The 56,252-nt window shown below is 62.0% G+C and carries 52 protein-coding genes, 1 tRNA gene and 1 riboswitch (1 of these 54 running past the window's edge); of the genes, 29 read left to right on the top strand and 24 right to left on the bottom strand.

Features of this window, described 5'->3' with window-relative positions; all coding sequences use genetic code 11:
• Positions 1 to 40: the 3' portion of a pyridoxamine 5'-phosphate oxidase family protein gene (locus tag AC1DD7_RS22715; RefSeq protein ID WP_477516669.1), read on the top strand. It extends 449 nt beyond the left edge of the window; the window shows 40 of its 489 coding nt (coding positions 450–489); its start codon lies off the left edge, out of view; the stop codon is at positions 38 to 40.
• 84 nt (positions 41 to 124) lie between these two features.
• On the opposite strand, the gene AC1DD7_RS22710 is transcribed toward AC1DD7_RS22715, so the two are convergent.
• From AC1DD7_RS22710 to AC1DD7_RS22685, 6 genes are all read right to left on the bottom strand, one after another.
• Entirely contained in the window at positions 125 to 1,354 is a 1,230-nt protein-coding gene (locus tag AC1DD7_RS22710; protein WP_477516668.1) for an amidohydrolase family protein, read from the bottom strand.
• 36 nt (positions 1,355 to 1,390) lie between these two features.
• Positions 1,391 to 2,413 (bottom strand): ABC transporter ATP-binding protein, encoded by a 1,023-nt coding sequence (locus AC1DD7_RS22705; RefSeq protein ID WP_477516667.1) that lies wholly within the window; start codon positions 2,411 to 2,413, stop codon positions 1,391 to 1,393.
• Positions 2,414 to 2,421: 8 nt separating this feature from the next.
• The gene (locus AC1DD7_RS22700) at positions 2,422 to 3,477 is read right to left on the bottom strand and encodes an ABC transporter ATP-binding protein (protein ID WP_477516666.1); all 1,056 of its coding nucleotides are present in this window, start codon (positions 3,475 to 3,477) and stop codon (positions 2,422 to 2,424) included.
• On the bottom strand, positions 3,474 to 4,475 hold the full coding sequence (locus AC1DD7_RS22695) for an ABC transporter permease (protein ID WP_477516665.1): 1,002 nt from the start codon (positions 4,473 to 4,475) through the stop codon (positions 3,474 to 3,476). Before AC1DD7_RS22695 ends, AC1DD7_RS22700 begins: the two co-directional genes overlap by 4 nt.
• A 99-nt stretch (positions 4,476 to 4,574) precedes the next feature.
• Positions 4,575 to 6,299, bottom strand: coding sequence for an ABC transporter substrate-binding protein (locus tag AC1DD7_RS22690; RefSeq protein WP_477516664.1), 1,725 nt, complete (start codon positions 6,297 to 6,299; stop codon positions 4,575 to 4,577).
• A gap of 43 nt (positions 6,300 to 6,342) precedes the next feature.
• The gene (locus AC1DD7_RS22685; RefSeq protein ID WP_477516663.1) at positions 6,343 to 7,395 is read right to left on the bottom strand and encodes an ABC transporter permease; all 1,053 of its coding nucleotides are present in this window, start codon (positions 7,393 to 7,395) and stop codon (positions 6,343 to 6,345) included.
• A gap of 130 nt (positions 7,396 to 7,525) precedes the next feature.
• Here AC1DD7_RS22685 and AC1DD7_RS22680 point away from each other — a divergent pair, with 130 nt between their 5' ends.
• Positions 7,526 to 8,992: a chlorohydrolase family protein gene (locus AC1DD7_RS22680; RefSeq protein WP_477516662.1), complete on the top strand. Its 1,467-nt coding sequence runs from the start codon at positions 7,526 to 7,528 to the stop codon at positions 8,990 to 8,992.
• Between the two features lie 34 nt (positions 8,993 to 9,026).
• Positions 9,027 to 9,728, top strand: a complete 702-nt coding sequence (locus AC1DD7_RS22675) for a GntR family transcriptional regulator (RefSeq protein WP_477516661.1) — start codon at positions 9,027 to 9,029, stop codon at positions 9,726 to 9,728.
• Position 9,729: 1 nt separating this feature from the next.
• Here the strand turns inward: AC1DD7_RS22675 and AC1DD7_RS22670 are convergent, their stop codons facing one another.
• From AC1DD7_RS22670 to AC1DD7_RS22650, 5 genes are all read right to left on the bottom strand, one after another.
• Positions 9,730 to 11,145, bottom strand: coding sequence for a DUF4032 domain-containing protein (locus tag AC1DD7_RS22670; protein WP_477516660.1), 1,416 nt, complete (start codon positions 11,143 to 11,145; stop codon positions 9,730 to 9,732).
• Entirely contained in the window at positions 11,142 to 12,764 is a 1,623-nt protein-coding gene (locus AC1DD7_RS22665) for a beta-N-acetylhexosaminidase (protein ID WP_477516659.1), read from the bottom strand. The genes AC1DD7_RS22670 and AC1DD7_RS22665 overlap by 4 nt, the downstream gene beginning before the upstream one ends.
• 151 nt (positions 12,765 to 12,915) lie before the next feature.
• Complete coding sequence (locus tag AC1DD7_RS22660) at positions 12,916 to 13,998, bottom strand: ABC transporter ATP-binding protein (RefSeq protein WP_431118474.1); 1,083 nt, start codon at positions 13,996 to 13,998, stop codon at positions 12,916 to 12,918.
• 206 nt (positions 13,999 to 14,204) lie between these two features.
• A complete protein-coding gene (otsB, locus tag AC1DD7_RS22655; RefSeq protein ID WP_477516658.1) occupies positions 14,205 to 15,002 on the bottom strand; it encodes a trehalose-phosphatase in 798 nt (265 codons plus the stop codon).
• Positions 14,992 to 16,494: an alpha,alpha-trehalose-phosphate synthase (UDP-forming) gene (locus AC1DD7_RS22650; protein WP_477516657.1), complete on the bottom strand. Its 1,503-nt coding sequence runs from the start codon at positions 16,492 to 16,494 to the stop codon at positions 14,992 to 14,994. The genes otsB and AC1DD7_RS22650 overlap by 11 nt, the downstream gene beginning before the upstream one ends.
• A 177-nt stretch (positions 16,495 to 16,671) precedes the next feature.
• Here AC1DD7_RS22650 and AC1DD7_RS22645 point away from each other — a divergent pair, with 177 nt between their 5' ends.
• From AC1DD7_RS22645 to AC1DD7_RS22635, 3 genes are all read left to right on the top strand, one after another.
• Complete coding sequence (locus AC1DD7_RS22645) at positions 16,672 to 17,550, top strand: DsbA family protein (protein WP_477516656.1); 879 nt, start codon at positions 16,672 to 16,674, stop codon at positions 17,548 to 17,550.
• 136 nt (positions 17,551 to 17,686) lie between these two features.
• A tRNA-Thr gene (locus tag AC1DD7_RS22640) sits at positions 17,687 to 17,763 on the top strand.
• A 167-nt stretch (positions 17,764 to 17,930) separates the two neighbouring features.
• A complete protein-coding gene (locus tag AC1DD7_RS22635) occupies positions 17,931 to 19,040 on the top strand; it encodes a hypothetical protein (RefSeq protein WP_477516655.1) in 1,110 nt (369 codons plus the stop codon).
• 273 nt (positions 19,041 to 19,313) lie between these two features.
• On the opposite strand, the gene AC1DD7_RS22630 is transcribed toward AC1DD7_RS22635, so the two are convergent.
• Entirely contained in the window at positions 19,314 to 20,570 is a 1,257-nt protein-coding gene (locus tag AC1DD7_RS22630; RefSeq protein WP_477516654.1) for a cation:proton antiporter, read from the bottom strand.
• A 168-nt stretch (positions 20,571 to 20,738) separates the two neighbouring features.
• On the opposite strand from AC1DD7_RS22630, the gene AC1DD7_RS22625 reads away from it, so the two are divergent.
• Positions 20,739 to 22,424, top strand: a complete 1,686-nt coding sequence (locus tag AC1DD7_RS22625) for a RecQ family ATP-dependent DNA helicase (protein ID WP_477516653.1) — start codon at positions 20,739 to 20,741, stop codon at positions 22,422 to 22,424.
• Positions 22,425 to 22,444: 20 nt separating this feature from the next.
• Here AC1DD7_RS22625 and AC1DD7_RS22620 read toward each other — a convergent pair whose 3' ends face one another.
• Both AC1DD7_RS22620 and AC1DD7_RS22615 read right to left on the bottom strand, forming a co-directional pair.
• Positions 22,445 to 23,374 (bottom strand): NAD(P)H-hydrate dehydratase, encoded by a 930-nt coding sequence (locus AC1DD7_RS22620; RefSeq protein ID WP_477516680.1) that lies wholly within the window; start codon positions 23,372 to 23,374, stop codon positions 22,445 to 22,447.
• Positions 23,352 to 24,137, bottom strand: a complete 786-nt coding sequence (locus AC1DD7_RS22615; protein WP_477516652.1) for a histidine phosphatase family protein — start codon at positions 24,135 to 24,137, stop codon at positions 23,352 to 23,354. Before AC1DD7_RS22615 ends, AC1DD7_RS22620 begins: the two co-directional genes overlap by 23 nt.
• Positions 24,138 to 24,320: 183 nt before the next feature.
• Here AC1DD7_RS22615 and AC1DD7_RS22610 point away from each other — a divergent pair, with 183 nt between their 5' ends.
• Positions 24,321 to 25,637 (top strand): NAD(P)/FAD-dependent oxidoreductase, encoded by a 1,317-nt coding sequence (locus AC1DD7_RS22610; protein WP_477516651.1) that lies wholly within the window; start codon positions 24,321 to 24,323, stop codon positions 25,635 to 25,637.
• 2 nt (positions 25,638 to 25,639) lie between these two features.
• Here AC1DD7_RS22610 and AC1DD7_RS22605 read toward each other — a convergent pair whose 3' ends face one another.
• Positions 25,640 to 25,918 (bottom strand): DUF3040 domain-containing protein, encoded by a 279-nt coding sequence (locus AC1DD7_RS22605; RefSeq protein ID WP_477516650.1) that lies wholly within the window; start codon positions 25,916 to 25,918, stop codon positions 25,640 to 25,642.
• Between the two features lie 202 nt (positions 25,919 to 26,120).
• Here AC1DD7_RS22605 and AC1DD7_RS22600 point away from each other — a divergent pair, with 202 nt between their 5' ends.
• On the top strand, positions 26,121 to 26,582 hold the full coding sequence (locus AC1DD7_RS22600; RefSeq protein ID WP_477516649.1) for a GatB/YqeY domain-containing protein: 462 nt from the start codon (positions 26,121 to 26,123) through the stop codon (positions 26,580 to 26,582).
• 29 nt (positions 26,583 to 26,611) lie between these two features.
• Here the strand turns inward: AC1DD7_RS22600 and AC1DD7_RS22595 are convergent, their stop codons facing one another.
• Positions 26,612 to 27,343, bottom strand: coding sequence for a DUF72 domain-containing protein (locus AC1DD7_RS22595; protein WP_477516648.1), 732 nt, complete (start codon positions 27,341 to 27,343; stop codon positions 26,612 to 26,614).
• A 125-nt stretch (positions 27,344 to 27,468) separates the two neighbouring features.
• Entirely contained in the window at positions 27,469 to 27,711 is a 243-nt protein-coding gene (locus AC1DD7_RS22590) for a hypothetical protein (protein WP_477516647.1), read from the bottom strand.
• A gap of 233 nt (positions 27,712 to 27,944) precedes the next feature.
• Between AC1DD7_RS22590 and AC1DD7_RS22585 the strand changes: the two genes are divergently transcribed.
• Positions 27,945 to 29,162, top strand: coding sequence for an MFS transporter (locus tag AC1DD7_RS22585; protein ID WP_431118492.1), 1,218 nt, complete (start codon positions 27,945 to 27,947; stop codon positions 29,160 to 29,162).
• Here AC1DD7_RS22585 and AC1DD7_RS22580 read toward each other — a convergent pair.
• Complete coding sequence (locus AC1DD7_RS22580; protein WP_477516646.1) at positions 29,128 to 29,586, bottom strand: MarR family winged helix-turn-helix transcriptional regulator; 459 nt, start codon at positions 29,584 to 29,586, stop codon at positions 29,128 to 29,130. The genes AC1DD7_RS22585 and AC1DD7_RS22580 overlap by 35 nt on opposite strands.
• A gap of 139 nt (positions 29,587 to 29,725) precedes the next feature.
• Here AC1DD7_RS22580 and AC1DD7_RS22575 point away from each other — a divergent pair, with 139 nt between their 5' ends.
• The 11 genes from AC1DD7_RS22575 to AC1DD7_RS22525 all read left to right on the top strand — a co-directional run bounded on the left by AC1DD7_RS22575 (position 29,726) and on the right by AC1DD7_RS22525 (position 39,979).
• Positions 29,726 to 30,667, top strand: coding sequence for an SDR family NAD(P)-dependent oxidoreductase (locus tag AC1DD7_RS22575; RefSeq protein WP_431118495.1), 942 nt, complete (start codon positions 29,726 to 29,728; stop codon positions 30,665 to 30,667).
• Positions 30,668 to 30,678: 11 nt separating this feature from the next.
• The gene (locus tag AC1DD7_RS22570; RefSeq protein ID WP_477516645.1) at positions 30,679 to 31,569 is read left to right on the top strand and encodes an amidohydrolase family protein; all 891 of its coding nucleotides are present in this window, start codon (positions 30,679 to 30,681) and stop codon (positions 31,567 to 31,569) included.
• Position 31,570: 1 nt separating this feature from the next.
• Positions 31,571 to 32,767 carry an acyl-CoA dehydrogenase family protein gene (locus tag AC1DD7_RS22565; protein ID WP_477516644.1) on the top strand — a complete coding sequence of 399 codons (1,197 nt, stop codon included), beginning with the start codon at positions 31,571 to 31,573 and terminating at the stop codon, positions 32,765 to 32,767.
• 41 nt (positions 32,768 to 32,808) lie between these two features.
• Positions 32,809 to 33,264, top strand: a complete 456-nt coding sequence (locus AC1DD7_RS22560; RefSeq protein WP_477516643.1) for a MaoC family dehydratase — start codon at positions 32,809 to 32,811, stop codon at positions 33,262 to 33,264.
• A gap of 43 nt (positions 33,265 to 33,307) precedes the next feature.
• Positions 33,308 to 34,633, top strand: a complete 1,326-nt coding sequence (locus AC1DD7_RS22555) for an MFS transporter (RefSeq protein WP_477516642.1) — start codon at positions 33,308 to 33,310, stop codon at positions 34,631 to 34,633.
• Positions 34,634 to 34,645: 12 nt separating this feature from the next.
• On the top strand, positions 34,646 to 36,196 hold the full coding sequence (locus AC1DD7_RS22550; protein WP_477516641.1) for an acyl-CoA synthetase: 1,551 nt from the start codon (positions 34,646 to 34,648) through the stop codon (positions 36,194 to 36,196).
• A 360-nt stretch (positions 36,197 to 36,556) separates the two neighbouring features.
• Positions 36,557 to 37,051 (top strand): DUF805 domain-containing protein, encoded by a 495-nt coding sequence (locus tag AC1DD7_RS22545; RefSeq protein WP_477516640.1) that lies wholly within the window; start codon positions 36,557 to 36,559, stop codon positions 37,049 to 37,051.
• A gap of 122 nt (positions 37,052 to 37,173) precedes the next feature.
• Positions 37,174 to 38,391 carry an L-2-hydroxyglutarate oxidase gene (gene lhgO, locus AC1DD7_RS22540; RefSeq protein ID WP_477516639.1) on the top strand — a complete coding sequence of 406 codons (1,218 nt, stop codon included), beginning with the start codon at positions 37,174 to 37,176 and terminating at the stop codon, positions 38,389 to 38,391.
• Positions 38,392 to 38,492: 101 nt separating this feature from the next.
• Positions 38,493 to 38,711, top strand: a complete 219-nt coding sequence (locus AC1DD7_RS22535) for a hypothetical protein (RefSeq protein WP_477516638.1) — start codon at positions 38,493 to 38,495, stop codon at positions 38,709 to 38,711.
• A 124-nt stretch (positions 38,712 to 38,835) separates the two neighbouring features.
• A complete protein-coding gene (locus AC1DD7_RS22530) occupies positions 38,836 to 39,138 on the top strand; it encodes a DUF4193 domain-containing protein (protein WP_431118510.1) in 303 nt (100 codons plus the stop codon).
• A gap of 295 nt (positions 39,139 to 39,433) precedes the next feature.
• The gene (locus AC1DD7_RS22525; protein WP_477516637.1) at positions 39,434 to 39,979 is read left to right on the top strand and encodes an AMIN-like domain-containing (lipo)protein; all 546 of its coding nucleotides are present in this window, start codon (positions 39,434 to 39,436) and stop codon (positions 39,977 to 39,979) included.
• A gap of 94 nt (positions 39,980 to 40,073) precedes the next feature.
• Here the strand turns inward: AC1DD7_RS22525 and AC1DD7_RS22520 are convergent, their stop codons facing one another.
• From AC1DD7_RS22520 to AC1DD7_RS22505, 4 genes are all read right to left on the bottom strand, one after another.
• Positions 40,074 to 41,621, bottom strand: coding sequence for an APC family permease (locus AC1DD7_RS22520; RefSeq protein ID WP_477516636.1), 1,548 nt, complete (start codon positions 41,619 to 41,621; stop codon positions 40,074 to 40,076).
• Positions 41,622 to 41,633: 12 nt separating this feature from the next.
• Positions 41,634 to 42,659 carry an agmatine deiminase family protein gene (locus tag AC1DD7_RS22515; RefSeq protein ID WP_477516635.1) on the bottom strand — a complete coding sequence of 342 codons (1,026 nt, stop codon included), beginning with the start codon at positions 42,657 to 42,659 and terminating at the stop codon, positions 41,634 to 41,636.
• A complete protein-coding gene (locus AC1DD7_RS22510) occupies positions 42,656 to 43,684 on the bottom strand; it encodes a nitrilase-related carbon-nitrogen hydrolase (protein ID WP_431118518.1) in 1,029 nt (342 codons plus the stop codon). The genes AC1DD7_RS22515 and AC1DD7_RS22510 overlap by 4 nt, the downstream gene beginning before the upstream one ends.
• 125 nt (positions 43,685 to 43,809) lie before the next feature.
• Complete coding sequence (locus AC1DD7_RS22505; protein WP_477516634.1) at positions 43,810 to 44,391, bottom strand: helix-turn-helix domain-containing protein; 582 nt, start codon at positions 44,389 to 44,391, stop codon at positions 43,810 to 43,812.
• 153 nt (positions 44,392 to 44,544) lie between these two features.
• Here AC1DD7_RS22505 and AC1DD7_RS22500 point away from each other — a divergent pair, with 153 nt between their 5' ends.
• Positions 44,545 to 45,534 carry an NAD(P)/FAD-dependent oxidoreductase gene (locus AC1DD7_RS22500; RefSeq protein WP_477516633.1) on the top strand — a complete coding sequence of 330 codons (990 nt, stop codon included), beginning with the start codon at positions 44,545 to 44,547 and terminating at the stop codon, positions 45,532 to 45,534.
• Positions 45,535 to 45,608: 74 nt separating this feature from the next.
• Complete coding sequence (locus tag AC1DD7_RS22495; protein WP_477516632.1) at positions 45,609 to 45,830, top strand: hypothetical protein; 222 nt, start codon at positions 45,609 to 45,611, stop codon at positions 45,828 to 45,830.
• 67 nt (positions 45,831 to 45,897) lie between these two features.
• On the opposite strand, the gene AC1DD7_RS22490 is transcribed toward AC1DD7_RS22495, so the two are convergent.
• Positions 45,898 to 47,142: an amidohydrolase gene (locus tag AC1DD7_RS22490; RefSeq protein WP_477516631.1), complete on the bottom strand. Its 1,245-nt coding sequence runs from the start codon at positions 47,140 to 47,142 to the stop codon at positions 45,898 to 45,900.
• 77 nt (positions 47,143 to 47,219) lie between these two features.
• On the opposite strand from AC1DD7_RS22490, the gene AC1DD7_RS22485 reads away from it, so the two are divergent.
• A complete protein-coding gene (locus tag AC1DD7_RS22485; protein WP_477516630.1) occupies positions 47,220 to 47,870 on the top strand; it encodes a cyclodeaminase/cyclohydrolase family protein in 651 nt (216 codons plus the stop codon).
• A gap of 12 nt (positions 47,871 to 47,882) precedes the next feature.
• On the opposite strand, the gene AC1DD7_RS22480 is transcribed toward AC1DD7_RS22485, so the two are convergent.
• Positions 47,883 to 49,433 (bottom strand): MFS transporter, encoded by a 1,551-nt coding sequence (locus AC1DD7_RS22480; RefSeq protein WP_477516629.1) that lies wholly within the window; start codon positions 49,431 to 49,433, stop codon positions 47,883 to 47,885.
• A gap of 74 nt (positions 49,434 to 49,507) precedes the next feature.
• On the opposite strand from AC1DD7_RS22480, the gene AC1DD7_RS22475 reads away from it, so the two are divergent.
• From AC1DD7_RS22475 to AC1DD7_RS22455, 5 genes are all read left to right on the top strand, one after another.
• Complete coding sequence (locus tag AC1DD7_RS22475; protein ID WP_477516628.1) at positions 49,508 to 50,047, top strand: TetR/AcrR family transcriptional regulator; 540 nt, start codon at positions 49,508 to 49,510, stop codon at positions 50,045 to 50,047.
• A 94-nt stretch (positions 50,048 to 50,141) separates the two neighbouring features.
• A riboswitch (glycine riboswitch) is annotated at positions 50,142 to 50,239 on the top strand.
• 184 nt (positions 50,240 to 50,423) lie between these two features.
• Complete coding sequence (gcvP, locus tag AC1DD7_RS22470) at positions 50,424 to 53,270, top strand: aminomethyl-transferring glycine dehydrogenase (protein WP_477516627.1); 2,847 nt, start codon at positions 50,424 to 50,426, stop codon at positions 53,268 to 53,270.
• Between the two features lie 18 nt (positions 53,271 to 53,288).
• The gene (gene gcvT, locus AC1DD7_RS22465; RefSeq protein ID WP_477516626.1) at positions 53,289 to 54,422 is read left to right on the top strand and encodes a glycine cleavage system aminomethyltransferase GcvT; all 1,134 of its coding nucleotides are present in this window, start codon (positions 53,289 to 53,291) and stop codon (positions 54,420 to 54,422) included.
• A 275-nt stretch (positions 54,423 to 54,697) separates the two neighbouring features.
• Positions 54,698 to 55,084 (top strand): glycine cleavage system protein GcvH, encoded by a 387-nt coding sequence (gene gcvH / locus AC1DD7_RS22460; RefSeq protein ID WP_477516625.1) that lies wholly within the window; start codon positions 54,698 to 54,700, stop codon positions 55,082 to 55,084.
• A 443-nt stretch (positions 55,085 to 55,527) separates the two neighbouring features.
• Positions 55,528 to 56,252, top strand: a 725-nt coding sequence (locus AC1DD7_RS22455; protein ID WP_477516624.1) for a serine dehydratase beta chain, incomplete at its 3' end; no start/stop codon positions are given.

Raw genomic sequence — 56,252 nt, 5'->3', positions numbered from 1 at the left:
GACGCCGCTGGACGACGCGCCCACTGCCAGGGGCGAGTAAACCCTTAACGCCGAAACCCGCTCTTGTCCGCCACTCAGACCGTTGTACGGCCAGGAGAGCGAACGAGAGCGGGTTTCGTAGCAGCTAGAGCAGTTCCAGCTGGTCTGCCACCACCTTGCCGGCGTGGATAACGGTACGGTCCTTGCCCCGGTCCATCACCGTGGAAGCTACAGTCTCGCCGTCCACCAGCAGCAGTTCGGCCGGATCTCCGACGTCGACGCCGGGACGGTGGGCGGTGTCCTTCAGCCGCGTAGCGCTGGGGTCAAGGATGCTCGCCCCACCGATGGTGGCGATCGCCAGGCAGTGCTCGATCAACTCGTCCTTGCGGAAGCCATGGGTGAATGCGAGCTGCCAGGTGCGGTCCAGCATGTCCGTGTTGCCGTAGGGGGACCAGTAGTCGCGCTGGCCGTCCTCGCCCAATCCCAAACGCACCCCGGCCTCGGTGAGGAGCGGGATGGGCAGTTGGCCTGCTGCAGCCGGGGCGACGGAAGCCATGGACACGTCAAGTTCCGCGAAGGCATCAATGAGCCTGCGCGTAGTGGCCTCGTTCACGCTGCCCAGTTGGTAGGCATGGGACATAGTGACCTTGCCCTGCATACCGAGCGCCCGCGTGCGCTCCAGGACGAGGTCGGTGCTGAAGACGCCCAGCTCACCGGGCTCGTGCAGGTGGATGTCGATTGGCACCTGGTACTTCTCCGCCAGGCCGAACACGGTGTCCAGGTGCTTCGCCGGATCCCGGTCCAAGCTGCAGGGATCAATCCCGCCCATGACGTTAGCCCCGGCCTTCAGGGCCTCCTCCATGAGCTCCACCGTCCCCTCTTCAAGGAGCAGGCCTGCCTGCGGGAACGCGATGATATCCACGGAAGCCTGACCGGCGAACTTCTCCTTGGCAGCGGCAACTGCTTCGAAACGCTCCAGCCGGCAGTCCACATCCACCTGAGCATACGAACGAACCCGCGTTGTACCGCGGGCGATCATCCGGCCGAGGGTGTCGTTGACGCGGTCCTGAAGCGGGACCTCCGCGTTACGCCAGTTTTGACGGTCGTTCATCATCATGGTCCACACCCCGGGACCACCTGTGTGCTCCCGGAACGGCAGGCCGATCCGGGTGGAATCCAAATGCACGTGGACATCGGAGAACGACGGCAGCAGTAAGCGTCCGCGGCCTTCCACAACGGTCACACCATCGGGAACGACGCGGGCAGGATCATGGGGTTCGACGGCGGTGATCTTGCCGCCTGCTTCGCCCGAAACAAGCGTGACGTCGCTGAGCGCTTGCCCCCAGGGGCGGACGGCGCGGATCAGGGTATTCAATGGTTGCTCCTTTGCTAGTGAAACTATTGCCTGCATCTATTGCACGCCTGCCAGGACCGTTGCTGCCATACCGGTGTGGTGGCAGGCGGGCGCAGCGGGCTGGGCGGGCGTGGGAATCTGGTCGATGCAGCGTTGGCGCTGTTCCTCGGGAAGAGTGCCGATCAGCGGGCATCGGGTCCGGAAGACGCAACCGCTGGGCGGATTGGCCGGTGATGGGAGGTCTCCCCGGAGCCGGATCTTCACTTGCTCGCGGGCTGCGCGGGGATCCGGCAGGGGCACTGCGGAGAGCAAGGCCTTGGTGTACGGGTGCAAAGGGTTCCGGAAGAGCTCATCCCGGGGTCCTTGTTCCACGATCTTGCCCAGGTACATCACGGCAACTTCATGGGAAATGTGCCGGACCACGGAGAGGTCGTGGGCAATGAAGATGTACGACACTCCGCTGTCGCGCTGGATCTGCTGCAGCAGGTTCACCACTTGGGCTTGAACGGAGACGTCCAAGGCAGATACAGGCTCGTCGCAAACAATCACCGATGGGTTAAGGGATATGGCCCGGGCAATTCCGACGCGTTGCCGCTGCCCACCGGAGAACTCATGCGGGAACCGGTTGTAGTGCTCAGGTTTGAGCCCCACTTGGTCAAGGAGTTCCTTGACCCGGTTCTTCAGGCCGCCCTGCGGATTGATCTTCTGCGCCACCATGGGAGCTGCAATGGCTGTACCCACTGTCTGCCTCGGGTTCAGGGAAGCGAACGGGTCCTGGAAGATCATCTGGACCTTGCGCCGGAAGTTGTAAAGGTCCCGCCCGCGAAGCTGGCTGATGTCGACGCCATCCACCACGATCCGGCCGCCGGTCGGGTCCATGAGCCGTGCCAGCATGCGCCCGGTGGTCGACTTGCCGCAACCGGACTCACCCACGAGTCCCAAAGTCTGGCCTCGAGCGAGACTGAAGGAGACGCCGTCGACCGCTTTGACCGACCGCTTGGGAGCCCCTGGCAGGAGGCCGCCCTTCAGCGGAAAGTGCTTCTGGAGGTTCTCCACCTGGAGAATTGGTTGATGTTCCATGGCGGGTCCTAACGCGAATTCCGGATGGTGATGATCTGCGGCCCGCTCAGATGGCAGCGCTTGCCATGTCCGTCGTCCATCGTCAGCTCAGGCCGCTGCTTGGCGCAGAGGCCGTCGCCCACCAGTTCGGCGTACTGGCACCGCGCGCTGAAGATGCACCCCTTGGGCAGGTCAAGGAGCGACGGCGGCTGGCCGGGTATGGGGTTCAGCTGGCTCGCGGAGCCGTTCAGGGTGGGCATCGAATTGAGCAGGCCCAAGGTGTAGGGGTGCTGGGTGTCGTAGAAGATCTCATCCACGGGACCCGATTCGACGCACTGGCCGCCGTACATCACCAGGACGTCGTCGCAGACTTCGGCCACGACGCCGAGGTCGTGCGTGATGAGGATGAGCGCAGAGTTGGTTTCCTCCTGGAGCTCTGACATGAGATCCAGGATCTGGGCCTGCACGGTCACGTCCAACGCGGTGGTGGGTTCGTCAGCGATCAGCAGCTCCGGTTCACAGATCAGGGCCATGGCGATCATGGCCCTTTGGCGCATGCCGCCGGAGAAATGGTGCGGGTACTCATCGAAACGCTGCTCGGGACTGGGGATACCCACCCTTCCCAGCATGTCGACGGCGGCCGCCCGGGCCTGCTTTTTGCTCGCCTTGTTGTGGACCAGATAAGCCTCCGCGATCTGGTGCCCAACAGTGTAGAACGGGTGCAGCGCCGAGAGTGGATCCTGGAAGATCATGCCGATGTTGCGGCCGCGCAGTTGGCGCATTGCAGATTCCGGGAGGGTGACCAGATCCTTGCCCTGAAACATTGCCTGGCCGGTGACGTGGGCGGAGGTGCCCTTAAGGAGCCCCATGAGGGCTTGGCTGGTGACGGACTTTCCTGAGCCGGATTCGCCGACGATGCCAAGGGTCTGGCCTCGCTCCAGGGTGAAGTCCATCCCGTTGACGGCAGAGACCAGGCCGTCGTCCGTGGGGAACTTCACGGAGAGGTTGCGGACGTCCAGGAAGGCCTTTACCCCCGGTTCCGGAGCCCGTCGGGAGAGCGGTTGGGTGAGTGGTGTGTGGGTCATTGGAGCCTCACTCGGGGATCGATGGCGGCATAGGCGAGGTCCACCACAACATTGGCGACGATGACGAAGAACGCGGCCAGCATGGTGATGGCCATGGTGACGGGCAGGTCACCCGAGATAGCGGCGTGCACGGCGGTGAAGCCCAGGCCGGGGACGGAGAAGATCTGCTCGGTGAGGACGGCACCGCCCAGGAGCAAGCCGATGTCCATGCCAAGCATGGTGACAACAGGTGTGATCCCGGCGCGGATGCCGTGCTTGAACGTTACGGTCCGTGGTGCCAGGCCCTTGGCGCGGGCAGTGCGGATGAAGTCCTCGCCGAATGTCTCGATCATGTTGGTCCGGGTGACACGGATGTAGGAGGCGCTGAACAGGACGGCCAACGCAATCCATGGCAGCAGGTAGTTCGCCACCCACGCGCCCGGCCCCTGTGGACCAAAGGGACTGTTGATCTCATTGGTGGTGAAGGGCAGAAGGTGCAGCTGATTGACGAACAGAAGCAGCAGGAACAGGCCCGTAACCGGAATGGGCAGCGATACGCCCACCGAGGTCGCGCCGACGATGAACTTGTCCACCGGCGAGCCCTTGCGCAGCGCGGCGAGAAGGCCCAGACCGACGCCGGTGATGGTCCACAGGATGAGCGCCCCAATGGCCATGGAGAACGTGTAGGGGAGCGAGCGGGCAATGATGTCCGCAACGCTCTCATTGGTCTGGAAAGACTTGCCCAAGCATGGCCACTCGCAGAGCGTCTGGGCTCCTGGTGCACCAATCATCCGGGGCGAGAAAAGGCCACGCATGTAGTCGATGTACTGGACAAAGAAGGGCTGGTCCATGCCCAGGGCAACGCGGGCCTCGGCCACGCGTTCGGGAGTGCATTCCTGTCCGCAGGCGGCAGCCGCGGGGTCCGAGGGGCCAAGCTGGAAGAGCGTGAAAGTGATGAAACTGACTGCAGCCAGCAGCAGGACCAACGATCCGGTCCTGCGAAGAATGAAAGTCATCATGGTGGTGGTTGCGGGCCGCCTGCTGTAGCAGGCGGCCCGCTTCTCCTTCTGGACTATGCCCGATTAGTTGACGAAGCCCGATTAGTTTTCGAAGCCCGGTTAGTGCTCGACGCCGACGATCGAGAGGTCGATGCCGCCGAAGAAGTAGCCCACCTGGGCGTTGCGGACGTTGGATCCCACCACGCTGTTGGTGTGGCTGCGGATGAGCGGGACGATGGGATACGTCTTCAGGGCAGTGCCGAACGCCTCGGACCATTTCTTGCCAAGCTCTTCAGAAGTGCCGTCCGTGTTGCGCAGATCAAACATCGTCTTGGAAACTACGGGATCGAAGTAGCGGGAGGTGTTGGAGAAGCCGTAGCTGGTGCCTTCGTTGTTCGGTCCCAGCAAGGGGTCCGCTGAAGTACGGACGGAGGCCGGATCAGCGCCGCCGCACCAACCCGAGCGGCCCATGTCCGGAAGCTGTTCGCTGGCCAGGACCGAGTAGTAGTTCGGCGCCGGGATGGCCACGAGCTCAACATCGATGCCCAGGGCCTTGAGGTTTTGCTGGACTACGGTACCGGTGTTCTTGAAGGCGTCGCGGTTGTTGGCGTAGCCGTACGTGAGGGTCTTGGGGTAGTCCTTGCCTTCAAGGAGCTTCTTGGCTTCCTCGATCTTGGGCTTGCCCGCAGGATCCAGCTCCAGCTCCGTCTCCACGTAACCACGCATCTTGGAGTTGAGCGGGCTCTGCGTGATCTCGCCAAAGCGTCGTCCGCCGTACTGCACCAGGATGGATTGGCGGTCCAAGGCCAGGGCGATTGCCTTGCGGACGTCCGGGTCCTTGATCTTTTCCGTGTTCAGGCTGAGGACATCGTTGCACCCGAGGAGGCCGGACGCGACGCGATCCTTGACCTTGGCATCGGCCAGTTTGGCGGAATCCGAGGTTTGGAGAGCGCCGTTGGAATCGAGCGTGATGGCATTAGGATCCGAGTCAGCCAACAACTGCTGGCTGATGGTTGCCTGCGAGGTGGAGAGGGAGAAGCTGAACGTGTCCGGGAGCGCAGTGCGGTTGGAGTCCGTGGCCGGATCCCAGTGCGGGTTGCGGACCAGCTTTAGCGACTTGCCCCGGTTGTACGACTCCACCATGTAAGGTCCCGAAGACACAGGATGGTTGGTGTAGTCCAGCTTGGTGTCCTTGGCCTTGGGTACCGGCGCCGTGTTGGAGCGGGACGCCAGCGCAGGGAACTCAGCGAACGGCTTCTTCAGATGGAAGACGATGGTCCGGTCATCCGGTGTTTCAACCGCCTGAAGCGACGCGGAAGGATCCTTGTACGGCCCCTTGTACCCGCCGGCGTCGAGCGCTGAATTCAACTCTTGCGGTGCCTGGGTGAAGACATCCTGCGCGAAGGTGCGTTCCACGCCGTACTTGATATCGGCGGAGGTGATGGGTGTGCCGTCCTCGAACTTCACGCCTTCCTTGAGCGTGAACGTCCAGCTGAGGCCATCGTCGGAAACTTTGCCGGTGTCCGTGGCGAGGTCAGGGACCACTGTTGGGGGTTGCCCTGCGGTTTCCTTGGCCATGGTCAGGGTCCGGTAGTACAGCTGGCCCACATTCGCGGTCTGGACGTAGTTGCTGTTGCCGGGATCCAGGGTCTGGAAGTCCGAGGACATCAGGACGTTGAGGTTGCCGCCCTTGGTGTTGAAACCGGCCTTGACCACGGTGGGTGCCAGCTCCGTGACCGATTCTGCGGACTTGGTGTTGCCGGGCTGGTTCTGGCCAGCGGCGCAGCCTGTGGCGGCCATGGCAATCAGCACGGAAAGCGCCAGTGCTCTCGTGGGGGTTTTCATGATGCTCCTCTTGAAGGGGTTGGGTGGAGGGAGATGGTGGAAGTTAGTGGCGGGAAGCCTTGGGGTCCAGCGCGTCCCGGACGGCGTCGCCCAGGAGGTTGAACGCCAGGACGGTGACGATGAGCATGACGCCCGGAACAGCCAGGAACCACGGATCGCTGAGGTACCAGTTGCCGGATTGCGCAGCGTTCAGCATTTGGCCCCACGACGGTGTGGGGTCCTTGACGCCGACGCCGAGGAAGGAAAGGGCGGCTTCTGCCGAGATGTTGGTGGGGATCAGCATGGTGGCGTACACCAGGACCACTCCCATGACGTTGGGGATGATCTGGCGGAACAAGACACTGAGGTGGGAGGCCCCGAAGGAACGGGCCGCTTCCACGAATTCACGTTCGCGGAGGCTTAGGACCTGGCCGCGGACAATCCTGGCCAGGTAAGCCCAGCCGAAGAATCCAAGGATGATCACCAGTGAGGCCATGGGCAGGAAGCTGCCTTCACCCAGCGGTGTATCGCGGAGCCGGGATTGCAGGATGGGCGTCAGGGAGAGCACTAAAAGCAGGTGGGGGAATGCGAGGAACAGGTCCATGATGCGGCTGATGACGGCGTCGGTCTTGCCACCGAAGTAGCCAGCGGCCGCACCCAATACTGTTCCCAGAACTACGGAAACGGCAGTGGACAGCAGGGCGATGGTGAGGGATACCTGGCCACCGTAGGCAAGCCGGGCGAAAAGGTCCCGCCCCAAGCCGGGCTCCACGCCCAACCAGTGCTCGGCTGACGGATACATGTAGCCGGGGAGCGGCAGGCCAGGCGTCTGGAAGTCGTCCAGTACCTCGGGGCTGGTGTTGGACGTGAAGGGGTCATTGCCGGACATTGCACTGAGTACGGGGGCAAGGATGGCGAACAGCATGATGGCCACCACGACGCACAGGCTCAGGAGTGCGATCTTGCTCCGCCGGATCCTCATCCACGCCGTGGCGAGCAGGGAGCGCGCCTCGGCGGGTGCTGCTTTGCCCTCAGGCGAGGCTGCCGGAGTGGGCGGCGGACTGCCGGTATTCGGTTCGATGGACTGTAGCTGGGTCAACGGTTGTGCTCGTTTCATGATCCAGGGAGCTGACTCCGCGATTCTTGTATACCAAACTAGATTAGATCAGGATCGATGCGATGTAAATCACAAATAATGTACTGTTTGGAATACCAGATAGCTATTTTGTTCGAGCAAAGGAGTGCACGTGCCCACAAAGGCAACTGCCCGCTACGTCCTGGGGCACAACAAAGGGCAGCACGTGCTGCTGGAGGATGCCTGCGTGGTCTACAGCGGCGACACCATTGAGTACGTCGGCCATGACTACACCGGGCCGGTGACGGAAGAGATTCACCTCGGTGACGCACTCCTGATGCCAGGGCTGATCGACCTCGACGCCCTCACGGACATTGACCACCTCATCCTGGACAGCTGGGCCGGGCCGGTGCAGGCTAAAGGGCACCAGTGGTCCGATGACTACTTCCGCAACCGCCGCATGGACGTCTTTACCGCCGAGGAACGCCAGCAGATCCGCGAGTACGCCCTTATCCAGCTGATCCTGCACGGCATCACTACATACATGCCCATTGCATCGGAGGTCCATTCCGAATGGGCGGAGTCCTTTGAGGAACTCGTGGGTATGGCGGAGACCAGCCGGCGGCTGGGCTTGCGCGGCTACCTCGGGCCTGCATACCGCTCGGGCGTGAATGTGGTGTTGGAGAACGGCGAACGCTCAGTAATGTTCGACGTCGATCGTGGCCGTGAGGGGCTGGCGGACGCGTTGCGCTTCATTGACCACGCAACGCAACTGAACGATCCACTGATTAAGAGTGTCCTGCTCCCGTGCCGCATCGAGACCCTGGACATAGAACTGCTCAAAGCAACGGCGGCGGCTTCGGAAGAGCACGACGTCCAGGTTCGCCTGCACTCCCTGCAGGGCCTGGTGGAACGGGAACTCATTCTGGACTGGCATGGTGTCACGCCCCTGGAGCTCCTGGACCAAGTGGGCATGCTCAACGAACGCCTGCTGATCCCGCATGCCACCTACACGGACCGCAACCCCGCCGTGTTCGGAGAGGATCGGGGCGACCTGGCCCGGCTGGCAGCCAGTGCTGCCAGCATCATCCACTGCCCGCTGACATCCATGCGCTACGGCAGCACCTTGGATTCCTTCAATGCCTACAAAGCAGCGGGCATCAACATATCCCTGGGCACCGACTCTTTCCCGCCGGACCTGATCCGGGGGATCGATGCAGGCGTGCAGCTGGGCAAGATCCTGGCAGGCAGCAACGACGCCGGCGACCTCGCCGGATACTTCGACGCCGCCACACTCGGAGGTGCCCGGGCACTGCGACGAACCGATCTTGGCCGGTTGGAGCCCGGGGCCCAGGCAGACATAGTGGCCTTCTCCCTGGGAGACATCCGCGATGGCGTTCACGAGGACCCACTAAGGACACTCACGCTCAACGGAACAGCCCGGCAAGCAGTACTTTCAGTGGTGGCCGGCCGGACCGTCATGGCCGACGGTCTCATAGAGGGAGTGGATCTGGACTACTGGCGCGGAAAGGCCCAGGAACTCTTCGCCAGGATGCGTGAGGCCTACACACTCAGGGATGCCCTGAACCGCCCCTCCGACGAGCTGTTTCCACCCGTGTATGCTCGGGTTGAACGCTGACCGGCGCCGGCCGGCGAAGGGAGCGGACGCTGGCATGAAGGGAAGTTTGACAGTGGCTGAGGCGATGCCGGAAACCGGAAATGGCCGCGATGACGAGGCCCGCGCGGAGCACGTCTACCAACTGGTGTTGGAGGGAATCGTCACAGGCACCTTCGCACAGGGTGGGCGTTTGCGCGAACGGGAACTGTCCGAGATGTACGGCGTCTCCAGGATCCCGGTCCGCGAAGCCATCCAACGCCTGGAGAAGGACGGCTTCGTGGCCACCTTCCCGCGCCGCGGCGCCGTGGTCCGGCAACTCACGCTCACCGACGTCAACGAGCTCTTCGACGTTCGCCTTTGCCTGGAAACGTTCGCCGCCAGGATGGCTGCCACCCGCGTTGCCGAAGGCCATTCCGCAGGTCGGCTCGAGGAACTGATGGAAGCCTCCAATGCCGCCATCGACGAGGACCGCGCAGAAGATGTAGCACTGATCAGTGCCGAGCTCCACGCCGAGATCGTGCGTCTCTCCGGCAACAGGTTGCTCATTGAGTCCGTGAAGCCGCTCTTCGGCCGCATGCGCTGGATTTTCGGATTGGCACACAACCGCAGCAACGAACTCCAGCGGGACGAACACAAAGAGCTGTGCAACGCCATCCTGAAAGGCCGGCCGGACCTGGCTTACTCGCTGGCGTACACGCACATCGAGCTCGGCCGGGAACCCGTGCTGGCAGGCCTCGCGGAGACCCTGGAACCTTGAGTTAGTCGTCCGCGTCCGGGTACTCGTCCACTTCGTCGTACCGGCCTGACTCCTCCACCTCTACTTCAAGGATCTTGAGCATCTCGGTGTCAGGGTTCAACATGATGGCAGCCTCGTCCCTGCGGTGCTGCAGCACAGTGTCCAGGTAGGACTGCACAGTCTCAGCCAGCGGGATGTAGCGATCCTGCTTCTGGCTCATGTACCAGCGGTGCTCCAGGACCTCGTGCACTACCTCGGCTGGTTCCAACTTGCCGGCAAGGTGCCGGGGAATAGACCGCACGATCGGTTCGAAGATCTGGCTGACCCATGCGTGGGCGCTGATTTCCTCGTCCAGGTCAGGGTTGTTGTCTGCCCTGAACTGGTCCATATCGTTCAAAAGCCTGCGGGCCTGGTTCTCCTGGGCGTCCAAACCGGTAAGGCGCAGCAAGCGCCTCTGGTGATGGCCGGCGTCGACGACTTTTGGCTGCAGCTGGATGGTGGAACCGTCCGCCGTGGTCTTGATGGCATATTCCTCGACGTCGAAGCCGAGCTCGTTGAGCCTGCGAATGCGGGCTCCCACGCGCCAGCGCTCGCCGAGTTCGAAGGATTCCTTCTCCGTCAGCTCAGCCCATAGCCTGCGGTAACTGTCCATGATGAGCTCACTGGTAGCCACGGGATCCACCTTTTCCTCGATGAGCCCGCCGTCCAGGAGGTCCATCAGCTCACCGGCGATGTTGACGCGGGCAATCTCCAGGTCATACTCGCGCTGGCCCATGGACAGATCCGGGTAGAGCTCGCCGGTCTCGGCATCCACAAGGTACGCCGCGAACGCGCCGGCGTCGCGACGGAACAGCGTGTTGGAAAGCGAGACGTCGCCCCAATAGAAGCCAATGAGGTGCAAGCGGACAAGGAGCAACGCCTGGGCGTCGATGAGGCGCGTCAACGTGTCCTTGCGCAGCATCTGCGAGAAAAGTGCCCGGTAGGGCATGGAGAACTTCAAGTGCCGGGTGACCAACACCGGGTTGAGGGGTTTGCCGTCGACCGTGGTCCGGCCGGTGATGACGGCCACCGGCTCAACACACGGAACATCCAGCCGTGCCAGCTTGCGGAGCATGTGGTACTCGTGGCGGGCAACGTGCTCGGACGTTTCCTTGATGGCAATGACCGATCCACCCAAGTGCGCGAAACGCACGATGTGCCGGGAAATACCGCGGGGGAGGGCGGCCAGGTTCTCGGCTGGCCAGTCCTCAAGCGCAATGTGCCACGGCAGGTCCAACAACTCCGGATCCGCTGCGGCGGCGGTGATGTTAAGGGAACCGATAACGCTGGCCGGTGGTGCTGTGTCCTGCGCGCTGGCCGCCTCAGTCCGGGGGAGCTTGCCGATCTGCCCGTAGTCGGTCGGTTCGTCGTGCCACTGGGCTTCGTTTTGCTCGCTCATGCCTCAATTGTTCCGTACTCGCCGGTGTTGGCGTTCATTGCTGCGGGAAAGGGAAATTCGGGCATCGCGGACCACTGGACGTCCGGTGCTGCCTGGAACGTGACGCCCTGCCTTGTGAGACGCTCACCCAAGGCGCCAAGCCGACGTCGGAAGCCACCAAGGTCCCGCGCGTCCTGGGGCGACCACGCCACTTCCGCCAACGAAATCGCCCTCGGGTACATGAGCCAATAGGCCTGCTGGTTGTTGCGGACGGTCTCCGTCCACAGCGGGCCTTCGACGCCAAGGATCCTGTCATCTTGCAGGCCGCCTTGGCCGGGATTCCAGTCGTAGTACTCGGACCACGTGAACGGCCCGCCGTCCACCCACTCGAGACCGATGGGACTGGTTGTTTCATACTTCTGGTCCAGGTAGGTGTTAGCCGCGGGGGACATGATGACCTTGGAGCCGCTGCTTTCGGCCTGCCGAACAACCGGGGCGAAATCGCCGTGCCAATACTGCACCACGGCCCCTTCCGGGAGTTCGACGTCGGCGTATTCGTTCCACCCCACCACCGTCTTGCCCGTTTCGGCGCCGATCCTTGCGAATTCCTGCACCATGGTCACATAGTTGTCGTGTCCGGTCACCAGGGCCTCGTCGCCACCGATGTGGAGGTACGGGCCGGCCGTGATGGCGGCAAGCTGACCCAGGACCTCGCGCACGAACTCGTAGGTTGTGGCGAGCGAGACGTCCAGGGTGGACCAGCCAACCTCCGAGGTGGTGCTCATGGGTTTGGCCTGGCCATCCGGGTTGAGCTGGGGGATGGCGGCGAGGGCGGCATTGACGTGTCCGGGGAGGTCGATCTCCGGGACCACCAGGACGTTTTTCGTGGCGGCGTAGGCCACTATTTCCTTGAAATCCTGCTGGGTGTAGAAGCCACCGCGGCCGAGCGCCGGCAGCGCACCGGGGACCTCAACGGCACCCTGCCCGCCGATCGCTGTCAGATTGCTGTACGCCAATCCGCACGGGTTGTCCTCAGGTTCGTGGATTTCGATGCGCCAGCCTTGGTCATCCGTGAGATGAAGATGTAGCGCGTTCAGCTTGAACTGCGTCATCACATCGATCTGCTCCTTCACCTCTTCCACCGTGAAAAAGTTCCGGGCGACGTCGAGCATGAGTCCGCGATAGGCGAACCTGGGCGCGTCCTCAATCTCGACGGCGGGAATCACCCAGGTGCCGCTGGTCCTGTTGTTTGAATCCCTGTTGTTCGAATCGTCCGCGCCGTTGAGGGAGTATTCGATGGCAGGCGGGAACAACTGACGGAGCGTTTGGACTGCGTTGAAGAGGCCAGCAGGGGTTGTTGACGCGAGGCGCGCACCGGCATCGGTGACAGTCAGCCGGTAGGCTTCCGGACCGCCGTCGAGCGTTTCAACGAACTCCAGGGCGATATCGCCGGCATTGGCCTCCTCGACGATGGGAACAGCGAAACCTGTGCTGCGGCGAAGCAGCACCGCCAGCTGCTCCGCGACTGGGACGGCTGCCTCGCTTGCCGCGATCCGGGCCGTAGGGGCAAGCGTGAAGGCCTGTCCGTCCGATGGCGCGACGTGGACGGGCCGGGGGATCAGGTTATCCGTCGGGTTCATGGCGTTCTTTCCGGGAGAAGGTTAACGCGAGAGCGGCCCGACCGGGAAGGGTCGGGCCGCTATCAAAATGCGGATTTATTTGCCGGTGGGTGGGCCCACGCCGGCAGGGTTCCCTGGCCGAAGCGGAGCAAGGCCAAGGTGCCGGTGGGGATTAGTCGCCCAGGCGCAGGCCGGTCTTGGTGTCGAACAGGTGCACGTGGCCGGACTGCGGACGAACGAAGATGGACTCGCCCTTCATCGGGGGGCGGCGGCCGTCAACGCGGGCAACGATGTCGTGGCTCTTGCCATCCAGGATGGTGTGGCCGTAGACGTAGGCATCGGCGCCGAGTTCTTCGACGACGTCAACCTCAACCTGCAGGCCTTCGCCGTTGCCGACCGTCTCGAGGTCTTCCGGACGTGAACCAACGGTAACCGTCTGTCCGTGTGCTTCTTCGAGGACGTCGCGCTTGACCGGGTAAACCGTGCCACCGAACTGGACGCCGCCGTCGACGACCGGCAGTTCCAGCAGGTTCATGGCAGGGGAGCCGATGAAGCCTGCAACGAAGACGTTCTGCGGGCGGTCGTAGAGGTTGCGCGGGGTGTCAACCTGCTGGAGCAGGCCGTCCTTGAGGACTGCGACGCGGTCACCCATGGTCATGGCCTCAACCTGGTCGTGCGTCACGTAAACCGTGGTGACGCCGAGGCGGCGGGTCAGGGATGCGATCTGCGTACGGGTCTGGACACGGAGCTTGGCGTCAAGGTTGGACAGCGGCTCGTCCATGAGGAAGACCTGGGGGTTACGGACGATTGCACGGCCCATGGCAACACGCTGGCGCTGACCACCGGAGAGTGCCTTCGGCTTGCGGTCCAGGTATGCCTCGAGGTCAAGAAGCTTGGCGGCTTCGCGAACACGCTCGGCGCGCTCTTCCTTGGAGACGCCTGCAATCTTCAGCGCGAAGCCCATGTTGTCCGCAACAGTCATGTGCGGGTAAAGAGCGTAGTTCTGGAAGACCATTGCGATGTCGCGGTCCTTCGGCGGAACATCCGTGACGTCGCGGTCACCGATCAGAATGCGGCCGGCGTTCACATCCTCAAGTCCTGCGAGCATGCGCAGGGAGGTGGACTTACCGCAACCGGAGGGTCCAACGAGGACCAGGAATTCGCCATCGGCGATGTCGATGTTGAGTTTATCGACGGCGGGCTTATCTGTGCCCGGGTACAGACGCGTAGCGTTATCAAAAGTAACTGTAGCCACAGTTATCAATCCCTTCACCGGCAGGTACGTGCCGGACGATCCGTTGTGAATGGTTCATTTTCTTCAGTTGAACTCCCCGGCCGATGGCCGGGGAGGATCGTGTGACGTCGCACGGTACTGTGCGTCACATCACATCCAAGAGTATGTCAGACTTTTGGACTTACTACCAAAACGTTACGAATGTCACATGTGACGCTAATCGCGCTTTATGCTTCCGCTGTGACGCGGCGGCGCTCTCGGAGGAGTGCTTCCAAGAGTTCCGCAACGTGCACCGGAGCTTCCACCCGGTACTGCGCCTGCGTGAAATCCAGGCCCACTTTGATGCCGACGTCATCGCCCATGAGTCTGCCAAAGGCGTCCTCATCCGTCACGTCGTCGCCAGCAAACAGCATGGCCGTGGCGCCGGTCGCCTGACGGAGGAACTCCACTGCCTCGCCCTTGGAAGCCTTGACAACGGACGTCTCCAGCACGCGTTTGCCGGTCTTCACGTACACGCCAGGATGTTCACGCAGAACCCGCATGGCGGCCTCGACGGCGTCTTCCGCAACGTCGTCGTCGGCAAGTCTGGTGTGAAGGACGACTCCGGCGGGCTTGTCCTCGAGCAGCGTCCCCGGCGCGATATTGACGATGCCGGCCAGGACCTCACGTACTGAAGCGAGCCGCGCAGCTTGCTCATCATCCAACTCCAAGCCCAAGGACCCTTCGCCCAGCCATACCTCCGCGCCGTGGCTGCCAATCAGCAACGTGTTCACGGGAGGCGAGGCGACCAGGCGCAAACTGTCCAGGGCGCGTCCGGAGATGAGTGCCGTCGTCGTGCGCGGCAGTTCAGCAAGGGCTTCCAAAGCCGCAGCCGATCGCGGGAGGGGCCGGGCGTCACCGGCATGGTCCACGATCGGGGAGAGGGTGCCGTCGAAATCCAAGGCAACCAGGAGCTGCTCCGTGCCCGCGATCCGCCGGATGGCATCCAACAGTTCCGGGGACAATGAGAGGTTCTCAGCTGTCATCGCGCACTACCTTCTCCTCGAGAGCGGCCAGGAACTCCGCTGACCAATGATCGACGTCGTGGTCCAGGATCTGCTTTCGCATCAGCTTCATGCGGCGGCGGGCTTCCTTGGGCGGGAGATTTATCGCCCGCAGGATGGCGGACTTGAGGCCATCGATGTCATGCGGATTGATCAGGAGCGCCTGCTTCAGTTGGTCGGCAGCGCCGGCGAACTCACTCAGGACCAGTGCGCCGTCGTCCTCGGAACGGGCGGTGACATATTCCTTGGCCACCAGGTTCATGCCGTCGCGCAGCGCCGTGACCAGCATGACGTCCGCCGCGAGATAGAGCGCCACCATCTCCTCAACCGGGTAGCTGTGGTGCAGGTAGCGGACGGCAGTGTTCTGGATGGTGTCGTAGGTGCCATTGATATGGCCAACGGTGCCTTCGATTTCTTCACGCAGAAGCCGGTACTGCTCCACGCGTTCCCGGCTGGGGCTCGCTACCTGTATCAGGGTGGCGTCTTCCACCCTGATGCTGCCCTCGCGCAGGAGCTCCTCGAAGGCCTTCAGGCGGTGGCCGATGCCCTTGGTGTAGTCCAGGCGGTCCACGCCAAGAAGGATGGTCTTCGGATTGCCCAGGTCCTTGCGGATCTGCTTGGCCCTCTCGATGATGTCCGGCCTCCCGGCCAACTCCCGGATCTGGTCAACATCGATGGAAATAGGGAAGGCCTGCGCCCGGGCAATGTGGGTGACCTCGCCGTCCGGGCCCTTTACATGCACTTGCTGCTGCTTGACGCTGGCGCCCAGGAAGCGGCGGGCAGAGCGCATGAAGTTGCCGGCGTCGCTGGGACGCTGGAAGCCCAGCAGGTCCGCACCCAGCAGGCCATCAATGATCTCGCGGCGCCAGGGCAGCTGCGCGAAGATCTCCGGAGGCGGGAAGGGAATGTGGTTGAAGAAGCCGATTTTCAGGTCCGGCCGTGCCTCCCGGAGCATGCGGGGAACCAGCTGGAGCTGGTAGTCCTGGACCCACACCGTTGCGCCGTCCGCTGCATGGCGGACGACGGCATCGGCGAACTTCTTGTTGACCGTGCGGTATGCATCCCACCACGTACGGTGGAATTCCGGCGGGGCGATGACATCGTGATACAGCGGCCAGATGGTCGCATTGGAAAAGCCCTCGTAGTACAGCTCGACCTCGTGGCTGCTCAATTGGACCGGGACAAGATCCATCGCTTCGTGGCTGAAAGGGCGGACGGTCTCATCCGGAGCGCCATGCCAACCTACCCACGCGCCGTCGGACTTCGTCATCATCGGTGCAAGCGCGGTAACCAGGCCGCCGGGGGAGCGCCGCCAGCCCCCGCCGCCATCGCCGTTGCCTTCGCTGCTGCAGCGGTCAACGGGCAGGCGGTTGGACACCACCATGAAGTCGAACTTGCTCGCCGTTGGCTTCCTGGTGGGAGAGGCCCTAACGCCGTCTTCCGTCTTGAGTTTTTCGCTTGCCAAATCCTGCATTACTGCTCCCTGGGGTTGCTGTGACTCACCTCCCAGCCTACCGGCGGAATCATAGACCGCAGTTGATCGTTCAACCACCGGGCAAGCATGTCAGCGGCAGAGCTCCTAGTTGGCTCCCGTAAACTGACCCCGTTGCCCCAAGCTATGCCCTACGACGTCGAGTAATCCGAGGAACTGATGAGCCCCGCAAACGAACCCCGCCTCTCCAAGGCTGAACGCACCGCCCAGGCACGGGAGAAAGCGCGCGAAATCCGCGAAGCGCAGCTGAAAAAGGAAAAGCGCAACAAACTCCTGATCGGTTGGGGCATCGTGGTGGCCGTCGTGGCAATCCTTGCCGTTATCGCGTTGGTCGTGACCACCAGCATTCAGCAAAGCGCACCCATCGCCGATCAGGGCCCCACTCCCGCGAACGGCAACGTGCACGGCGGCGTAACATTGCTGGCCAACTCCGACGTCGTGAAGTCCGATGCCTCATCCGTGAACGTAGCCGACGTCCCTTCGGCTCCGGCAACCAAACCCGCAACCGTCACCGTCCCCGGTGGTGAGCCTGAGGCCGGCAAGCCCGTCAAGGTGATCGCTTACATCGACTTCATCTGCCCCGTCTGCAAGCGGTTTGAGACAACCTACGGGGAGTCGCTCACGAATCTCCGCAACGAAGGCAAGATTTCCCTCGAGTACCGTCCCCTTGGCTTCCTGGACCAGCAGTCCACCACCAACTACTCTTCACGCGCAGCAAATGCTGCAGCGTGCGTGGTGAACTCTTCGCCTGAGAAGTACGCCGACTTCTTCAACCTCCTCTTCGAACGCCAGCCTGCCGAAGGCAGCGCCGGTATCTCGGACAACGACCTCAAGGCCATGGCCAAGGAAGTAGGGGCAGCGAACATCGACTCCTGTGTGGACAGCAAGCAGTACCGGCCGTATGTGAAGGTCGCTACGCAGGAAGCCGCGGCCATCGGCGTCACGGGCACCCCCACCGTTTTCATCGACGGCAAGCAGTGGGACGGATCCACCGACCTGAACGCTGAGATCCAGACCGCGGTTGACGCCAAGGGCTAGGTTTCAGGAATTTACGACGGCGGCTGGTCACCTCGGGTTTGTGCCTTGCGTTCAACCCGGGGTGGCTCGCCGCCTTCGTGATTTCCGTGAGGGGGAGGGTCTGGGCTAACCTTATCTAGCGTCGTTTTCGGCGCATGCCTCCTTAGCTCAGTTGGCCAGAGCACCGCTCTTGTAAAGCGGGGGTCGTCGGTTCGAATCCGACAGGGGGCTCCACTCTTAAATGCCCCGGTCCTAAGGGACTTCCTCCTGCGGCACCGTTCCGGCGCGGCTCTCTTTTACCCAAATAGGGTATCCCCTCCAAAACCCCTCCGTATCGTTTTGCCCCACTAGTATGATGCGGGAAGGCTAATGGGGGCCTTGAGATTAGGGGGAAAATTAGCGTGACAGAGCACGATGGATCTTCAGATACTCCAGGCAGCGCGGAGGAGTTAGGGATTGAAGAGGAGACAGCCGCCACGACACGGAGCAGGCAAAACCGCAACTCTAGCGTTCAGAGACCTTACCCCCGTCGCGCACTGGAGCAAGCCCTGCGGGTGGCCACGGCCATCAAAGAACACAACGGTGGAAATGCGTGGCCACCGGCCGAGGTGGCTACTGCGCTTGAAATCAGTCGAACTTCCAGTAATTTCAGGTATTTGTTAGCGTCTTCCCGAGACTTCGGCCTGACCATCGGTGTTCAGGATTCCGCGGAGGTGACTCTAACCAGCCTAGGCCGAGAGGCCGTCTATCCGCGAAGTGCGGATGAGCACCATGCCGCGCTTCAGAAGGCTTTTTTCAACGTTGACATATATAGACGCGTTGTCGAGCACTACCAAGGAAGCAAGCTTCCAGAAGAGCCATTTCGAACTAACACGCTCAAGACTTCGTTCGGACTTGATGAGTCGATTGTCGAAGAGTTCGTTGATCTCTTCGACAAGAACTGCCGTTTTGCCGGCATTGGGACTGATTTCACCGACTCAAATCCTATAAAGGCCGCCGTCTCTATTCCGCCAGTTGTAGAAACCGTGGGTGCGAAGCCGAAGCCTGGGGCTCCTGTCTGTTTCATTGCAATGCCTTTCAGTGAACGAGATGAGAACCGTCCCATTGGCTTTTTCGACGAAGTGCTGAAATCGGTATTTGAGCCGGCTATCAAGGCCGCTGGCTTCGAGGCGCGAACTGCGAAGCGGCAAGGATCTGACATTATCCAGTCGACAATCGTTACAGAACTCTTGGAGGCCGACTTGGTACTAGCCGACTTGACTGAGCACAATCCAAATGTCTTGTTTGAGCTGGGTATGCGCATGAGCGCTGATAAGCCTGTCGCTCTTGTCCGGGCTAAGGGCACAGGCCCAATTTTCGATGTTGACCATATGCTGCGTGTTGAAGACTACAGCCCAAATCTGTGGCCGAGCACGGTTGATAGGGACGTAGCCCGTTTGACGGCCCACATTAAGGCGGCGTGGAAAGACAAAGACAGCACACAGACTTTTATGAAAATCCTGAAGGGGTAATTTGAAGCCAGGGTCGGCGGTCAGGTCAGCGGTTCAAAGTCGAAGGACAATGCGATTGTGCTCGCGATCTTTGAGGTGATCCCTATCGCATCGTGACGAGTCAGCTCGCTGGGCACGCCAGCGAATGGACGGAGGGGTTTCTTGTTTCCGGGAACCCAGCCAGGCGGACAGAGACGTTGCAATGAGTGCTCGTAGCGACGTTTCTGTCCTTCAATTGGGTTGCACATGAGGAACTGACCTCGCTGCCGCATTCCAGTCAGTCATGCGAACCGGTCACCGCACTTGCTGGGTCCTGCGTTGACGTTCACGCTGACCCTGTCGAAGCGCCAGCAGCGGGAACAGGAGCACCGAGAGCATGCCGGCCCCAACCAGTGCTGACGAGATCCCGCTTGAGATGAAGCCCTGATCCCTGCCGATGGCTGTGACGGCAACGATAATCGGCAAACCCGTTGCCCCGAAAAGTATGATGGACCGTTTCTCAGCGAAAGTGGACTTCGGCGGGGCAGCAAGCATCGACGGCAGGCCCCGGATAATCAGCAGGAGGAGCACGAACAGCGGGACCATTCCCAGGGCTGTCGGGCTGGACGTGAGTGCGCCGAGATCGAAATCTATGCCGGTATCGATGAAGAAGATGGGCACCAGGAAACCGAACGCGACGGCGTCGAGTTTGGTCTCGATCACCTTCCGGTCCCGTTCGGGCGCGCGCGCAATGGCCACCTTCCAGAGGACGCCTGCGGCGAATGCCCCCAGCAACATGTCCAGTCCCAGGACCATGCTCAGCACCACGAGCACTGTGAGGATGAACATGATGGAGCGGACAGCGAACTGGCCGCTGGTGTGCAGGGTCCTGGTGACCTGCGAGTGGAAGAGCGTGTGCCTCGCCTTGGAGGCCAGGAAAATGGCAATGGCGGTCAGGAGGACAAATCCGAGAAGCACCGCCGTGGCCGGTCCCAGTTGCCTGCCGCTGAAAAACAGCGAGATTGCAATCAGGGGACCAAACTCGCCAGCTGCACCCAATGCCGTGACAGCGATACCGAGCGGGGATTTTGATTCGCCGGAATCGCGAAGAATGGGCAGCAATGCTCCCAACGCGGTAGAGCACAGCGCCACCCCGATGATGACGGCGGCCTCTGGCGTGGGGGCAAGGAGAAAGCCTGCGCCAACGCCCGCGGCTAGCGAGATAACCCAACCGGCTGAGGCACGGAGGGCGGGACGGCCTCGGATATCGGCGAAATCAATCTCGTTGCCCGCCACGAAAAACAGCATCGCCAGCCCGAAATCGGCCAGCGTATCCGTGAACTGGGTAGATTCGATCCATCCCAGCAGGCTCGGGCCCAGCAGGATTCCGAGGACGATCTCGAACACCACCAGCGGCACCTTGACCGCCCGGTCAAGGAAGCGGACCGCAAGGGGAGCCACCACAGCCAGTAGAGCGATCAGAACCAAGGATGTAGACAAGCCCTGCATCAGCGGTACCTCCGGTACCTGGGCCGCTTGTACCTCGGCCGCTTCGAAGGAAAAGTAATCCAAAGCTACCGCCACCGTTGCGATGACGCCATGACGCCGGACTTTCGGTAGGCGGCCAGAGTTATCCACAACCAGGAAGAAGCGAACGACGCCGGGTCCCGGCCCGCGTTAGTCTGGTTACCTCGGCTGAAGCAAGCGGCCGCAACACCCACTGTGCGGAGCCGTTTTCCAATGTCCGATGATCCAGACCTGGGCGCCTTGGCGGCGTCTTCCTTTTCCCTCCCTAAGCTGCGCGACGGCCAACTCGCGGCCATGAACGCGCTCGCAGGCGGCCGCGACGTCTTGGCGGTCATGCCCACTGGGTACGGCAAATCAGCCACATACCAAGTGGCAGCGAGGTACCTCTACAACCAAACCGGGCGCCCCGCCGTCGTGGTTTCTCCCTTGATTGCTTTGCAGGAGGACCAGCTGGATGGGCTGAACGGGCAGTTGGGTGACGGCGTTGCCGTCGCCATTAACTCCTCCCGCAGCGACTCGGAAGTGGAGGAGGCCTGGGAGGCAGCCGAGTCCGGCAAGGCCACTTTTCTGTTTCTTGCCCCGGAACAGTTGGCCAAACAGGAGACTGTAGACCGTATCGCCAAACTGGACATCACGATGTTCGTGGTGGACGAGGCACACTGCGTCTCCTCCTGGGGCCACGATTTCCGCCCCGACTACCTGGATCTGGGAAATGTCCGCGAACGATTGGGAAAGCCTCCAGTGGCAGCCCTTACCGCTACAGCCTCGCCGCCGGTGCGCGACGAAATTCTTGAACGGCTGGGCATGAAGGATCCGCTGATCCTGGTCCGTGGCTTTGACCGGCCCAACATCAGCCTTGACGTGGTCCGCCACCAAGAAGACAAAGGCAAGCGAAAAGCCGTCCTGGAGCAGGTTGCCGCACTGGCCAAGGGAGGAGAACGGGGTCTCCTGTACGCCGCCACCCGAAAGGACACCGAAAAGTACGCCGCCAAACTGGCAAATGAAGGACTCCGCGCCGAGGCCTACCACGCGGGTCGATCTGATGCTGACCGGGAGCGCATCCATGAGCAGTTTCTGGACGACCAGCTGGACGTCGTAGTTGCTACAACTGCTTTCGGCATGGGTATCAACAAGTCCAACGTCCGGTTCGTAGTGCATGCTGACATTCCGGAGTCCCTGGATGCCTATTACCAGGAAATCGGCCGTTCCGGACGTGACGGGAAACCGGCCACGGCCACACTGCATTACCGCGAAGAGGATCTTGGCCTGCGGAAGTTCTTCGGCACGCACTCACCGGACCCGGAATCGCTCCTGGCAGTCCTGAGGATCCTGAAAGCCGCAGGCGCTCCTGCCCCCAAGGGCGCTCTCGCGGAGTTGACTGGATTCCCTGTCCGTCGCCTCACCGGGCTAGTCAACCAGTTGGAGGAAGCGGGCGCTGTCACCACTGGCAAGCGCGGCATTCGTCTGGCATCCAAAGCCAAACTGTCGGCCCTGGTGGCCCGGGCAGTCGAACTGGCCGAAGCCCGGCAGCGCGTTGACCAGTCCCGGCTCACCATGATGCGCGCATATGCGGAGACGGACAGCTGCCGTCGGCGGTTCCTGCTCGGCTATTTCGGTGAGGAACTTTCGGAGCCGTGCGGCAATTGTGATGCGTGCGCCGATGCTTCCAAAGCCAGCAATGGTTTCCACAGCACAGATGAAGATCGTGGCTCAGATGAACAGCGTGCTGGCCAAAGCGACCCCTTCCCACTGCAGTCCGCTGTGATTCACAAGGAATGGGGCCCGGGTCTGGTGATGAGGCATGAGGACGACGTCATCACCGTCTTGTTCGAGCAGGAGGGGTACAAGATGCTCTCCCGCAGCGCGGTTATGGAGCATGAACTCCTGAAGCCCGCTTAAGCGCTACGAGGCTCAGCGTCTCAGGTGTTCAGCTCCAGCATCAGGGCGGGCAATTCGTCGGCGAGTTCGCGCGCAAGGAACCCGAGCGGGCCCAGCTTGCTGGCCAAGCGGTCGGCCGCGGCGGCGTGGAGGTGGGTTCCCCAGCAGGCAGCCTGTGAGCCGCTGGTTCCACGCGCCCGGAGACCGGCAATGGCACCCGCCAGTACATCTCCACTGCCTGAGGTACCCAAGCCTCCGTACCCGGTGGTGATCTTCCACAGTTCCGGGTCCCCACGGCCTTCTCCAGGTGGACGTGCGATCACGCCCTGGCAGCTCACCACCGCGCCGTACCGTTCGGCGACGGCGGCAATGTCAGTTTCCAGGTAGTTTACGTCCCGTCCCAGCAGGATTCCCGCCTCAGTCGGGTTAGGGGTAAGAATTAGCCGGCCTCGCCAAGGTTCCAGCCTCTCCTTAAGCTTCACCAGCCCCCCGAGGGCATAGGCGTCGAGGACAACGGCAGGGCCTTCCTGCCCGCCTCGGAGTTCCTCCCGCTCCAACAACCTGGTGAGCAATTCCCCTGCCAGATCCGAATCATCCAGGCCAGGCCCGACCAACACGGCGTCTGCCCGTTCCATGTACCTTGAGATGAGGTCCAGCCCCTCACCGGTAACGGACCCATCGGCTGTCTCCGGCAAGCCCACCGCCCCGCACTCCGGGAACGCTACTCCCACCTGCACGGCCACGGATTCGGCGACAGCCAAGGTAATCTTTCCCGCCCCGGCGCGTAGGGCAGCGATGCCAGCCAGGACGGTGGCGCCCGGAGTGGTCCGCGCCCCGCCGATGACCAGCACAGCGCCGCGTGAGTATTTATCTTCGCCAGGAGCAGGCAGCGGCCAGTCGCGCAGAAGCGATGGCGTCACCTGTGTAGGGCCGCTCACGCCGTTGGAATCACTGCGGGTGGACACTGGCATCTCCAGCATGCTCGGTAACCGTGACGCCCTGCTCCGTGAGATGGTCGGCCGCATTGAAGCTTTCAAGCGTCCACGGTCCAGCACCAGACGGGCGCACATACCGGGTTATCGACGCGTTCAGAACCGTTGTGCTGGCGGCGAGGTCCAGGATCTCGCGTTCGGACATCCCCTCCAGGACGTATCGGACCAGCAGGATCACCGCATCATGGCAAACGAGCATCACGCGGTGTCCCCGTCCCAAACTGTTCAGCTCATCCAGGACGGATCGCAGGCGAAGCGCGACGTCAGCCCAGGATTCACCTCCCGGTGGCCGGTAGTACAGCTTGCCCAGCCATAGGCGACGTTCTGCCTCGTCGGGGTAACGCGTCTCCACACCTATGCGGGTGAGCCGGTCCAAAATGCCCAATTCCCGGTCCCGCAGGCGTTCGTCCGTGTGGACTTTCAGGGGCCAGCCAGCTGCTTGAACGGCAATTTCCGCCGTCTGAAGGGCGCGTGCATAAGGGGAGGAAACCACCGTGTCCGGACGGAGCTCCTCGGCAATCCGAGACAGCGCCGTTCCCAGTGCCTTGGCCTGATCCTCGCCAGTATCCGAGAGGTTCACGTCCGGGTCCCTGGCGGGGACGTCAATGACCTCAGCCCGCGCCAGGCGAGCTTCCGTCGCGGCCACGTTGCCTTCGCTTTCTCCATGCCGGACCAGCAGCAACTCAACAGCCCCGGCCTCCTGCACCGCCTCTGTCAGGCCGTCGTCGTTCAAGAAAACCAACTCCTTCGCGCGCCCTTGCCGAATGCAAAACACTACCCACTGCGTACCCACGGGACTAGAGAATAAACGCACGACGGCGAGCTGCCATCCCAGCGTTGGCCGTCCACCCGGCGTCGAATATTATCGGCAGGCGAAGACCGGCAAGCACTGTTGCCCGGACCCATGGTGAAGTAAGTTGCTCGCATGGAGGACACATACCAAGTCATCGTGGTGGGTGCCGGATTTGCAGGCGTTGCGGCAGCCAAAAAACTAGGCCGGAAGGGCGTACGCGTCCTGTTGATCGACTCGAACAACTACCACCAGTTCCAACCGCTCCTTTACCAACTGGCTACCTCCCAGATCGGGGTTTCAGCCATTACGCGCCCGCTGCGCTCCGTTTTCCGCCGCTATAAGACCGTCAAAGTCCTGACGGCGAGTATTGCCTCTCTTGATGCTGCGCAACGGTCAGTCACTACCGCCGATGGTGTGACTTTGCGGGCGGAGATCCTGGTCATTGCGGTAGGTGCCGTTCCCAACTTCTTCAACACCCCAGGTGCCGGGCAACATGCTTTCCCGCTGTACTCCGTTACGGACGCCACCAGGCTGGGCACCGCCATTACGCGACTGCTTGATCAGGCCGACAGAAGCTCTGAGGGTTTTGTGGATGTCGTAGTGGTCGGAGGAGGTCCCACCGGCGTGGAAACGGCCGGAGCTATGGCTGAAAACGTCAAATATATGGTGCGCAAATACTTCTCTCCCGAGCTCGCTGCCCGCTGCCGCGTGCATCTGGTGGACATGGTTCCGAGCGTGTTGAACATGTTTTCCACGAAGTCCCAGCGGTATGCCACCGAACGCCTTGGGAAGGTAGGCGTCCAGCTGCATATGGGAGTGGGCGTTACCGAGGTGCGAACCGATGGTGTGGCGTTGGCTGATGGGACCTTCGTCCCCGCGCAGATCGTTGTCTGGGCAGGCGGTCTGAAAGCGGGAGACCTCATCAGCACGTCGGGGCTGGCACAGGGAAAAGGTGGGCGTGTCGATGTCCGTCCAGACCTGACCGCCCCGGATGTGGATGGTGTGTACGTCATCGGTGATGCAGGGAACATCACCGATTCCACTGGCGCGAAGTTGCCCCAGCTCGGCTCCGTAGCCCAACAAGCGGGAAAGTGGGCGGCGGCCAACATCCTTGCAGACCTTACTGGCGGAAGCCGTACTCCCTTCCGATACGTTGATAAGGGCTATATGGCTATGGTGGGCCGCGGTGCTGCCGTAGCAGAACTGGGCCGCAAGCGAATCCAGTTGCAGGGCCTTTTCGCTTTCTTGTCCTGGCTCTTGGTCCATTTGGCCCTGTTGTCCGGGGTCCAGCAGAAAGTCCGTGCATTGTTTTCCTGGCTCAACGGATACCTCCTGCACAGCCCCGCGCAAGTGGTGGTCAGTGGCCCAACCGAGAAGGAGCTCTCCGGGCTGACGCTTCCCGAAGTACGTCCCGCCCCACCACCCGATACGGGATTGGAAAAGGAATAGGCTCAGCCGGAGGTGGAACGGGCCTTCTGAACGCGATGTGCCACGAATCCCCAGGCCATCAGAAGGAAGCCACAGTATCCCAAGGGGGACGGACTGATTGGTATGGCCAACAGCATCAGCAGCACTCCAACTGCTACAGCAAGAACGTGGCGGGGCTGCGGTGCATAGGGGCGACGCGCGGGGATTCCTGTTTCCAGTTGACGGGCCAAGTCAGGATCCTGGATGAAAAGTTCCCGTTCGAGTTGCTGCAGCACCCTGCGCTCCCGTTCGTTTAGATGCATGGTTGTCCCTCCCATGTAGCGCTAAGGCTCCTCGGTGCGATCGGTGAGCCAACCGGTTCCTACAAGGAATTCCAGCGGCACAATAAGCTAAGCATGCTTACTAAATGCTCCGCAAGGAAAATTTTCCGGACCTTGGTTCCGGTCCGCGTCGACTTTGGGGACTGACTACGATGGCAAGTAGGAACCCCGATCAAGGAGCACAATGTCACTGAAAGATCGCCTCAAAGCAGACGTCGTCGGCCACATGAAGGCGGGCAACAAGACAGCGCTCACCACCGTGCGGAACGTCCTGGGTGAGATCACCACTCGCGAGAAATCGGGCAAAACGCCCATCGACTTGGACGATGCGCAGGTTACGTCCCTGCTCCAAAAGGAAGCTGCCAAGCGCCGGGATACCGCACGCATCTACACCGAAGCCGGGGAAGCAGACAGGGCGGCCGCCGAAGTTGCGGAGGCTGAGATCATCGAGGCGTACCTCCCCAAGCCACTAAGCCGCGAAGAAGTGGAAGGCATCGTCGACGAAGCCATCGCCGCTCTGAAAGCCGAGGGACAGGAACTCTCAATGCGTTCAATCGGCGCCGTGATGAAGCCGGTCACTGCCAAGGTTGCAGGACGCTTCGATGGCAAGACCGTCAGCGAGATCGTGCGAGGTCGCCTGAGCTAAGATCCGCCGGCTGGCTCGCCCTTAGCGAGTCAGCCGTTCCCAAGCAGCCACCGCAAAGTGTCGGCATTGCGCACGGCGTTACCACCGCCGTCGTTGTTGAAATAGGCGTACACGTCCTTGCCCGTGCTGTTCCACTCACGAATCCGATCCGCCCACCAGCGAAGATCCTCCTCCGAATACGAGCCGCCGTAGAGGTGCTCGGGATCCGGTCCGTGCAGCCGGACGTAAACGAACGGTGCGGTGACCCGGAGGATGCATGGCAGGTTGGCGCCGCTCATGATGCAGTAGGCTGCCTCGTGGCGTTCAAGCAACGCGTATACGTCAGGGTGGTCCCAGCTATCGTGCCGGAATTCCACCGCCACGCGAATCCAGTGGGGCAGGGCTGCCAGGAAGTAATCCAGGCGGGCATCATCGCGGGCAAAATCTGGAGGAAGCTGGGCAAGCAGCACAGCTCTTTTGTCGCCCAGCTCGTGCCAGCAGCGGGTAATGCGTTCCACCCACACTTCAGGGCTGTACAGCTTTTTGCCATGCGTGAGACCGCGGGGTGCCTTGACCGACATCGCAAATCCAGCAGGCAAACGATCGTGCCAGCTTTTGAATGCGGTGTCCCGCGGCCAGCGGTAGAAACTCGCGTTGAGCTCCACCGTGTCGAACCGCGCCACGTAGTGCGCCAGACGCTTGGCTGTGGGCAGGCCCGGTGGGTAGAGGACATTTTCCCAGTGGTCGTAGCTCCAGCCCGAGGTACCGATGCGGATACTCATGCTGTGGATGGTAGTCCTCGTGAGCGCGTTTGCCGGGTCATGTCACGCGTTGGGTCGTTCACCAAGCACTACATACCCATTCGGGCAGGATCTAATCCCGGCCGACGCCGCCAGTTAGTGCCTTTTCAGGACTTGATCCCAGCCCTGGCGATCAACGCCTGGAGATCTTCGGCAACCTTGGCTACCTCGCGCTGCCTGGCGTTCCCGGTTGACTTGGCTGCGTGCGTGGAGGGTCGGGTGGTCCGGGGAGAAATGCGTGTCCGGGCGTCGCGGCGGAACGCGCCATCGCGTCCAATCCTTGGGTCACGCACGGTTGCGTCGACGGTGACGCGGCCCTGAAGGGGGTCGTGGAAAAGTGGGAGGTTCATGGTCCATTCCGGGGTATCAGGATGTGAACTTTGATCCTGACATATGCCTGAACGCCGCGATATGGACGGTTGCATATCGCCCCGCAGGGAGGCGGTGCAAATGTCCAGTTGTCTGACGGATGCCCAATCGGTCCTGGCAGGTACTGCGGGTACCCCGCACACCAAGCCCTCCCACGTTAAGGAAGGGACTGGTTGTCTGGTGGAGATCGGATTTCCCTTCGAGAGGACCAGCAGTGCGCCAGTTACTCCCGTCTTCCATGGCGTTGCTGTGGGGCCTGCAGTTTGCCTTCCTCACTCCTGCCCTTGCCCTGATGCTGGTGGATCTTTTCCACGCGTCGCCGGCCGATGTGGGCTGGGTGCTCGCCGTGTACAACGCTGGCGGCTTTCTGGCCTCCCTGCTCATCCCGGCATATGCGGACAGGAAGCGCGACTACTTGCGGCCGATGCTGCTCTGCGGGTTCTTGGCCCTGGCACTTCCCTGCGTACTGGCCTTCACCACAACATTGCCAGTAGCCGTGATTGCCCTGATAGCTTTGGGCGGACCATCAGGGGTTGGCATGTCCCTGTTTTTTGCCCATCTTAAGCATTCGGGGGCGGGCTCATCAGACGTGGTCAATATGCGTGCGATCGTCTCTTTCTCATGGGTTGCCGGGCCACCGCTGGCCGCGCTGATGGTGGGGGCGCTTGGTAGCCGGGCGATTTTGCCCGCTCTCGCAGCCGTTGCCCTCCTGAATCTCGTGGCGACCGGTGCCGCTCTTCGCAGGGAAACCACCGCCGACAAAGCAGACTTCGTGTCTGGCGACCATCAAACTGACAGCCCGCTGACATCCAAATGGGCCGTTACTGGTGTGGTCATAGGTTTTACGCTGCTTCAGGCAACTGACAGCAGCGCCGTGACCATCATGGCACTCTTCGTAGGCCAGAGAATGGGCGGGGAGCTGATTTGGGCGGGTATTGCCCTGGGCGTCGCCGCAGCGCTCGAGATACCTGCCCTCCTGGTGATCGGGCGGCTCAGCCGTAACCTGTCCGGAACGGTGCTCATAACATCGGGCTGTATAGCCGGAATCTTGTACTACGCAGGAATGACCTTCGTGGCTGATCCCATCACACTGCTGCTCCTTCAGATCCTGCATGCCTGGTTCTTCGGTGTCGTGGCGGGCATAGGCCTGACCCTGTTCCAGCAGATCATCCCGCGTCCAGGCCTGGCAGCCGGTCTCTTCACCAATACCCGGCGCATTGGCGCCGTAGCTTCAGGTCCGATCATTGCTTTCGGATCAATGACAACCTTCGGTTACCAAGGAACCTTCGCCGTGTGTGCGGTCCTGACCCTGGCGGCCATGTTGCTCATCCAATTCACGGCAAGGGCCGGAAAATCACCAACGCGGCGCCGGGACCGCAACCGGACCGGAGCCGTGATTACCCCCACAGAGCCTTCTTCAATAGCGCCCTGAGTTGGGCGTTCTCCTCTTCACTTAATGCCGCGAGCTGGGTTTGTTCGCACACCTCCAGGGCAGCGCGGGCCTTCGTGTGGATTCGGCGGCCCTCGACTGTGGAGACGATGATCTTGGCGCGCCTGTCTTGCTTTCCCTGCGCTCGCTCTACCAGGCCCCGGTGCTCCAGGTCGTCCACGAGGCTCACAACCTGGCTGGGGTCCAGGCTGAGGAAATCGGCGAGTTCGCGCTGGGTCGGTTCCAGTCCACTGCAGGCGAGCGTCAGTACTGAAAAGGACCTTTCCCGCAGTCCAAAGTCGCTCAGGGCGCGGTTATTCAGGACTGACCCTGTGGCGTGGAGCTTGGCGAGCAGCAGGCCTACGTCGTTCCCAATTTTCGCGGCCGCGAGGCGCGGGGTTTCGACGTTGGTGCTTTGCGTGCCCATGACAACTCCAATAGTAAACAAAAACAATCATTGACTTTTTCAATGATCCGTAATCTCATTGATCATGACAAGGATCTCACGGGGCAGTGGGATCGGCCCCACCGGCTCCGGCCGGTTACTGCATGCGAAGGAGCACGCCATGAGCTTGAACGGCAAGGTTGCAATCGTCACTGGGAGCGGACAGGGTCTTGGACTCGCTTACGCGAGGGAGCTCGCCCGCCAAGGCGCCGCCGTCGTGGTCAATGACGTGAACCCTGGGACCGCTGCAGAAGCAGTCGCGTTGATTGAGGCCGACGGCGGACGGGCAACCGCCGTCGTGGTTCCGGTGGGTACCACGGACGCTGCCAAGGCGCTGGTAGCAGGCGCTGTTGAGGCGTTCGGGCGACTGGATATCCTGGTCACCAACGCCGGTATCCTGCGGGACAAGAGCCTGTTGAAGATGACCGATGAGGACTTCGACCTGGTCATCAACGTCCACCTGAAGGGCACCTTCACATGTGTCCGCGAGGCGTTCGCATACTTCAAGGACAACAACGTCGCCGGCCGCGTCATCACCATCGGTTCACCGACCGGCCAGCGCGGCAACTTCGGCCAGACCAACTACGCCGCAGCCAAGGCCGGAATCGTTGGCATGGTCCGAACGTGGGCGATGGAAATGAAGAAGGCCGGAGTAACGGTGAACACTGTGATCCCTGTGGCGGCCACTGCCATGACCAAGACCGTTCCTTACTTCCAGAAGGCCGTGGAGGCTGAGGAACGCGGCGAGGCCATGCCGTCCTTCTTCCGTCACGACCTCGGATTCGGCACGGCCGACGACGTCGCTGGGCTAATTGCGTTCCTCGCCTCGGACTCGGCTGCCCATATTACCGGGCAGGTAATTGGCGCCGGCGGTGACCGGCTGCAGGTCTGGACGCACCCGACGGCCGCAACCACTGAATACCGCGACGGCGGTTGGAGCTACGAAGCCCTCCGCGACAACGCAGGGTCCCTCTTCGGAGCGGAGGCCCTGCAGAGCTACGGCGAGGAATTCCTACCGTTACCCCAAGAACTCCAGCCCGTAGCTGCGGCCATTACTGCTTAGGCCCGCTGACCATGGCCGACCGTTACGAACTTGGCATCGACGCATCCGCACTGGATGCGATCGACATGCATGTCCACGTGGAGGTGGACAGCTGCGGGCACGGATCCCTTCCGGACGCGCTTACGGAGGCGTCGGCGAAGTACTTCAAAGCTGAGGACCGGATGCCGTCGCTTGACCGCATCGCGCAGATATACCGGGACTTGAACATGGCCGCCGTCGTGTTTACGGTCGACGCGCGGACCCAACTCAAGCATGAACCCAACAGCATCCCCGAACTGATCGCCGGGGCGGCGCGGAACAACGATGTGCTGATTCCTTTCGGCAGTGTTGACCCGCGCACGGGCGAGGACGCGATCGCCGGTGCCAAGCGCCAGGCTATTGAGCTCGGTGCCAGGGGCTTCAAGTTCCACCCGTCCCTGCAGGGATTCGACCCGTCCAATGAACGGTTCTACCCTCTCTGGGAAACGCTTCAGGAACTTGGGCTGCCCGCCATCTTCCACACAGGCCAGAACGGCATGGGCGCGGGGCTTCCTGGCGGGTATGGGATCAAGTTGGCCTATTCCAACCCGCTGCTGCTCGACGCCGTGGCCGCGGACTTCCCTGGCTTGCAGATCATCATGGCCCACCCGTCGGTGCCATGGCAGGACGAGGCCAACTCCATTGCCACACACAAGTCCAACGTGTTCATCGACCTGTCCGGGTGGTCGCCCAAGTACTTCCCGGAATCACTGGTCCGCCTCTCCAATTCCATGCTGCAGGACAAGATTCTGTTCGGAACGGACTTCCCGCTGATCACCCCGCAAAAGTGGCTCGGAGCATTCGCTGATCTGCCACTGAAGGACGAGGTCCGGCCGAAGGTCCTGAAGGACAACGCTGTCCGGCTGCTCGGGCTGGGTGGTTGAGATGACGGCAATCGCTGTGGAACAGCGGCTCTATTCAGTGGCGGACTGGTATGACGCCGAGTCACTCTTGTCCGTTCAGGAACGTCAGGTGCTATCCCGCTTGCGGGACTTCCTGGACATCGAGGCCAAGCCGCTCCTGGCCGCGTATTGGGAACGTGGCGAGTTCCCCGAGCAGATGGCACAGCCCCTGATCGACCTGGACCTCATGGAACCCTTTGAGTCGCCTGCCCGTGGGATCTATCACGGGTTCCGGATCTTCGAGCTTGCCCGCACGGACGCGTCGTTGGCCACTTGGTACACGGCACAGGCCGGACTCTTCCGGACCGCAATCCAGATAGGTGCCTCTGAGGAGCAGCAGCGCGAATGGCTACCTAAGGTCATCGACTTCTCGCTCATAGGCGTCTTCTCCCTGACCGAACCGGACCACGGTTCCGACATCGCCGGCGGGCTGTCCACCACAGCCCGTTTCGCAGCAGACGCCGACGGCGGAGGCTGGGTTTTGGACGGCGCCAAACGTTGGATCGGGGGCGCCTCCACAGCTGACGTGCTGTGCGTGTTCGCCCGCGACATTGGCGATGGACAGGTCAAATCGTTCCTCGTGGAGCGGACCGCGCCAGGCGTCACCGTGGAGAAAATCCATGGCAAGACGTCGCTGAGAATGATGCAGAACGCGCACATCAGCCTTGAGCGGGTGCGGGTTCCTGAGGCCATGCGCCTGCAGAACGTGAACTCCTTCAAGGACGTCGCCGAAATGCTCCGGGCTATGCGTTCGGATGTTGCGTGGATCGCCACCGGCATCCAAGCCGGAGCGTTCGAAGCAGCGTTGGCCTACGTCAACGAACGTCAACAGTTCGGGCGCACACTGGGGTCGTTCCAATTGGTGCAGGAGAAGTTGGCCCGCATGCTCGGAAACATCACGGCTTCGCTCTCGCTGGTGGTCCGGCTCAACGAACAACAGGCCCGTGGGATTTACCGGGACCAGGATTCAGCACTAGCCAAGATGCAGACCAGTTTGTTCATGCGCGAGACCGTCGCACTGGCCCGCGAAGTGGTCGGGGGCAACGGCATCACGCTCGAAACCGACGTCGCGCGTTTCCACGCCGACGCTGAAGCCGTCTATTCCTACGAGGGAACCCACGACATCAACGCGCTCATCATTGGCCGCGCCCTCACGGGCGTCAGCGCTTTTACCCAGTAAGAGACACCCCAACTAAGCAACACCCCAACAAGGAGGCAACGATGCCCAATCTCGTCGTCGATTTCGACACGCTGCTCACCATGTCCGGCAAGGACCTCGGCACTACCGATTACCGGGAAATCACCCAGCAACAGATCAATCTCTTTGCTGACGCCACGGACGATCAGCAGTGGATCCACACCGATCCCGAGCGCGCCAAGAATGGCCCGTTCGGTGCCCCAATCGCCCACGGATTCCTCACACTGTCCCTGATCATCCCGTTCTGGGGTGAGCTTTTCGACGTCGACGGCGTCACCACCAAGGTGAACTACGGCCTGGACAAGGTCCGCTTCACCTCCCCAGTCAAGGTCGGATCAAAGGTCCGCATGCAGGGCTCGATCGCCGACGTGACCGAGGTTAAGGGCGGGGCCCAAATCAAGGTCAACGCCACTATCGAAATCGAAGGCCAGGAACGCCCCGCCGTCGTGGCCGAATTCCTGGCCCGCTTCTATAAGTAAGCCCCTTTCAAAGAACCCACCCCTCCTCTCCCAAGGAACAGCCATGTCAGGACACACTGCACTCGCAACTGCGAGCACGGCCGCGAAGCGCAAAGAAGCGCGTACGGTCATTTTGTCCAGCTATCTGGGCAGCACCATCGAGTTCTACGACTTCCTGCTGTACGCAACGGCCGCCGCGGTGGCTTTCCCCAAGGTCTTCTTCGCAGGCACTGATGAGTGGGTTGGCGTCGTAGCCGCCTACGCTACTTTCGCTGCCGGCTATGTTGCCCGGCCCCTGGGCGGCATCATCTTCGGCCACTTCGGAGACCTGATCGGCCGCAAGGGAATGCTCATCGTCTCCATGGCGATGATGGGCATCGCCTCCACCCTGATCGGCCTGATTCCTGGCGCCAGCATCATCGGTCCATGGGGAGCCGTGATCCTGGTGGTCCTGCGCGTGTGCCAGGGTATCGCCGTCGGTGGTGAATGGGGCGGCGCTGCGCTGATGGCGTTGGAACACTCCGATCCCAAGCGGCGCGGCTTCGCAGCATCGTTCGTCAACGCAGGCGCCCCAACGGGGGCTGTACTGGGCACATTGGTGATGGGTATCTTCTCGGCGCTTCCGCAGGACGCGTTCCTGGCATGGGGTTGGCGCGTGCCATTCCTGTTGTCCTTCGTGCTGCTGATCGTCGGCATGTTCGTGAGGCTGCGGGTCTCTGAGAGCCCCATCTTTGCTGAGGCCGTGGCCAAGGAGGGCGCCCAAAGCACCAAACGCAAGATTCCGCTGTTGGAAGTGCTGCGTCGCCCCAAGGCCCTCATCATGATCATGTTCGCGGGTGCCGCCGGCTTCGGCCTCCAAGTTGTGCTGCCGACCTTCTCGGTCACTTATGCTGTCTCCAAGGGCGCACCGCAGCAAGGCGTTCTATACGCGTTCGCGGGAGCCTCCGCCATCTCCATCCTGTTCGTGCTCCTCGGCGGCAGAATGTCCGACCGCTTCGGACGCAGGCCAATCATGGTCACAGGGTTGACACTGTTTATCCTTTACCTGTTCCCCATGTTCGGAATGCTCAGCTCCGGCAATATCGCCTTGATCTTCCTGGCTTTTACGGTGGCACTCATTCTGCACTCGTCCCTGTACGGGCCACTTGCAGCATTCGTCTCCGAGCAGTTCGGTACCACCAACAGATACACCGGCGCGGCCGTCGGGTATCAGTTGGCGACCTTGATCGGCGCGGGTTTCACCCCGGGCATCGTGGCTGGCCTTTACAAGGATTCCGCCCAGAACATTCTCCCCGTGGTGGTCTTCCTCTCCGTCATGTCGCTGGTCTCGATTGTGTTCATCCTGCTAACGCGGGAATCTAGGAACAACGACCTCACCTCGGTCAGTTAGGAGTACCGCACCATGGACAACAACGGAGTTGGATCCTGGCCGCACCGTCGCCGTGCCAAGTCGGGTCCCAAAACGGCCCTGGTTTCCGGGGATCGCATCCTGAGTTACACGGAGCTCGCTGATCGCACTGATTACCTCGCCAACGCACTGAAGGACAGAGGTGTGGTCATGGGGGACAGGGTGGCCTACCTCGGTGAGAACCATTCATCGTTTGTTGAGGCCTTCTTCGCTTGCGGGCTGCTCGGTGCGATATTCGTCCCGCTGAACACCCGCCTCGCCGCCCCGGAGCTGCAGTTCCAACTTCAAGACTCAGGTGCACGCGTCCTGATCAGCGCCGAGGCGCTTGAAGCGGTAGCCGCTGCCTCGGTGGAGGACACCGCTGTGACCCACCGGCTTGTAGTGATGCCCGACGGCGGGACACAAGGTTTCGCTGTCAAGCCGCCATCCGGCGTCGAACGTTATGACGAGGTACTTCAAGCGGCAGCCGGGACCCCGCTTGATGTAGCCGTGGGCCTGGACGACCCGGCGATGATCCTCTACACCTCCGGAACCACGGGCAAGCCCAAAGGCGCACTCCTCACGCACGGGAACATCACGTGGAACTGTTTCAACACTGTGGTGGACATGGACCTGAACAGGAACGACGTCGCTCTGATGATTTCACCACTGTTCCACGTGGCCTCCCTGGATATGGGCCTGCTGCCGATGCTGCTCAAAGGTGCCACAGTGGTGCTCGAAACCAAGTTCGATGCCGGCCGCGTCCTCAAGTTGATCGGGCAGCACAAGGTCACCACGCTCAATGGCGTGCCCACCACATTCCAGATGCTCTGCGACCATCCGGAATGGTCGACGGCGGACCTCAGCTCCCTGGACAAGCTCACGTGCGGAGGGTCTGCTGTTCCGCAGCGCGTGTTGGACGCGTATGAGCAGCGGGGCATTGGATTCACGAGTTGCTACGGCATGACCGAGACTGCCCCGGGCGCCACGATGCTCCCAGCGTCGAGGTCCAAGGAGAAAGCCGGTTCCGCAGGACTGCCGCACTTCTTTACCGACGTACGGATTGCAGACCCGATAGGTGGGCTCGCTCTTCCCGGCGCAGTGGGGGAGATCCAGATTTCCGGCCCAAACGTCATCAGGGAGTATTGGAACAGGCCTGAAGCCACCGCTGATAGTTACTCTGATTCGGTGTGGTTCCGGTCCGGAGACATGGGCTTCCGGGACGATGAAGGTTTCTTGTTCGTCTCGGACCGCATTAAGGACATGATCATTTCCGGGGGCGAGAACGTCTATCCGGCCGAAGTGGAAGCTGCGATCGCGGAACTCCCGGAGGTGGGAAGTGTTGCCGTCATTGGGGTTGTCGACCACAAATGGGGCGAGGTTCCCCGCGCCATCGTGACACTGCTGGAAGGTGCTTCCCTGACCGAGGAACAGCTGCGCTCACATCTGGAAGGCCGGCTCGCCCGCTACAAGATCCCCAAGTCCGTGGTTTTCGTTGAGGAAATGCCGCGGACTGCCAGTGGGAAGATCCGCAAGGTGGAGCTGAGGAAGCAGTTCGCGTCCTGACCCCCGTTGTTCTCTCACATCCTGCGGGTGACAGAGATCCTCAGCAGGTGACTCCAACTGGCCAGAAATCTTCAAGCCTGAGGTGCGACGACGACGCTTGGCCAGGGCCGCCGTCGAACCTCAATGGGAGTTATGTGAGATAACGATGGCCCGAAAGGGTTGGTATGTGAGAGAAGGTTGGCCCAAAAGGGTTGGTATGTGAGAGAGGGATCGGGCCGACATAATCCGTCAACGGACTAAATCCCGGTTAATTTTGTCCATCGACCTGCATAAATACCTCGGAGAGCACTACGATGAGCAACGACTCTTCACTGAGTTTGGTCTCATTGCATTATTCACACCTAACCCCGGGGGAACACCTTGAGTTACCAGCAACAGCCACAGCAAACCCAGCCGTATGGCGCACAGACCGGCGAACCGCCGCTGTGGGCTCCCTACTATGGCGCACCCATTGGCGCCGCTGTAAAGCGTTTCTTCAAGAAGTACACCGCCTTCACCGGCCGCGCGAGCCGCAGCGAATACTGGTGGGTGGCCCTCGCTTTGGGTGTCATCGGCCTCGTCCTGCAGATCCTTACCGGCATTCTTGGGGCAGCAGGTTCTACCACCTCCGCAAACGGAACGGCAGTTCCCGGCCCGGGCGCAGTTGTAGGACTTATCTTGATCTTTGCGTTTTACCTGGCCGTCCTCATTCCGTCCATTTCGTTGCTGGTTCGTCGTCTGCACGATGGCAACTTCAGCGGATGGCTCGCATTGCTCGGCCTCATTCCGTTCGTCGGTGGACTCGCCGTTCTGGTTTTCGCGCTCCTGCCGTCCAACCCGGCCGGCCAGCGCTTCGACCAGCCCAGCGCTGTCTAGCATTTCACGCACTACGTAAAAGGGGCGGCACGCGAAGTGCCGCCCCTTTTACGTGCCCGGCGAACCACTCCATGGAATGCTGTGGAGTGATGCGGACCGATCCCCAACGACGAGGAGTTCCCATGCCCGGTGATACCAAACGGAAAAACATCAAACGATGCGCCGTTATTGGCGGCGGGATCATCGGTGTGGCGGTGGCTCGGGAATTGGCCAACAAACTCGACGGCGTCCAGGTCACGGTTTACGAGAAGGAAGACCAGCTCGCCAAGCACCAGACCGGCCACAACTCCGGCGTAGTCCACGCGGGCCTGTACTACGAGCCCGGCGGGCTGAAGGCAACGCTCTGCCGCCGGGGAGTTGCCCTGCTTCAGGAATTCTGCGCCGCCAAGGATCTCCCGTACGAGGCCTGCGGCAAGGTGGTGATCGCCCAGACCCCCGAAGAATCGAAGCGACTGGAGAACATCTTCGCGCGGGCAACGGCCAATGGGGTGCCGGGCGCACGCATGCTGCGCGGCGACCAAATACGCGAGGTGGAGCCGAACGCCGTCGGGCTTTCTGCTTTGCACTCGCCGGAAACGGCAATCGTGGACTACACGGCCATCACCAAGGCGCTCGCCGACGACGTCCGCGACGCAGGCGGGCAGATCCGGCTTGGGCAGGAAGTCACGTCGCTGGAACAGCAGGGGAGCGGCGTCGTGGTCCGCACGAAGGATGGAGGCGAACACTACGATCTTGTGGTGGCCTGCGCCGGCCTTCAAGCGGACCGGTTGGCGAAAGCGACTGGAGAGCCTGCAACGCCGCGCATCGTGCCGTTCTTTGGACAATACTTCCTCCTCGGGAAGGAAGCCCGCGCAAAAGTCAGGGGGTTGATTTATCCGGTGCCGGACCCCAAGCATCCGTTCCTTGGCGTGCACCTGACCAAAAGGATCGACGGCGAAATGATGCTGGGCCCCAACGCATTCATCTCCTTCGGACGCGAGGCCTATTCCTGGAAGGACATCGATGTGCTCGATGTCCTGAATTACACCCTGTTTCCAGGATTCTGGAATTTTGCCCGCCAGAATGTGCCATCGGCTGTCCGCGAATTCCAGACCGTGGTCAGTAAGAAGAAGTTCATTAAGGAGGCCGTACGCTTTGTTCCGTCGTTGGAGGGTGCCACTGTTCTTCCCGGCACGCGAGGCGTCCGCGCACAGGCCATGAACGCTGACGGTTCCCTGGTGGATGATTTTGTGATTTCACGACGCCGGGACACGGTTTTGGTGCGGAACGCACCGTCGCCGGGAGCTACGTCGTCGATGGCGATCGCGGAGTACATCGTGCAGCAGGCTCTGCAGGACTAGGTGCAGCAAGCTCTGCGGGACTAAGTGCGGAAAAGGGGAAGTTAACAAGCCCGTGACGCTGCAGAAACCGGCCCCACATGACTGCTGGATACCTTTGCCGCATGAAAGCATCCTGGTTGTCTAAACAAGGCGCGAAGATCGGCCAATGGATTGAGGCCGCCTACGTCCTGGATTGTGTGGAACCGGCAAACGATGCCGACGGCACACCGGGTCACGGGCGGCCCGCCGATTGGACGTGGTTGCCGGCGCTTAGCGGGGTTACGGTTGCCAGTGCGCAGGCCATTCAATCCCACTCGGGAATGGCCCGCCGTAACCCCTGAAGGTTGGCTTGAAAGCTGCTGAATGTTGTTTTGGGCACACTTTTCGTCCAACGCGGATGCTATGCCCTAAACTGCTTCACTGAGGTGCCTGAAATGGCACTATGCAGCAACGAAAGCGAACCCAATGGCTACTGATTACGACGCGCCCCGCAAGACAGAAGAAGAGACTCCCGCGGACTCGCTTGAGGCTCTTCAGGCGTCCCGCGGCACCGGTGCCCAGACTGCAGTCATCGACCTCGACGAAAACGACACCGCGGAAGGCATCGACCTCCCAGGCGCCGATCTTTCCGGTGAAGAACTGACCGTTGTGGTGGTACCTGAACAGTCTGACGAATTCACGTGTTCTTCCTGCTTCCTGGTCCGCCACCGGTCCCAGGTTGCCTTGGAAAAGAACGGCCTTAAGTACTGCAAGGACTGCGAAGGCTAACCCTAGGCATCGCAAAACGTTCGAGCCCCGTCAGGCCAGAGAATGGTCGGATGGGGCTTTTGCGTGTCCGCGGCTCTTTGTAACGCCCAGGTATCGTTATCTTCGGTTACGAACCTACGCATGAAGAACCTCAATAGAGTCCCTGAATCGGCCTAAATGTCCCCTTCCATGACTCTCCTGTGACCACCCCGGGGTCGTTTTAACGGTTGTGCGCCGAAGCGGCCACAACCCATCCAAACCACCCAAGGCGCTCCTACTGTTGAAGTATCAACTTCGCCTGAAGGGGGCACAAAAAATGAGGAAATTTGGAGCGGGTTTGGCAGCAGTCCTTGCAGCTGCCGGACTCGGTCTGGTGGCACCGGGGCCAGCCTCGGCATCACCATATTGCGGGATCATGTGGGGCTCGCTGGCCAAGGCCGACCCCGATATGAGCGCCGCCAACGTTACCAACGTCCGTACGGGCCAGCAGCCCTGTTACGACCGCTTGGTGATCGACATGACCGGCAAGGTGGCCGGCTATTCAGTGCAGTATGTCCCGGTTGTGGTTCAGGATGCCACGGGCTATCCAATCCCGGTGCTCGGTGATGCTGACCTGCAGGTTGTTGTGACAGCGCCTTCATACAACCAGAACGGCCAATTGACGTACGCTCCGGCTGCCAAGGCTGAGTTGTCCAACGTTTCCGGGTATGAGACGTTCCGGCAGGTGGTTTACGCGGGCAGCTTCGAAGGCACCACGAGCATCGGTTTGGGTGTCCGTGCCCGGCTTCCGTTCCGCGTCTTCACTTTGGACGGGCCCGACGGCGGTTCACGCCTTGTGGTGGACGTCGCCCACCGTTGGTGAATTGAGGGAAATCTCCCAAAACCTACGAAAGCTGCCAGTTCGCCCGGATCATTCCGGCGAACTGGCAGCTTTCCAGCGATTTCGCGCTAAGGAGCTACTCGGGGACCACCAGGGCAGGGGTGTCCTTGCGGATGGTCTCTCCGCGGAAGAAGCCGGGACGGACGCGGGACATGATCAGCATGAACACCGCACCCAGGGCAAGGATTCCGATGCCGAGCACGAACACGAGCCCCACTCCGAAGATTTCCGAGCCACTTCCAAACTCCGGGGCCCAGCTGTCCACCGCGGTCTGCAGGAAGACAACGAACAGGCCGACCCCACCCAGCAGCGGGCAGAGGAGACGCAGGAAGAAGTTGCGGGCACTGGAGAACACGCTGTTCCGGAAATACCAAACACAGGCGATTGCCGTGAGCCCGTAGTAGAAGCAGATCATCAAGCCAAGAGCCAGGATGGTGTCGTTGAGGACGTTCTCGCTGATCACGTGCATCACGGCGTAGAAGCCCGCGGACAGGACACCGGCCGCGACGGTGGCGAAGCCCGGCGTCGAGAACTTCTTGCTCATGTGGCTGAAGCGCTCGGGCAGGGCGCCGTAGTGCGCCATGGCCAGCAGGCTGCGCGACGGCGAGGTGAACGTGGACTGCAGCGATGCGGCCGAGCTCGACAGGACTGCCAGGGACATGAGGATCGCGAACGGACCCATGACCGGTGACGCGAGGGCCGTGAACACGTTGGCGTGGTTTTCCTCGTTGTTCAGGCCGATTCCAGTGTCTCCGACGCCTGCGAACATCATGGTGGCGATGGTGACCAGCAGGTAGATGCCCAGCACGATGACGGCGGTCAGGGTGCCTGCGAGGCCGGCGGTCTTCTTGCCGTTGGCGGTTTCCTCGTTCACTGTGAGGCATACGTCCCAGCCCCAGTAGACGAAGATCGACAGGGAGATGCCGGCCGCGATCTGGCCGAAGGTCTCGATCTTGGTGACGTCGAACCAGTCCCAGCTGAACGGAATGGCGGTCTCGGAGGTGGACCAGTTGGCGAACGCCATGGCCACGAAGAGGCCCAGGACCAGCAGCTGGAAGCCCACCAGCCCGTACTGGACGATCTTGGTGGTGTGCAGGCCGCGATAGCTGACCCACACGGCCAAGGCAACGAAGACGAAGCAGGTGGCAACGTTCAGCACTTTGTTCGAGGCGAGGTCCGCGAGCTCGGGGGAGCCCGTAACCTGTGCCAGGAAGAGATAGAAGAAGTCCACTGCGACGCCTGCCAGGTTGGACAGGACGATGATGTTGGCCGCGAGCAGGCCCCAGCCACCCATCCAGCCCACCCAAGGACCGAATGCTTTGGTGACCCACGTGAAGGTGGTGCCGCTGTCCGGGGAATCTGCGTTGAGTTCCCGGTATGCCAGTGAAACCAGGATCATCGGAATGAACCCGATAAGGAAGATCACGGGCAGTTGCAGCCCGGCTTCGTTGACGGTCGGACCGAGCGCGCTGGTAAGCGTATACGCCGGGGCGATGGTTGAAATGCCAAGAACGACGACGGCGAGGAGCCCCAACTGCCCCGTCTTCAGTCCCTTGCCGCTGATCTCGTGCGACTTGCCGGCCGGGCTGGTGCCGTCGGCCGTGCTACGGATTGTCTGGCTCATGAAAGGCCCTTTCTAGATGGCCGTAGGCTGCTGCTGCGTAATGCAGTGGATACCGCCGCCCCGGGCAAAGAGTTCCCGCGCGTCAACACTGACTACGCGGCGTCCGGGATAGGCGTCGGCGAGGATGCGGAGTGCTTTCTCGTCCATGGGGTCATTGAAACTGCATGCGATGACCCCTCCGTTGACCACGAGGTGGTTGATGTAGCTGTAGTCCACATACCCTTCGTCGTCGGTAAGGGTTTCCGGGGCGGGAACTTCGATGATGTTCCAGTCCCGGCCTGCTGCGTCATGGGTGGTGCGCAGGAAGTCGATGATTTCCCGGGAGACGTTGTAGTCCGGGTGTTCGGGGTTCTGCTGGGAGTGGACCAGCAGCGTGCCGGGGCTCGGGATCGCTGCCACAATGTCCACGTGGCCGCGGGTGCCGAATTTCTCCGAGTCCCGGGTGAGGCCGCGGGGCAGCCAGATCACATGGGTGGCGCCGATGGTGCGGGCCAGTTCCCCTTCGATGTCCGCCTTGGTCAGGCCCGGGTTGCGGCCTTGGTCAAGCTGTACGGTCTCGGTGACCAGGACTGTGCCTTCGCCATCAACCTGGATGCCGCCACCCTCGTTGACGATGCCTGACGGGATGTGGTGGGCATCGGCGCGAGCGCTGATCTCCGCTGCGATGAGGGAGTCCTTGTCCCATGTGGCCCAATCCTGGCCACCCCAACCGTTGAAGATCCAGTCCACGGCACCCAGCTGCTTGTTGGCATCAAGCACGAAGGACGGCCCGATGTCGCGCATCCAGGCATCGTTGAGTTCAGCGGTCAGTACCTCGACGCGAGGGTCCAGGTAACGCGTGGCGGTGTCGACGTCGTCGGGGTGTACCACCATGGTGACCGGCTCGAACTCAAGGATGGCGTTGGCAACGGCAGCCCACGTGGACCGCGCAGCGTGAGCTTCTTCCGCGGTGTCACCCAAGGTATAGCCACCAGTGGGGAAGGCCATCCAGACGCGGTCCTGGGGAGCGGTCTCGGACGGCATCCGCCAGGCGCTCATGCGGACACAGCCTGGTATGGCGTGGCCTCGGCTGTGGAGCCCAGCGGGGCGTTGGGGTTCACGGGTTCCGTGAGGCGGCCGTACGTTTCCGGGCGGCGGGTGGCCAGGAACGGGAAGAGCGTGAGCCAATCCTTGCGCTGGTCCAGGTCGAGATCGGCCACCAGGACGGCGGATTCGTCGCGGGGTGCCTGGACCAGGATGCGGCCGTACGGATCGGAGATGAAGGATGAACCGTAGAAGTCCAGGGTGCCCTCGCTGCCGTAGCGGTTGGGGGCAATCATGAACAAGCCGTTGGCGATGCCGTTGCCCACGATGACCTGCTGCCAGAGCGGTTGGGTGTCGAAGTCCGGGTGGTCCGGCTCGGAACCAATGGCAGTGGGGTAGACCAGGATTTCGGCACCGCCCAGGGAGTACATACGGGCGAGCTCCGGGAACCATTCATCCCAGCAGGTGGGCATGCCAAGGCGTGCGCCGCCGAGTTCGGCAGGGGCGTGGACCGCATAGGCGTCCTCGGCGGCCGGGCCTTTGCGGAAGAACTTGTCCTCGTAGTAGCCGGCCGTGACGGGGATGTGCAGCTTGTGGGTGCGGGCCACGAGCTCGCCAGCAGGGGAGACGAGGATCGCGGTATTGAGTCCCAAGCCGTCGTCCGTGCCGTCCGGGTTTTCAGCACGCTGGTAGAGCGATGCGTGCACCGAGACGCCGTACGTCCTGGCAGCCGCTGCGGCGAACGTGAAGGTGGGGCCCGTGAGCAGGTCTTCGGTGATGTCGGAAGGGCGGATACCTGCGGCCGGGTTGTTCTCCGGCCGGGTGTCCGCAGGGTAGCGGGAGAGGGTCAGTTCAGGCAGGAAAACAACACTGGCTCCCAGCTTGGCTGCACGTTCGATTCCCTCGTTCAGTTCGGCATGCAGGACTGCTTCATCAGCGTGCCAGCGGTGCTGAACGACGCCGACCCGCAGCGGGGTGCGGGTGGACGGCTCGGTGCGGGCCAAGGAAGTCGGGGCTTCAAGGCGGGTAATTTCAATCATGGGGGCATGTACTCCGGTGAGACGACAGTCACTAAATGAATAGCGTTCATTTAGTATGGCGGTAGTCACGGCCGGATGCAAGGGGCAAAAATGAATTCCCTTCATTTCCCGCGCCCAGGAGGCACCTATCTCTTGGGTCGTGCCCTGACATGCATGCGCTCGCCCTGCTGCCCAAAGAGGGTAAGGAGCTCCACGGGTTCCATAGTGGCACTGGCGAACCAGTGCGGCGTCCGCGTATCGAACTCCGCCGCCTCACCCGCTTTGAGAATGAAGTCGTTCTCACCCAGGACAAGCCGGAGTTTGCCGTTGAGGATGTACATCCAGTCGTAGCCCTCATGCGATTGGGGATCGGGAACTTCCTTCCCCGTGCCACCCGGCAGGACCATCTTGAACGCCTGGATGCCCCCCGCTCGTCGTGTCAGCGGCAAGGCTGTGCCCCACTCGTGCACGTGCGGCTTGAGGTGAATCCGCGGATCACCGGTTTCCGGGGCGTCGATGAGTTCTTCGAGGGGGACTTGGTGAAGGCGGGCAATGGGGAGGAGTAATTCGAGCGTGGGCTTCCGTTGCCCCGACTCCAACCTTGAGAGCGTGCTGACCGAAATGCCCGTGGCCGCGGAGGCCTCCGCCAGGGTCACATTGCGTTGGGTCCGCAGCGCTCGCAGGCGAGGGCCGACGGCGTCGAGCATTTTGCTGAAATCCGGAGTCATGGCTTCAGTTTGCCATACCAGCAAAATTTGTTGCTGATTCGAGGGTCTCCGGTTGAGCATTGAACCAGGCCGTTGTGAGGCCGGCTTTGCGCCCCAAAACCTGGAAATAACGCGCAGAGGAGGCCTCGCAACAAAGCGAACAGGAGGCAAAAAATGGAACAACAGTACGACATCGTCATTGTGGGAGGTGGCGCAGCTGGGTTAAGTGCCGCGGTCACGCTGGGTAGGGCGTTGCGGTCCGTGCTGGTCATCGACGCCGGGGAGCCACGGAACGCTCCTGCCGCAGGGGTGCACGGCTTCCTTTCCCGGGACGGGCTCAGCCCCAAGGAACTCCTGGTGCTTGGCCGGGCTGAAGTTTTGCATTACGGAGGCCACATCGTTTCGGGCGTGGCTGTGGCGGCGCGTTCGACGCCGGATCCCACCAACGCTTCCGAACCCGCCTTTGAGGTGGACCTGGCTGATGGTCGGACTGTCGGGGCGCGTCGGATACTGGTGGCCACGGGCCTGACCGACATCCTGCCTGACGTGAAGGGCATCCGGCAGCGCTGGGGCAGGGACGTCCTGCACTGCCCGTACTGCCATGGTTGGGAAGTGCGGGACAAAGCAATCGGCATCCTGGGCTCCGTACCGATGGCTTTGCACCAGACCCTGCTGTTCCGGCAGTGGAGCCCCAACGTCACGCTCTTCCTGAACGACATCGTTGAACCGACTGAAGAGCAGTGGGAACAACTGGCGGCCCGGTCCATCAGCGTGGTCGAAGGCAAGGTTCAGTCATTGGAAGTCACTGACGATGTGCTGAGTGGCGTCGTCCTTGAATCCGGCGCGACGATACCAGTTGAGGCGGTGGTGGTTGGTCCACGCATGGAGGCGCGTTCCAGGGTGCTCGAATCCCTCGGCATTGAGCCGGTGGAACACCCCCAGGGAGTGGGACTTCATTTTGAAGCGAGTGCGCCAGGAGGAGCCACTTCAGTGCCGGGCGTTTGGGTCGCCGGCAACGTTGCGGATCCCATGGGCCAGGTAGTGGCCGCTGCAGCAGCAGGAAACATGTCCGGTGCAGTCATCAACGCGGATCTCATGATGGCTGAAACCAGGCTGGCGGTAGCGGCAGCGGCCAGCCGCGTTGAAGGCCTTGTTTCACGGTGAGTTGCATTAATTAGCAGTCGACTTACGGTCCAGGTGCGAGGACGATTAAAGAACAGCCACTAAGGAGGTTGGGTATGTGCTACTCGTACTATGAGGGCTATGAGAGGCGCTCGAAGAAGGACTCCGTGCGCACGCCTGAGATGCACAAGCCTGAGACCAGCAAGGATCAGGCACCGGAGGCCCCTGCCGAGAAGAGCCCGCAGACAGAAGGAACGTTGTGGACTTTCCTGGCTCGTCGCCGCAGGGAATTTGAGGTTTCAGAACCGAAGATCGACCGCATCCGCGAGAAGGTGTAGGCAGCGGTCTGGGCAAAGACCCCGTACAACGGACGATTCACCACCGCGCGCGGCGGTGAATCGTCCGTTAAGCGGGGTTTCCTGCAGCCTGCTTCGGAGCGACCAGGAATTCGAGGGCAGCAGTGACCAGCGCTTCCGTGCCAAGGGCCAGTGTTGGCTGGATAATCGGGGCAAAGTAGGGCGAATGGTTCGACGGAACGTCCTCCGGGAGACGGCCCGTCGTCGCCCAGTCCTTGAAGTGGGTGGCCTCGATCCCGCCCAGGAACCAAAAGACGAGCGGCGCGCCCGCCGCTGTCGCGAGTTCCCCGACGTCTTCGCTGCCTGAGACCGGGCCGGGGTCCATGATCCGCGCGGCCCCGAACTTATCAGAGAACGCTGAAGCCACCCTTCCCGCGGCCGACTCATCATTAACCGTCAAAGGGAATCGCTCCTCATAGTGGAAGTCGGGTTCCTTGAGGGAGCCTGAGGCAGCAGCTTCACTTCGAACGATGCGCTCGATCGAGTTCAGGACTTTCTCCCGCGTGGGCTCGCTGAAGGATCGGATGCTGAGGCCAAGGGTTGCGGTCTCGGGAATGATGTTGTTCTTTGTTCCCGAATGGATTTGCCCAACGGTAACTACTGCAGAATCGCTGGCGGCGAGTTCCCGGGACACCACTCCTTGCAGGCGCATGGTGGTTGCCGCTGCCATGAGCACTGGATCAATGGTGGTTTCAGGCCGGGAGCCGTGGCCGCCGCGTCCATGCAAAGTCACGTTGAGGGAATCCGCTGAAGCCATGGCCACACCGGGACGGATGCCGAACCATCCGGCAGGAAAGGGCGCCACGTGCTGGCCGAGGACCACGTCCGGCTTGGGGACCAGGTCAAAGAGCCCATCCGCCACCATGGCCTGGGCACCGCCACCCCATTCTTCGGCTGGCTGGAAGACGGCGATCAACGTGCCCTGCCAGTCCAGCCGCTTTTCGGCCAACGCTTCCACGGCTCCGAGGAGGCAGCTGACATGCACGTCGTGCCCGCACGCATGCATGATCGGCACGTCGCGGCCTTCATGGTCGACGCCGACTGCCGCACTTGCGTAGTCCAACCCGGTGGCCTCTTTGACCGGTAACGCGTCCATATCGGCACGAAGCATCACCACAGGTCCGGGGCCATTGTCCAGGACTCCTACAACCCCCGTTTTCCCCACGCTGCGGTGGACCAGCAGCCCCAGGTCCTCAAGGTGTCCGCTGATGATCCCGGCTGTTCTGACCTCCTGGAAGGAAAGCTCCGGATTCGAGTGGAGGTCACGGTAGAGGGCTTCAAGGTCAATGCTCATGGGGAATTTTCCTTAACAGGTCGACGCCGCAGGGTCTGGCCAGTGTATCGAGGTCACCAGAGGGCAAACTTGGGTGCATGGAATCTTCACAAGAGATCACTACCCAACACTCAACGGTGGAGGATTGGACCAGGGCTTTGGCAGAGTCCAGCGGATCGCCTGGGGGAGGCGCAGGTACCGGCGTGATGTTGGCCATTGCAGCATCCCTAACGTCCATGGTTGCTGGTTATACGGAGGCGCCCGGGCAGCAGTTGGCCGATCTGCACGCCCGGGCCCGCTCCCTCCGCGAAACCGCCCTGAAGCTGGCTGACGACGACGCAACGGCGTCGAAGGCTTTCGGTGCGGCCTTCCGGCTTGATCCTGGCCCGGACCGGGAGCAGGCAATCCACCGTGCATCCGTCGATGCCGCCAAAGCGTCCGCGGTCCTCGGGGACCATGCCATCGAAGCCATCGAGGACTTGGGATGGCTTGCTGCCAACGGGAACCCGGCGCTCATTGCTGATGTGGTGGTGGGGTTTGGAGCTCTCAGGGCCGCCATCGCGGGAGCCCGCACCAACGTGAGCTTTGATCTCGGGTCGCTCAGATCCGCAGGCGCGTCGCTTGATGAGATCAAGGAAAAGCACCCTGAATTGTGGGCAACGGTAGGGCGGCTCAGCGAAGCCCTGGACCGGATTGACCAGCTGGTGGCCGCCGTAGATGGCAAGGCTGCACCTACTGACGGCCACTGATTCCCGCGGCGCCTACTGCGCTTTGGGAACCCGCCGGAGCACGACGGCGGCAAGCACTGCCGCACCAGCCATCAATACCAGCCCAATCGCTGCAGTGATGTGGACGCCGGATTCGAAGGCTACCCGGGCGGCGGCCGTCAGTGCATCCGATAGCGGAGCGGGTAGTGCCGCAGCAGCGTCCACTGCACCGGCCAACGTTTCACCCGATTTCCCGGCCGCCTGCGTGGACAAGCCCTCCGGGATGACGAGGTTGTGCTGGTAGGACGCGGTGAGGATAGAGCCCAGCACGGCCGTCCCCAGGAGCGAACCCAGCTCGTAGCCTGTCTCGGAAATTGCGGACGCCGCTCCGGATTTGTCGGCCGGCACCGAGCCGAGGATGAGGTCGTTGGAGATGGTTTCCGCTGCGCCTACGCCGACGGCGAGGACAGTCAAGGCTGACAACAGGAACACAGCTCCGCTGCCGTGATCACCCACAGCTACCACCAAATAGCCCGCCGCGCTGAGGGTAAGGCCGCCGGCCACCACGAATCCTGGCCGGACGCGCTTTACCAGCGGGACCACCACCAGGCCGGCGATGACCGTTGCCAGGAGCGCCGGAATCATTGCGATGCCCGCTTCCATGGGCGACTGACGTTCAACCAGCTGCAAGTGCTGGGCGAAGAAGTAGATGAAGCCCGTCATGGAAAACAAGGACAGGACGTTGGCCACGATTGCTGTGCTGAACACCTTGTTCTTGAACAAAGTGACGTCCAGCATGGGGCTCTGGATCCGCCGCTGGCGACGGACAAACAAAATGCCCATCACCAGGCCGAAGACCATGAAGGCCGCTGCCGACGCCCCGAACCCGTGAACAGCGAATTCCTTGATGCCGTACACGAACGGAGCCATGGTGATCACGGACAGCGCGATGCTGGGCACGTCCACACGGCCAGGATTGGCGTCCTTGGACTCGGGAATGAGGACCCTGCCGAAAGCGAGGAGGGGCAGGAGCAAGAAGGTCGCCACCAGGAAGACGGCACCCCACCAGAAGTGTTCCACCAGCCAGCCACCAAAGATCGGGCCAAGGGCGGCGCCGCCAGAGAATCCGGCAGCCCATACGGCGATCGCGAGCCGCCGGCGGTTCGGATCAGCAAAGATGTTCCGGATCAAGGACAGCGTTGAGGGCATCAACATGGCGCCGAACACGCCAAGTGCGGCGCGGCCGGCAATCAGCCATTCCGCGGAAGGCGCGAACGCTGTAGCAGCCGAAACCGCCGCGAAGCCTGTGCTGCCGATCAGCAGCAGCCGCCGTCGTCCGATCCTGTCGCCAAGGTTGCCCATGGAAACGAGCAGCGCCGCCAACACGAGCGGGTAGGCGTCAATGATCCACAGGAGTTGCACGCCACCTACATCCAGGGAGCGGGCAATTTCGGGCAGGGCGAAGGTGAGCGCGGTGTTGTCTACGGCCACCAGCAGCACCGGGAACATCAGGAGTGCCAGAGCCGTCCAATCGCGCCACGGTGCCGTCTGACCCATCAGGGAACGAGCGGAACGGGGTGCTTGGGTTGAAGACGGCGTGAACATGGTACTAACTGTACCGTCCAGACGGTATAGTTTCAAATTCAACACCACCAAACGCCGTAGGGAATGATGTAGTCATGCCACGAAAACCAGTTGCCCGGGATGCGGTCCTGGATGCCTACGAAGCCCTCCTTATCGAGGTGGGGGAGCGGGCTGCCACGCTTGACGCCGTCGCAAAGCGGGCAGGTGTCTCCAAGGGTGGACTGCTTTACCACTTCCCCAACAAGGAATCGCTGATCAGCGCCCTGCTGGAGCGCTTGGATGACTTGGCCCAGGCAGACATCGAAAAAATGAAGACAGCGCCCGATGGCAGCGCTGCTTACTTCATTCGGACCTCACTGTGGGCCGGGACCCCCATGGACCGGGCGTTCGTCGCGGCCACACGGCTGGCAGAAGTTGCCCATGAAGAGACCCGGCTACGGTTCAGCGGAATCCAGCAACAGTGGCTGGACGTCCTGGCCGAGGATGTGGGTCCGGAGGTAGCCAAAGCCGTCAGTTATATGGGTGACGGCCTGTATTTCAACGCAATGTTCGAGGGCGGCCAGGAAGGCGGCAAGGCCGGGCGGGAGGCCGACGTCGAGATCCTGCTGGGAGTCCTGGACCGGCTCCGCAAGTAGCGGGTCGCCCATTTGCGGCGACGCCTCCGACGTAGGACAATTGAGCCTTGTGGTGCGTCTTTACAAGGGGCACGCAAATAAGTGAATATGCCTTTGATCTGCGGCGGGAGAGTCCTGCAAGCAAGTGATGCGGGCGCCGTAGGAGCAAACCCTCCCCAGGAATCTCTCAGGCCCACGCACCGCCGCGGCGAGGCAACTCTGGAAAGTAGCAGGCCTTTTGCTGCGCCCTTTGGCGCAGTGGAAATGCTGTGCTCACCGACGGTGCAAGCGAGCGTTGTGAAAGCAACACGCGGAAACTCTCAGGTCCAATACAGAGCGGGGAGGAACCCAGCCACTGTGGCGTACCCAAACGCCGCCCAAGTAATGGAGTTCCTTCGTGACGGTTAGTTCAGCCTCCACCACCTTCGTCGATCGGCATATTGGCGCCCGCCGCCAGGCCGACATTGACACCATGCTCAAGACGGTCGGTTACGACACCGTTGATTCGCTGGTTGACACCGCCGTTCCCAACGACATCCGCCAGGACGTTGCCCTCACCCTCGAAAACGCGCTCAGCGAAGTTGAGGTGCTGGCCGAGCTGCGCAAGCTTGCATCCAAGAACAAGACCGTCGTCCAGATGATCGGCCAAGGCTACTACGACACCGTCACGCCGCCGGTTATCCGCAGGAACATCCTCGAATCCCCGGCCTGGTACACCGCGTACACGCCGTACCAGCCGGAAATCTCGCAGGGCCGCCTGGAAGCCCTGCTGAACTTCCAGACCATGGTCCAGGACCTCGTGGGACTGCCGATCGCCAACGCCTCCCTGTTGGACGAAGCAACAGCTGTGGCCGAGGCCGTCCTTATGATGCGCCGCGCCAACAAGAACAAGGCAGCCCATGACGGGAAGACCGTCCTCGACGCCGACTGCCTCCCGCAGACCATAGCCATCGTGAAGGGCCGCGCTGAGGCCCTCGGTTTCGAAGTTGAGGTCGCTGACCTTTCGCTCGGCCTCCCGGAAGGCGTCATCAACGGCGTCGTCCTGCAGCAGCCCGGCGTTTCCGGCCGCGTGTTCGATCACTCCGCCGTCATCGCTGACGCGAAGGAACGCGGTGCACTGGTCACGGTCGCAGCAGACCTTCTCTCCCTGACGCTCATCACCCCTCCGGGCGAGCAAGGTGCGGACATCGCCGTCGGTTCCGCCCAGCGCCTGGGAGTTCCGCTGTTCTTCGGTGGCCCGCACGCCGCGTACATGGCCGTCCAGAAAGGTCTCGAGCGTTCCATGCCGGGCCGTCTGGTGGGCGTTTCCAAGGACGACGCCGGTGTCCCCGCCTACCGCTTGGCGCTGCAGACCCGCGAGCAGCACATCCGCCGCGAGAAGGCCACGTCCAACATCTGCACCGCGCAGGCGTTGCTGGCCATCGTCGCCTCCATGTACGCCGTCTACCACGGACCCGAAGGCCTGAAGGCAATCGCAGAAACCGCCCACGGTCACGCCCGCACCCTTGCAGCGTCACTGAAGGCTGCCGGCGTTGAGGTCCTTCACACGTCCTTCTTTGACACCATTACAGTCCGCGTTCCTGGCAAGGCTGCGGAGATCGTGGCCGCTGCCGAGGCCAAGGACATCAACCTGCGCGGCATTGACGCTGATCTGGTGGGCATTTCTGTTGACGAGACCACTACATCGGAGATTGTTCGTAGCGTCCTGGATGTCTTCGACGCTAAGGTGCTTGAGTCCGCTGAAGGTTTTGCGCTGGAATCTTCCGTAGAGCGCTCGAGCGACTTCATGCAGCACCCGGTGTTCAACACCCACCGCTCCGAAACCCAGCTCCTTCGCTACATCCGTAAGCTCTCGGACCGCGACCTGGCACTGGATCGCACCATGATTCCGTTGGGTTCCTGCACGATGAAGCTGAACGCAACCGCTGAGATGGAAGCCATCTCCTGGCCGGAGTTCGCCTCGATCCACCCGTTCGCTCCGGATTCCCAGACCGAGGGGTGGCGTGAACTGATCACCGATCTTGAGTCCCAGCTGACTGAGATCACCGGCTACGATCAGGTCTCCATCCAGCCGAACGCCGGTTCCCAGGGTGAGCTCGCGGGCCTGCTCGCGATCCGCGGCTACCACCTGTCCCGCGGTGACGAGCAGCGCAACGTGTGCCTCATCCCGGCGTCTGCCCACGGCACCAACGCTGCTTCCGCAGTGCTCGCTGGCATGAAGGTTGTTGTGGTGGCCACCGCTCCCGATGGCACCATCGATCACGTTGACCTCAAGGCCAAGATCGAAGCAAACCGGGACGCCCTCTCGGCCATCATGATCACCTACCCGTCCACGCACGGTGTGTACGACGCCGACGTCCGGGAAGTCTGCGACGCTATCCACGAAGCCGGCGGCCAGGTCTACATCGATGGCGCCAACCTCAACGCACTCGTTGGACTCGCGCAGCCGGGCAAGTTCGGCGGCGACGTCTCCCACCTGAACCTGCACAAGACATTCTGCATCCCGCACGGCGGTGGCGGACCTGGTGTTGGCCCGGTCGCGGCCAAAGCACACCTGGCGCCGTTCATGCCCGGTGACGCTGCTTCGTGGACCGAAGGCAACGACGTCCCGATTTCGGCCTCCCGCTTCGGTTCGGCCGGTGTGCTCCCGATCTCCTGGGCCTACGTGAAGCTCATGGGTGGCCAGGGCCTCACCGAAGCAACCAAGTCCGCCCTGCTGGCCGCGAACTACATCGCTTCCCGCCTCAACGAGCACTTCCCCGTGCTCTACACCGGCGAGGGCGGGCTCGTAGCCCACGAATGCATCCTGGACCTCCGTGAACTGACTGCCCGCACAGGCGTTACAGCTGAGGACGTGGCTAAGCGCCTCATCGACTTCGGCTTCCACGCTCCCACCCTGGCGTTCCCTGTTGCCGGAACCCTCATGGTGGAGCCCACAGAGTCCGAGGACCTCGTGGAGATCGACCGCTTCATCGAAGCCATGATCACCATCCGTGCCGAAATCGAGCAGGTTGCCACAGGCGATTTCACTGTTGAGAACTCCCCGCTGCGCAAGGCACCCCACACGGCTGCCGCCGTCGTAAGTTCTGACTGGGACCGCGCATACCCGCGTGAGCAGGCCGCATTCCCCGTCCACCACCTCAAGCAGGACAAGTACTTCCCGCCCGTTGGCCGCATCGATGGCGCAGCAGGAGACCGTAACCTGGTCTGCTCCTGCCCTCCGATCGAAGCCTTCAACGACTAACACAGCCTAAGGACTCCTATGACTGAGAACTACACCGCTCTCTACGAAGAGCACAAGAAACTGGGCGCGTCCTTCACCGACTTCGGCGGCTGGCAGATGCCCCTTAAGTACTCGTCCGAGTTGGCCGAGCACCACGCCGTCCGCAAGTCCGCCGGCCTCTTCGACCTCTCCCACATGGGCGAAGTCTGGGTCACCGGACCGGACGCGGCAGCGTTCCTGGACTATGCCCTGGTGGGCAAGATTTCCGCCATGGCCGAGGGCAAGGCAAAGTACTCGCTGATCTGCCAGGAAGATGGCGGCATCATCGACGACCTCATCACGTACCGTCGTGGCGCCGACAAGTTTCTGGTGGTCCCCAACGCGGGCAACGCCACGGTAGTTGCGGCCGCTTTGGTGGAGCGCGCAGCTGGTTTTGACGTAGTTGTTGAAGACGCCTCCGCCGAGACGTCGCTTATTGCTGTCCAGGGTCCGCGCGCTGAAGCCATACTGCTGCGCCTTGTGCCCGCAGAGCAGCACGCGCTGGTCACCGAACTGAAGTACTACGCCGCTGTTGAGGTGCCGTTCACGTTCGACGGCGGCACTCAGGACCTGCTGCTCGCCCGCACCGGGTACACCGGTGAAGACGGCTTCGAGATCTTTGTGTCCAACGACTCCGCTGCTGCCCTGTGGCAGGCCATCGCCGACGTCGCTGAAGAAGGCGAGTTGACCGCCGCAGGCCTGGCTTCCCGCGACTCCCTGCGTCTCGAAGCCGGAATGCCGTTATACGGCAACGAACTGTCCCGCGAAGGAAACCCGTTCGCCGCAGGGCTCGGTCCCGTCGTCGCACTATCGAAAGAAGGCGACTTCGTCGGCAAGGACGCACTCGCTGCCCTCAAAGCTGACGGCGCCGGCTCCACCAGCGGACGCAAGCTCGTGGGCCTCAAGGGCCTGGGCCGCCGCGCTGGTCGTGGTCATTACCCGGTTCTCAAGGACGGTGCAGTGGTAGGCGAAGTCACCTCCGGCCAGCCCAGCCCGACGCTTGGATACCCGGTAGCGTTGGCCTACGTCGACGTCGAGCATTCAGAGCTTGGAACTGCGTTGGACATTGACCTGCGGGGCAAGTCTGAGCCGTTCGAAGTTGTCGCATTGCCGTTCTACAAGCGCCAAAAGTAAGCGGGGGTTGTCCCGACGGGTCGCCTTTTGCCCGTCGGGCCCGCCATCCTCCGCGGGCTCGGTCGCCTAAGCGCCCGCTGGGCGGACGCGAGGCTCCCTTGGACGCCCGCATCCGGATACCGGGCCCGAAGGGGCTGCGCACATCACCAGGACGCGCGGCCACTCTGGCGCCACTCGAACCGCTGAATGCTGGGGGAGTGGCAACCTGCCGGGGGTGATCCGTGCGCCATCCACCCCCAGCCACAGTTTTTGATCAACCACAGTAAGGAAACAGAATGCCCAAAGTAGCGCCCGAACTTCAGTACTCCGACGAGCACGAGTGGGTTTCCCGCGGGGAGGGGAACTCGGTGTCTGTTGGTATCTCCGAAGTTGCCACTGACGCACTGGGCGACATCGTGTACGTTGACCTGCCCGAGGTTGGCTCCGCCGTGACTGCTGGCGAGACCTGTGGCGAGGTGGAGTCCACGAAGAGTGTTTCTGACCTCTACTCGCCGGTCACTGGTGAGGTCACTGAGATCAACGACGCCGTTGTGGGCGACCCAGCCCTGATCAACAACGACCCGTATGGCGCTGGTTGGTTGTTCAAGGTCGCCGCCGAGTCCGAGGGCCCGCTGCTTTCGGCCGAGGAGTACGCCTCCAAGAATGGCGGAGACCTGTCCTAACTGCTCTTCGCGCTTTGTCGGTTGGCCCGTTGGGGCCGGCATCCTCTGCGGCCTCGGTCGCATATGCACCCGCTGAGCGGATGCGATGCTCCCTTAGACGCCCGCTGCCGGATGCCGGTCCCAAAGGGGACAGTTCCCCGGCGGGGGTTTGGTATTGCCAGTCCGTTTCGGGGGTTCGCTGCCGGAGATGCCGTGCGCATGTTCGGCAGGGGAGCCCCGAAATGGCCGCTGGAGTCCGCGGAGGACGTTGGCTCGAAGCGCCCATACAGCGCCCACTGTGGCGTAGCGTGGGATTGTAGAACTGAATAAAATTGCGACGCCGGGTTGCCGCCTTTGGGGGCCATCCGGCGTCGTGCTTCGGTCGCTTGCCGCCATAAGTGGGGGCGGCCCTCCGGCAGGACCATCTGCCGGACCGTTTCAAGCTTTGTTAAGGAATCCCGACCATGGCTGTTGGTGTTTTCGATCTGTTCACTGTGGGTATTGGCCCGTCGAGTTCTCATACCGTGGGCCCCATGCGGGCTGCTGCGGTGTTCGCTGGTGAGCTCAAGGACGCCGGTGTCCTGGGCTCGGTCGCGTCGTTGCGGGTTGACTTGTATGGGTCGTTGGCCGCGACTGGCCGTGGGCACGGGACCATGACTGCGACCCTGTTGGGCCTTGAGGGTTACCACCCGGATTTGATCCTGCCCGATGAGGTGGAGGAGCGGCTCGCGTCGATCGCTGAGACAGGTGTCCTGAATCTGGCCGGGGCCTCCGGCGAAGGCGTAGAGCTGCCGTATGCCGTGGAGGACATGATCCTGCATCCGTTGACGGTGTTGCCGCGGCATACGAATGGGATGAAGTTTGCCGTGTCTGATGCCGGGGGGAACGTGCTGCGGGAGGCGACGTTCTTCTCGGTTGGTGGCGGGTTCATCGTCCGCGAGGGCGAGGAAGACGCGGCTCGGGCGGAGTTGGAGGAGACGAAGGCGGAGTTGCCGTTGCCGTTCCGGACGGCTGCTGAGTTGCTGGGCCGGTGTGCGTCCAAGGGTTTGGGGATCAGCGAGATCATGTTCATCAACGAGCGTGCGTCCCGGTCCGAGGAGGAGATCCGGGAGGGTCTTTTGCATATCTGGCACGTGATGGAGGCGTGTGTTGAGACGTCGTTGAAGCGTGAGGGTGTGTTGCCCGGGGG

The sequence above is a fragment of the Paenarthrobacter sp. 10L412 genome (assembly GCF_056395565.1).
Note: the sequence above shows the minus strand (reverse complement) of the source record. Positions and strands in the feature narration are given on the sequence as shown.

What these genes read in the sequence shown, in the direction of transcription:
- AC1DD7_RS22670 (WP_477516660.1), bottom strand. Translation starts at nt 11,145, where the DNA reads ATGAGCGAGCAAAACGAAGCCCAGTGGCACGACGAACCGACCGACTAC.
- otsB (WP_477516658.1), bottom strand. Translation starts at nt 15,002, where the DNA reads ATGACAGCTGAGAACCTCTCATTGTCCCCGGAACTGTTGGATGCCATC.
- lhgO (WP_477516639.1), top strand. Translation starts at nt 37,174, where the DNA reads ATGCCCGGTGATACCAAACGGAAAAACATCAAACGATGCGCCGTTATT.
- AC1DD7_RS22665 (WP_477516659.1), bottom strand. Translation starts at nt 12,764, where the DNA reads ATGAACCCGACGGATAACCTGATCCCCCGGCCCGTCCACGTCGCGCCA.
- AC1DD7_RS22700 (WP_477516666.1), bottom strand. Translation starts at nt 3,477, where the DNA reads ATGACCCACACACCACTCACCCAACCGCTCTCCCGACGGGCTCCGGAA.
- AC1DD7_RS22645 (WP_477516656.1), top strand. Translation starts at nt 16,672, where the DNA reads ATGAGCCCCGCAAACGAACCCCGCCTCTCCAAGGCTGAACGCACCGCC.
- AC1DD7_RS22595 (WP_477516648.1), bottom strand. Translation starts at nt 27,343, where the DNA reads ATGAGTATCCGCATCGGTACCTCGGGCTGGAGCTACGACCACTGGGAA.
- AC1DD7_RS22560 (WP_477516643.1), top strand. Translation starts at nt 32,809, where the DNA reads ATGCCCAATCTCGTCGTCGATTTCGACACGCTGCTCACCATGTCCGGC.
- AC1DD7_RS22610 (WP_477516651.1), top strand. Translation starts at nt 24,321, where the DNA reads ATGGAGGACACATACCAAGTCATCGTGGTGGGTGCCGGATTTGCAGGC.
- AC1DD7_RS22565 (WP_477516644.1), top strand. Translation starts at nt 31,571, where the DNA reads ATGACGGCAATCGCTGTGGAACAGCGGCTCTATTCAGTGGCGGACTGG.
- AC1DD7_RS22570 (WP_477516645.1), top strand. Translation starts at nt 30,679, where the DNA reads ATGGCCGACCGTTACGAACTTGGCATCGACGCATCCGCACTGGATGCG.
- AC1DD7_RS22500 (WP_477516633.1), top strand. Translation starts at nt 44,545, where the DNA reads ATGGAACAACAGTACGACATCGTCATTGTGGGAGGTGGCGCAGCTGGG.
- AC1DD7_RS22695 (WP_477516665.1), bottom strand. Translation starts at nt 4,475, where the DNA reads ATGATGACTTTCATTCTTCGCAGGACCGGATCGTTGGTCCTGCTGCTG.
- AC1DD7_RS22685 (WP_477516663.1), bottom strand. Translation starts at nt 7,395, where the DNA reads ATGAAACGAGCACAACCGTTGACCCAGCTACAGTCCATCGAACCGAAT.
- AC1DD7_RS22620 (WP_477516680.1), bottom strand. Translation starts at nt 23,374, where the DNA reads ATGCCAGTGTCCACCCGCAGTGATTCCAACGGCGTGAGCGGCCCTACA.
- AC1DD7_RS22575 (WP_431118495.1), top strand. Translation starts at nt 29,726, where the DNA reads ATGAGCTTGAACGGCAAGGTTGCAATCGTCACTGGGAGCGGACAGGGT.
- AC1DD7_RS22495 (WP_477516632.1), top strand. Translation starts at nt 45,609, where the DNA reads ATGTGCTACTCGTACTATGAGGGCTATGAGAGGCGCTCGAAGAAGGAC.
- AC1DD7_RS22510 (WP_431118518.1), bottom strand. Translation starts at nt 43,684, where the DNA reads ATGATTGAAATTACCCGCCTTGAAGCCCCGACTTCCTTGGCCCGCACC.
- AC1DD7_RS22705 (WP_477516667.1), bottom strand. Translation starts at nt 2,413, where the DNA reads ATGGAACATCAACCAATTCTCCAGGTGGAGAACCTCCAGAAGCACTTT.
- AC1DD7_RS22650 (WP_477516657.1), bottom strand. Translation starts at nt 16,494, where the DNA reads ATGCAGGATTTGGCAAGCGAAAAACTCAAGACGGAAGACGGCGTTAGG.
- AC1DD7_RS22505 (WP_477516634.1), bottom strand. Translation starts at nt 44,391, where the DNA reads ATGACTCCGGATTTCAGCAAAATGCTCGACGCCGTCGGCCCTCGCCTG.
- AC1DD7_RS22525 (WP_477516637.1), top strand. Translation starts at nt 39,434, where the DNA reads ATGAGGAAATTTGGAGCGGGTTTGGCAGCAGTCCTTGCAGCTGCCGGA.
- AC1DD7_RS22530 (WP_431118510.1), top strand. Translation starts at nt 38,836, where the DNA reads ATGGCTACTGATTACGACGCGCCCCGCAAGACAGAAGAAGAGACTCCC.
- AC1DD7_RS22520 (WP_477516636.1), bottom strand. Translation starts at nt 41,621, where the DNA reads ATGAGCCAGACAATCCGTAGCACGGCCGACGGCACCAGCCCGGCCGGC.
- AC1DD7_RS22515 (WP_477516635.1), bottom strand. Translation starts at nt 42,659, where the DNA reads ATGAGCGCCTGGCGGATGCCGTCCGAGACCGCTCCCCAGGACCGCGTC.
- AC1DD7_RS22675 (WP_477516661.1), top strand. Translation starts at nt 9,027, where the DNA reads ATGAAGGGAAGTTTGACAGTGGCTGAGGCGATGCCGGAAACCGGAAAT.
- AC1DD7_RS22605 (WP_477516650.1), bottom strand. Translation starts at nt 25,918, where the DNA reads ATGCATCTAAACGAACGGGAGCGCAGGGTGCTGCAGCAACTCGAACGG.
- AC1DD7_RS22550 (WP_477516641.1), top strand. Translation starts at nt 34,646, where the DNA reads ATGGACAACAACGGAGTTGGATCCTGGCCGCACCGTCGCCGTGCCAAG.
- AC1DD7_RS22535 (WP_477516638.1), top strand. Translation starts at nt 38,493, where the DNA reads ATGAAAGCATCCTGGTTGTCTAAACAAGGCGCGAAGATCGGCCAATGG.
- AC1DD7_RS22590 (WP_477516647.1), bottom strand. Translation starts at nt 27,711, where the DNA reads ATGAACCTCCCACTTTTCCACGACCCCCTTCAGGGCCGCGTCACCGTC.
- AC1DD7_RS22480 (WP_477516629.1), bottom strand. Translation starts at nt 49,433, where the DNA reads ATGTTCACGCCGTCTTCAACCCAAGCACCCCGTTCCGCTCGTTCCCTG.
- gcvH (WP_477516625.1), top strand. Translation starts at nt 54,698, where the DNA reads ATGCCCAAAGTAGCGCCCGAACTTCAGTACTCCGACGAGCACGAGTGG.
- AC1DD7_RS22555 (WP_477516642.1), top strand. Translation starts at nt 33,308, where the DNA reads ATGTCAGGACACACTGCACTCGCAACTGCGAGCACGGCCGCGAAGCGC.
- AC1DD7_RS22580 (WP_477516646.1), bottom strand. Translation starts at nt 29,586, where the DNA reads ATGGGCACGCAAAGCACCAACGTCGAAACCCCGCGCCTCGCGGCCGCG.
- AC1DD7_RS22490 (WP_477516631.1), bottom strand. Translation starts at nt 47,142, where the DNA reads ATGAGCATTGACCTTGAAGCCCTCTACCGTGACCTCCACTCGAATCCG.
- AC1DD7_RS22475 (WP_477516628.1), top strand. Translation starts at nt 49,508, where the DNA reads ATGCCACGAAAACCAGTTGCCCGGGATGCGGTCCTGGATGCCTACGAA.
- AC1DD7_RS22690 (WP_477516664.1), bottom strand. Translation starts at nt 6,299, where the DNA reads ATGAAAACCCCCACGAGAGCACTGGCGCTTTCCGTGCTGATTGCCATG.
- AC1DD7_RS22485 (WP_477516630.1), top strand. Translation starts at nt 47,220, where the DNA reads ATGGAATCTTCACAAGAGATCACTACCCAACACTCAACGGTGGAGGAT.
- AC1DD7_RS22600 (WP_477516649.1), top strand. Translation starts at nt 26,121, where the DNA reads ATGTCACTGAAAGATCGCCTCAAAGCAGACGTCGTCGGCCACATGAAG.
- AC1DD7_RS22625 (WP_477516653.1), top strand. Translation starts at nt 20,739, where the DNA reads ATGTCCGATGATCCAGACCTGGGCGCCTTGGCGGCGTCTTCCTTTTCC.
- gcvT (WP_477516626.1), top strand. Translation starts at nt 53,289, where the DNA reads ATGACTGAGAACTACACCGCTCTCTACGAAGAGCACAAGAAACTGGGC.